Genomic DNA, 57,671 nt, shown 5'->3' with positions numbered 1-57,671 from the left:
TTTTTAGCGACGAAAGTAAATCGTTGAAACTGACCAGGTAAAATCCCTTCTCCTGTCGCTTCCCATACTACAGTTTTAACTTTTCCATCTGTATCTTTTTTCTCTTCCACTTTCCATCCTGGCACTGGTTCATACTGTTGAAACTCGACGCCAGCTGGTATTTTCAGCGTGACTTTTGTCGTTGCCATATTTTTTTCAACTGGTACTTTTATCGTATAAGTCTCCCAAGAGTTAACATCTGAAATTGCTGGTTTCACAGTTACGTGAGCACTAACAGGTAACGAAAAAATCCCCATTGCAATAATTGTTGCGATCATTGTTGTTCCTAATTTTTTTATACGTTTCATTTTCTATTAGCTCCTTTTCATACATAGCTTCTTTTTATCTGCCACCGACAATAAATTTAAAATCTGTATCGAAACTATCAAGAGATTTTGTTAATCCATGAACATGTATATTCCAGTTTCCTGTCATGTTAATATACGTACCTTCTGCTTCATATTCTCCCGGTGAAACTACTGAAACTTTAAATGAACCGTTTCCCATGTTCATATCTAATGATTGAGTCGTCAATATCATTTGTTCCATATCAGTAATAGGCTGTCCCTTTTCATCCTTTAGTGTAATATGGAATTTATTTTGACCTACCTTATTCGGACTTACATTTAGCGTAAGTTCATATCCATTATCTAATTGCTTACTCTCTGTAAATGGTCCAGTAGGAGGCATCGGTGGTGTTTGTACGTTTGTCATAAAAGCTACGATTACGAAAATGATAATTCCAATGACAAACTCTACTTTCACCGTAGCTCCTAATCCTTGCTGTGCTCGCATTCTCCCTTTCACATAATGAATAATTCCCAATATCCCCATGAAAATGAATAAAAGTATCTTTGTTAATAAAGCCAATCCATACTTCGTATCAAATAACGAGTGGATTGTTGGAATAAAAAATGTACTGTTAAAAAGGCCTGTTATTAAAATCACGATGACAGCACCTGTTGCCCACGGTGAAAAACGCTTAATCATATCCCAATACATATGCCACTTGTTATCCTCATTACGTAAAAGAAGAATAATAGATGATAAACCACCCACCCATAATGAAGCTGCGAATAAATGTAGAAAATCCATAACGACAGCAATGTTTTTAAACTTTAAACCGTATGCGTGACTATTAAAGGCCTTCATAACAAGTAGCCCTATAAACAATAGTATTGGAATACTCCATACTTTAAACGACGAAAACTTCTCATGCTTCACCGCAAAATACGTAACAATTATAAGCGTACTAATGAGAACCATTTGAGTAATCCATACATAACCAAAAACAGAAAGCTGTAATGTTTCTTTTAATAGTAAAGGATTGAATGCTTCTAGCCATGAAACATCAGCATTTATTTTCGCTTGCAATGGTAGGTTGAATAACAAGCTAATAAATATCCCAAATAAGGAGATCCATATTATGTTCTTACTCCTTGATCGAACCGAGGTTGCATTCCCTTTATACATAATAAGATTAAAGAAGAGAACTCCTAAAAATAGCGAGAAACTCGCATATAAAATTCCACGTTCCATAATCATATCGATTTGCGGGACATACCCCATCTCTTCCACTTGTACATCGTCTGTTCCCGCTTCTGCTAATCCAATACGGAATGGAATAACCCCTTGAATTGGATGTCCATCAGCTGAAATAGCTTTCCACTGAATAGAGTAGAGACCATTTTTGAGATTTTCTTTTAATCCGGCTTCTAATAGTTTTTTATTTTTTTTATCAATATGAGCATCTTTTAAATCGACTCTTTTACCTGATGTATCTCTCACGTACAATGTATTAAAACGTGAAACTTGTATGTCCTCATCGAATTCAATTTTCACAACAGATGGTGCTCTCTTCAACGTTTCATTTTCCATAGGGTTTGATTTCACAACGTACGCATGAGCAGATGCACTTTTCGGTATCAATATGATAAGCACACATGCAAGTAATAACCATGTCCCTAATCTTCTCATTACTTTCACACTCATTTCACTTCTTTCTTCCTCATCGCTCTATTTTCATTACTTTAACTTCCGAAGTTTGATTCTCGGGCGAAATATTAACCTGATTAAATATAAACTTCTATAAAGTATAACTCTTATTTCTCTTCCACCTCTAAACTTCTAATATAATAGTAACTATCACTATAGATACAACTTACATTTTTAAAGTCGATTGTTATTATATCATAAAATATATTTATGTAAGTTATCAAAGAAGAAAAGTTATCGTGAATCATTTGTGAAGAAAATGTGAAATGCATAAATAAAAAGGTGTTACGTAATAACGTAACACCTTTTTAAAAATATCCTTCTTCTATTTCTCTTCCGGATAATCACAATACTCGATAATCGTTCCTTCTGTATCCGCTGGGTTAAGATATATTAATCTTCTACCGTGCTTATTAATCCGAAGTGTATGCTCTAACGTTCGAATTCCTTGTTCTTTCAATTCCTCTAAAGCCACATCTAAATCATCTACTCGATACGCAACGTGATGAACACCTTTACCTTTTTGTTTAATAAAACGGGCAATTGGAGATGTCGTATTATTTGTCGGTGCAAGTAATTCAATTCTATCCCCATCCACTTCAAGAATGGCTACTTCGCTTTCCACACCAGGAGCTTCACTTACGTAACGATCCATTAAAGTTCCTAGTAACACATTTTCATAAAAACGTATCGTACTATCTATATCTCGAACTGCGATGCCGATATGATCAATTGTTTTTTTCATTTTATTTCCCCTACTACTTTATTTTTTCTATCCTTATCAATAGTAACAAAAAAAGTTATAGAAACAAGTTCTATAACTTTTTTATTTAACCTATTTTCTTATCCGCTCTAGTTGCTGGTTGAACTTGATTTTTTGCTTTTACAACGCTAATGCCATATCCGATAAATCCACCGATAATCGCTGGGAAGATCCAGCCTAATCCTACTTCCTGCATCGGAAGGAATTTAGTGAACACTTGGCTTACTACTTCAATGTTAACTCCAGCTGCACTTAATCCATCGAATAAGCTGATGATAAATGTTACGATTAAGCTCACTTGATAAACTTCAGCTCTTCCTTTGAATAATGAATGGAAGAATGTTAAGAAAATCAATACGATTGCTAGTGGATAAATTGCTGTTAATACTGGAACAGAAACTGCGATTAACTGTGTTAATCCTACGTTTGCAACAATTGCACTAAATACACATAGTGTGATTGCAATTGCTTTGTAAGGAACATTTGGGAATAACTTATGGAAGAATGAAGAACATGCTGATACAAGTCCCACACTAGTTGTTAAACAAGCTACTGTAATCATTAATCCTAATAATACTCCGCCATATGATCCGAAATAGTAGTTAGAAACTTTCGCTAATACTTCTCCGCCGTTCTCTAAATGTCCAAGCTTTGCAACACTTGAAGCACCCATATAAGAAAGAGCTGTATAGATAATTGCTAAAATAGATGCTGCAATTATTGTCGCTTTTGCACAAACGACCATAATTTGTGTTTTCGTTTTCGCACCTTTTTCTTTAATAGCATTGATGATGATAATCCCGAATACGAATGATGCGAGCGTATCCATCGTTAAGTATCCTTCTTGGAATCCTTTAAAGAATGCATGTGATGTATAAGCTTCCACTGGTGCTTGCATATCTCCAATCGGATGTATAAAAGCAACGATTACTAAAATACCGATGAAAGTCAACTTAATTGGCGTTAAAATTTTTCCAACAATATCGACAATTTTCGCGGGATTTAGCGAAAAAAAACAAGTGATGCTAAAGAATATAATTGTGAAAAGAATTAAAGGTGTAGAACCTACTCCCTCTGGCATAAACGGCTTAAGACCAATTTCATAAGATACATTTCCTGTTCTCGGTATTGCAAATAACGGACCGATCGCTAAGTATAAAACTGTTGTAAATACAATCCCGAACACTGGGTGAGCACGACTTGCTAATGACTGTAAATCATCTTTACCTGAAAAACCAAATGCTAGTACACCTAGTAATGGTAATCCAACACCAGTTACTAAAAATCCAGCGTTAGCAATCCATACATTCTCTCCTGCTGATTGACCAAGCATCGCTGGGAAAATTAAATTTCCTGCTCCAAAAAATAGTGCAAATAACATTAATCCAATAACTACTATGAACGAAAACGGTACTTTATTCGCCATATTATAACCCCCATTCAAATTTCCTTATCTCATTTTCCAATTTTAACTAATTGAATTTTCTGAATATTTAATTTAAGTATCAACTATTCTTGAACTCATTATAGTTTGCTATATAATATTTTGCAATACTATTTTCGAACTTTTCTTTTATTTTATAAATATACATTTTTTAACATGAAAAATAGACTAAAAAACCAACACGGTCATCCATGTTGGTTTTTCCATTTACTATCATGAATTAAAATTTCGCTGCTACTTTTTTAACGTTTTCTAGACCTTCTTCAACAATTTGTTGTGAACGATCTGGATATTGATTGTGCCCTTCAATTACAACTGTCTCTGGATTTGTAATTCCCCAGAATCCAAGTACAGTTGTTACGTAATTAACTGCCATTTCCATAGGAGCCATTTGCTCTGAAGAGTAATCTGAACCACGAGCACCTAACACAACTACTTTTTTACCACCAACTAAACCTTCTGGGCCATTTGCTGTATATTTAAACGTTTTTCCAGCTTGAGATAAGTATGAAATATATGTGATTAATGGTGCTGGTACTGTAAAGTTCCATAATGGGAATGCAAATACAACCTTATCAGCTTCTAAAAACTGATTTAAATATTGATCTACTGTAGCAACTGCCTTCTCTTCTTCAGCTGTTAACTCCATGCCTTGGCTACGTTTATATCCACCTGAAATCGCGATATTTCCGTAATAAGGAAGATCTAATGCAAATAAATCTAATTCCATAATTTCTGTATTTGGATTTGCTTCTTTATAAGTACTTACAAATGTTTCATACATTTTTGAACTAACTGCTTGCTCCGCTGGACGATCGTTTGCTTTTACAAATAATACTTTTGACATTTTTTTATTCCCCTCTACATTCTTATTTTCTTCTTTTTTACCAAATAATGAGCTAAATAGTCCCATTTTCTTCACCTAATCTTTCTTTTCATATTCATTATTCATCATCATAAAAATTCTTATTCTAAGAAAAAGTTTCAATAGATACCTTAAGTTAAGCTATCAAAACTTTTTGTTATTTAATTACCTTATGTAAGTGATTGTAATATGGCCACTTACTTTAGTCAAGTAACTTTCAATAAAAAAACAAAATCTCAATTTAAAAATATTAACTAAAATACAATTGAACACCAAATACATCTTTATTACTTGTATAATAAACTTAGAGAGGAAAATTCATATATAGAAAGGATTTATTCATGAGCACTATAGAAAAGATTCAAACTTTTATTATTCTTTTTGCTGTTACATGCGGCATCGTACTCGGACAATTTAATATGATACATACGTATTCAGACAAGTTTATTGTTCCCTTCTTATTTTTTATGCTATATGGATTATTCCTCAGCATCCCATTAAAAGAAATAAAAAACGGATTTCGCAATTTAAAATTTGCTGGAACAAGTCTTACTATTAACTTCTTATGGACCCCTTTACTCGCTTGGGGATTAGGAGCACTATTTCTTTCAGATCATCCAGCACTTTGGGTTGGATTTATAATGTTAATGGTTACTCCATGCACAGATTGGTACTTAATCTTTACTGAAATAGCGAAAGGAAATGTAGCACTTTCTACTGCAATTTTACCTGTAAATTTAATTTTGCAAGTACTACTCCTTCCAATTTATTTATTTTTATTTGCTGGTGTCATGAAAACTGTAGTGGTTTCTGTTTTAGTAGAAAGTATTGTTATCGTAATCGTCTTACCATTTATACTTGCACACGCTACAAAATTCATTATGAATAAAATGAAAAAAGCTGAAACTCTCGAGAATAAACTCATTCCGTTTTTCAGCTCTGCTCAAATTGTATTTTTAAGTTTAGCAATAGTAGCGATGTTTGCATCACAAGGTAAATATTTACTGCAAAATATGAATGTCGTTTTATTATTACTCGTTCCTGTTCTATTGTTCTTCATCATTAATTTTTTACTAGGACAATTTATCGGACGCATCATGCATTTATCTTACAAAGATACAGTAAGTCTAAGCTTAACAACGTTAGCAAGAAACTCACCTGTTGCACTCGCTATCGCTGTAACAGCTTTTCCAGACGAGCCTCTTATCGCACTTGCACTCGTTATTGGACCGTTGATTGAGTTACCGGTACTAGCTTGTGTTTCACAAGTTTTGTTGCTTATTAAGAAAAAACGGCAATACGCATAATAAAAAACGTCCCATTTTGGGACGTTTTTTATTATGGAAAGATTACATACAACACTTATTTCTTATTTCTTATTTCTTATTTCTTATTTCTTATTTATCAATACAAATGAAATTACCGAAACTACAAACGTAATAATACCAATTGTAATAAAGTGAAACTTTAATCATTGGGGGTTTTGTTCATCCCCCAATGATTATTAGCCCTCACCACTCCCGCATTAACAGATCCTTTCTAATTAAAAATGATAGGAAACGTAAATATAACGAAAGCTGCCCAAAGTCCGTATATTGGCAAATACTTCGTAACGGCATCTTGGATAGCTTTTGGTCCTGATTTATTTTGCAAGAAACGCATATAGGCAAACATAATCCAAATGAGATTTGCCCAAATCAGTATGTTTACTCCTAAAACAGCAAGTCTATTAGGTGTAATCCCGTAAGAAGAAAGTCTAAATACTATGGCTGACAATGCGACAGTGTCAATAATAAGCGCCAGAACAATTAAGGAAAAATTTATATAATCTGAAATATTCTTTTTCTCGTCCGAGTCACTTTCAACGATAGAAAATATGGTAACAGCCAATACACCAAGGAGGATTCCGTTGAAGGCCATTAGGAAATTGCGATCCAAGAACGGATTTTTCCCGACCCAAATTACCGTTATAAGATAGATAAGCAACGTGATCAGGACGAGAGGACTAAAAATTTTAGATATGTATGGTGTAATATTTTTAGCAAGCTTAAGATTCATTGATACTAAGTATGCAGCCACAATAGCGAGAGCCGCTGCTCCAAATAAAACAACATTACTAAAATAGAATTCTCCTATATCTAAGTCAACAAAGCTAAATAAACGCATGGTGAATACTGCTAGTATCATTCCGCTCACTGCCATGCTGGCGTAGAGAAGACAATATTCTAAATTAAATTTTATATAGGCTAATCTTGTACTGCCTTTTGAATATTCATTTCCTGTAAACGCAAGCCCTACTAAGACCCATAAAAATATAGGAAGATGTAAATAAGCAAGAATGGTACTGTCTTTATAATTTAATGGCAACGTATTAAGATACATCCCGGAAATAAGGAACAACGCTGCAAGGGAATAAATAATACTTTTTTTGGGAGTATTATTGTAAACAAAATAAGCAGCAATAAAGGGAATTACACCAAAAGCCAAGTTAATTGGAGCAATTGCTTCCTGCTCAACAAAGTGGAAAATGATCCTGGTGCTTATGCCGGCCAGAATAGCTAAAAGGCCCATGAATAAGAAACCTTTTTGAAACAAAGATGTTTTTTCTTTATTTACTTTCTCCTTGAAATGCAACCTTTCATACCAAGCACCTAGAACCTGGGAATCAGGGTTTTGGTCCCATGCTTGTGAGAATGCTTTTTTAAAAGCTTTCGGATCTTTTCTATACATCTTCTCCAACTCATGGGGGTTATCCATATTTTTAACAATCAAATTGTTAATGTTCATAGTTATACCTCCTCTAATTTTAAAAATAAGGTTGTTACCTTTTAACAAAAGCACCTCACTCATTTATTATGATTTTGATTTTAATACAAAATTTATCGTTTTACAATAAAAAATTATTATTTAAAGGATTTTTTTTATCGTTAAATTTTAAATAAAAGAAAAACAAAAGAGCATGACAGTTTTATGTCATGCTCTTTTAACAAATTAATTCTCAAATACAAAATTAATCTTATTATCTTTCCACTCTAATTTCGCATCAAACGTTTTCTCGCCCTTTTTAAAACCTTTAATTAAATCAGTCTTTTCACCTTTTAAGAGCTTTGTCATATTCTTTTGCGAAATTGTTTTACTTAATATCTTCTTTGAAATGGTGAAATCACATTGCGTTGTATTATAGTTAGAACAACCGTAAAACGTTGACTTATCAATTACATCGCCATCACATTTTTTACAGCTACCAACCTTTTTACCCGTTGTAAATTTCGATCCTTTTCGTTCAATCGATTCAACATGTAGTCCAGTGAAATCCCACTTCTCAGACATTTCCACTGCATCTTCAATAATTTTAGCTGATAGCTTTTTCGTTTGTTCCATAAAAGTTGCTGGTGATGCTGTACCTTCACCAATTTCCGCAAGACGTTGTTCCCATTTCGCAGTCATTTCCGGTGAAGCTAGTATTTTGTCACCAATTGCGGTAATTAATACTTTTCCTTTATCAGTCGCATACACTTGGTTTTTCTTTACATCTATATATTTACGGTCTTTCAACATCGTAATAATACCCGCGCGGGTCGCTTCCGTACCTAAACCTTCTGTTTTCTTCAATACCTTCTCTAGCTCTTCATTCTCTAAATACTTACCGGCTGTTTTCATTAACGTAATAAGTTGTCCTTCTGTATAACGCTTCGGTGGCTGTGTTTTTCCTTCTTTCACTTTCACCTTTACAACTTTTCCTTCTTCACCTTCAGCTACAATTGGAAGAATGGTTTCGTCATCTTTATCGTCTTGGAAAATAACTTTACGCCAACCTTCTTGAATTTGCTGTTTTCCTTTTGAAATGAATTCAGCACGTTCATCTACAAGCGTTACAATCGTTGTATAGTCAAAGATTGCAACTTCATAATGAGCTGCAATAAGCCTTCTTACGATCATATCGTATATTTTCTTTTCATCACCTGATAGTCTGCTTGGGTTTGTAACTTGCTCTGTCGGAATAATTGCGTAGTGATCTGTTACTTTCTTTTCATTCACATAACGCTTATTGTTCATAATGGATTCAATTGGTGCCGGTAATAAGCCTTTATATTCATCAAATTGACTTAACTTCTGTAAAATATCAGGGAACGTCGCTGCTTCTCCTTGTGTAACATAGTTAGAATCTGAACGTGGATAAGAAACAATCCCTTTTTGATAGAGTGCTTGCGTTATATCAAGCGTCTTTTTCGGTGAAAACTTAAAGGCTTTATTTGCCGTTGCTTGCAGTGATGATAAGTTGAATAAAAGCGGCGGCTGAAACTCTTTACGCTCCGTTTTCATTTCCTTCACAACAGCCGGTTTCCCTTGGCAAAATGCCGCAATTTTATTCGCCATATCAGGGTCTTTTAAGCGGGATTCATTATCCTTTTCCCATTTTCCGTCATATTTCTTTCCTTCTATATTAAAGGTTGCAAACACTTCCCAGAAAGGCTCTGACTTAAAGTTTTCAATTTCTTTCTCACGCTTTACAATCAATGCTAACGTTGGTGTTTGGACACGACCAGCAGAAAATACATCATTCATTCCTTTTTTCTTTAGCAAAATACTAAAGACACGTGATGCATTCATACCAACAACCCAGTCAGCGCAAGATCTTGTGTATGCTTCGTAATACGTATTAATTGTATCTGATTCGTCAAGTAAATTTTTAAACCCTTGATAAATAGCTTGCTTCGTTAAAGACGAAATCCATAGACGCTTCATCGGCTTTTGCACGTTACAAAGATTAATAATATTTCGTACGATTAGTTCCCCTTCACGCCCAGCATCGCCTGCGTGAATAATTTCTGTTACCTGTGGATTATGTAACAGCTGTTTCACAACGTTAAATTGCTTATACTTTGACTTTGTTACTTCAAATTGAAAACGCTCTGGAATCATCGGTAATGTATTAAGTGACCATTTTTTCCACTCTGCGTGATAATGCTCTGGATTACATAACTGCGTTAAATGACCAATTGCCCATGTACAGTACGCTCCATTTGGAAATAACTCATTTGCTTCTACTTCTAAATATCCATCTTTCCGGCGATATTTAAACTGTGAAACAAGAGCCAACCCTTGATCTGGTTTCTCGGCAATAATTAATTTCATTTTATAACTCCCTATCTGTATTCCAGTGTTACTTTCATTGTCTATATGTTTAGAAGCGATGATAAAACAACAATCTTATTTATCATTCGCGGTTTGTCTCGCAAATGTGAGACCTATAATATTATACGCTTATTCTTTATGGCTTCACAATAGAAACTCATAATATAACAATTTCTTTCACATGCTTACAATTAAAAAAGACGCCCTAAAAAATCAAGCGTTCCTTTGCTTACATCTATGAAATTGTGCAGATAATATGCAGATATAAATTATCATAAGTACACATATGATGAAATGAACGATAGGACAAGGAGGTATCATAATGTTTGCTTATACGTTAACTACCTTAACACTTTGCTGTACCTCAATTCTTATTGCATCCAATATTTCTAAACGTAAGGGTACCCTAATGGAGTATATGGTATTTATTATGTCTTTTAGTATGAGTATCGGTTTAAGTATTGGTTTTTATTTAGGCATTCTCTTTAAGGGGGAATTACTATATTCTACTTTACTTGCTATTTTAATTAGTGGTTTTATCGGTTTTTTAGTGGGTCTACGTTTTCACCTATATACTGCTTTAGAAGGACTGTTCTCTGGATTAATGGCAAGTATGATGGGAGCAATGATTACAGAAATGTTAAACGCTCAACAAGCTCATAGTATATTGTTCATTAGCCTTTTACTTACTATAACGATTACTATGTCCTGTGTGATTCAATTGTTATCGGAGAACTTTTCTACTTTTATCCAACAGCGTTTTTTGTTATTACTTTCAATTAGTGTAGTAATTATAGTTGCCGTATTCGCGACATTCCCACATCATACTCCTGCACCTTCACCTGGGCATAATCAACATATAAATTAGTACTTGCAACAAAAATGAATAAGCAGCTATCCATAGGATAACTGCTTCCTATTATTCTGGCTTATTAGGAATGTTTTGGTTTGGAACATAGTCAGATTTATAATCTGTATAGTTCACTTCCGTTACCATCCCTGCTGAAGCATGATGTAGGTCGTGACAGTGGAACATCCACTCACCGGGATTGTCTGCTACAAAGGCTACTTCATATTCTTCTCCTGGTTTTAAGTTCAATGTATCTTTTACAATTGGAGAACCTTCTATCGGTTTTCCATCTTTACTCAACACCTGGAAGAAGTGACCATGTAAATGCATTGGGTGATCATCCATTTTAGAACGATTTACCAATTTCACTTTTACTAAATCACCCTTTTTTACTTGAATTGGGTCAATATCCGGAAATACCTTTCCGTTAATTGTATATACCATTTCATTTTCATTCATTTGCGTATTTAAGTCCATATTATATGTGGCAGTATACTCTTGATTTAACGTGAAACTACCTAATTTTTTAGCACCATATTTCGTCATATCTAATTTCGCTAATTTTCCCTTTTCATCTGCTTTATCTTTCATCTCTTTGCTGCCATCATACTCAATAACAGCTTTCATTCCTTTTGCACCTTTATTTTTTGAATGGTCCTCAACATACCACTTCCCAGGATTATTAGCAGTAAATTCAATATCATAACGTTCACCCGGTGCGATTGAAATTACTTTATCCTTTATAACTTTTGGATTGTTTATTGGTTGACCATCTGTCGCAATTACTTTTATATCATGACCGTGAACATGTATATCATGTGATAGATAACCAGCATTAACAAGTCGAAGACGAACTTTATCTCCCTTATTCACTTTCAATGGCACTACTAAATCACCGCTTTTTCCATTGATTGTGAATAAATCATACATACTCATATCATGACCTTCCATCTTCATATTTCCATGGTCCATTCCTGTCATATTGCCAGAGTCTTTTTGATCACTGCCCATGTCCATACCGGAATGATCCATGCCGTTCTTATCGTCATTCTTTTTCGTATTTTCATCACCTTTAGATTTATTACCTATTTGCCCTTTTGTCATTTCTTTTAACTGCTTTTTAATTTCTTCTTTATCTGTAACCCATTCATCCAACATTAATGTGTAATCTTTATCATATTTTTCCTTTGTATCTTCTACAATGAGCGCTCCATACAAACCTCTATCTAATTGATTTACAGAATCTTGATGCGAGTGATACCAGTACGTTCCTGGTACGTTCGCTTCAAATTCGTAAGTGAAACTTTTTCCTGGTTCAACTGCATCTTGTGTCACGCCTGGAATTCCATCCATGTTATTTGGGACAGGATATCCATGCCAATGAATGGATACTGGTACAGATAATTCATTTTTTAATGTCACTTTCACCTTTTCACCTTTTTTCACCCGAATTTCTGGACCAGGAGATGAGCCATTAAATGTCCAGACTGGAACAATAACACCGTTACTTAATTTTTGCTTCTCTTCTTTCGCTATTAAAGTAACTTCTGGTCCTTTTTCAACCTTCAATGGTGTTGTAGCTGTTTCAGTCTGTAGTGTTTTTTTATCATTCATATTTTTATGATCATTTGTTGTATTTGTCGTCACAGAACAGGCAGCAATTAAAAATATTACAGAGACTGTAATGGCTGCTAATACAAATCGCTTCATGGAAAATCCCTCCTTTTTCTTTTTCAAAATCATTATAGAAGTTGATTTTCAAGAAAATAAGGAGATGTAATTAGATCTTACGTAAGCTAATTGGAAGATTACTAAAAGCGGAGACATTACAAGAGGCGAATATTTTAGAAATACAAAATGCTTTCCTTGTAGCGACTATATTAGCCGTTCTCGTATTTGTTTTGACGTTATTTCTTAAGAAACAATAACACTGCTATTATTAAATAAGAAAAATGTAGCTAAAATGCTCTTCACAAAAGAACTTAGATTTTTGTATAATAAGAACTAATGTTCTTTACAGACAATGGACTCAAATTACACAAATATATCAAATAGAAGAGGATTGATATACGATGAAAATTGATAGACCAAAAATTTCACCAGAGTTATCTTCAAAGAATTTTCAAGATATTTTTTATGAAGAAGATCCAACATTAGAAGTGTGTGAAATTATAGACTCCACTTTCGAAAATGAATCTGTAGATAGAGTGCGATTGTATGATGCAGTGATAAAGAATTGTAAATTCACTAATACAGACTTTAGCAATATTGATATTACAGATGTTTGTTTTGAAAACTGCGATTTATCAAATGTTAATTTAAGCAATTCTTCTGTTCATAGAGTCGAATTTAAAAACAGTAAATTAATCGGGGTTAATTTTGCAGAATCTAGCTTAGGAAATGTTAAATTTGAGAATTCAATTTTGAATTTAGCAGCATTTGGGAATTCTAAACTAGAAAAAATTATATTTAATGAAACTTCATTAAATAATGCAGATTTTTTTGACTGTAAACTTAAAAAAGTTGAATTCCAATTATGTAGTCTTGATGAAGCTAATTTTGATCAGACATCACTGAAGGGGATAGATATTAGTTCTTCTACCTTTGATACACTTACAGTTTCAGTGAACGATTTAAGAGGATGTAAAGTATCAACATATCAAGCTGTTCAGTTTGCTACTTTATTAGGATTAATAATTAAAGATTAGTATTTCGAAGAAAAGAACCCTATCCCGAATCATGGATTTTTTAATTGTCCACGATTCGAGATAAAGTTCAAATAAATTAGTGATGACTCTTTTATTATTTAACTACAGCTTGGTTTCCTTTTACATGTTCATTATTTACACTCATAAATTCTTCAATTTCTTCAACTTCTCTAATGATATCTTTTGACAAGTTTTCATACCCGTCTTTCGTTACAAGAATGTCATCTTCAATACGAATTCCAATTGATTCTTCTTCAATATAAAGACCAGGTTCAATTGTTATAACCATACCTTCTTCTAACATTCTATCTTTATATGTTCCTACATCATGTGTATCTAAACCAAGGAAATGGCTGACACCATGATAATAGTATTTTGATAACTCTTCATCTTCTTGAATTAAACCAATTGCTTTACACTCTTCTGCCAGTACCTTTTTTGTATGCTCATTTAATGCAGCGAACTTTAATCCCGGCTTAATAATCTCTGTTGTTTCTTTTAATGCTTTTAATACAATATTATAAATTTGTTTTTGACGACTAGAGAATATTCCATTTGCCGGGAATGTATAACTAATATCAGCGTTATAGTAGTCTTTTTGAGCACCTAAATCTAGCAATACTAAATCACCATTTTGAATTTGTGCATCATTATCTTCATAATGAAGAACTGTAGCATTTTTACCACTTGCCAAAATTGTATTGAACGCATGATGCTTAATGCCAGATGATTTCAGTGTAAAATCAAATTGAGCTTCTAATTCATACTCCATCATGTCTGCTTTTGCATGCTTAAGTACGTTGTAAATACCGTCTTTCGTTATAGCAATCGCTTCTTTAATAATTTCAATTTCTTCCTCGGTTTTAAAAACTCGTAATTCACAAATGTTCGGATATACATTACCAATTGTTACATGTGGGTATTGTTCTCTTACATGTTTAGCAAACGCTAATGTTTTTGTCTCCGTACCATTCCACTCACGACGTTCTATATCTAAATATAGATGCTTCGCATTTTCTGTAAAGAGTATATTTGATACTGCTTTTTCAAAGCTATCTAAATATAAAACTTTCTTTATACCTGAAATTCCCTCTGCTTCTTCGCTAGAAACTGTCTTCCCAACCCATTTTTCCATTACTGGATCTGATTTTTCAATGAAAAGTGTCTCTTCTACACTATTCCCAAACTTTTTCAGCATAAAAATAACATTTGGTTCATCGATTCCCGTTAAGTAGTAAAAATTACGATTCGGTACAAATTTATAATGTGCATCAGCTGACATATGCGGTGCTTGTCCCGCAAATAAAATCGTAACGGATTCATCAGGTAATGTTTTCGTTAGTCTTTCTCTATTTTGAGCAAAAAATGTTGATTTCATAATAATCCCCCTAGTGTTCTATGTATGCTTGTAAAGCTAATTGTCCTCTGTTATTCATTTTATTATTGTTATAATTTTTCGTCAATTTTTAACCTTTTAGATGGTGTTGACATAATAAAAATTAAGCGTTACAATAACTATATATTAGTAAGTAACTAATATATTTAAATCTAACTAGAGGTGAATCAAATGAAAAACATTTTATTCCGTATTAACGAATTGTCAAAAAAAGAAAAAGCAACTGGATTAACAGTTGATGAAAAACAAGAACAACAAATGTTACGTCAAAACTATACAGAAACATTTCGTGGAAGCCTAGATTCCATTTTATTAAATACAAAAATTGTTGATTCGAATGGTCTTAACGTTACACCAGTTGCATTACAAGATGCTCAAATACGTTTAAAATTAAGCAAATGAGTTCCGCGCTAAAGAATTTCAATAAAACATAAACAGAGCTGGATTTCCTATATAGAAATTCCAGCTCTGTTTATTGTCTTTTCTAATTTAGTAAACGAGCGATACATCGCAATTCTCCACGACACAATCATCGCAAATGCTAGTAAGAAAAACATGCCGCTTAACTCTGCCAAATCAATTGATTGGCTTAAATATGACTTTAATGCCACGCGTACAGCTAATAAGCCTACTAAAATGAATATGAATGCTTTTGACGGTTTCATAAATATATGTTCGCCTTTTATTTCGAACTTAGTTGTTTTAATAAGAAAAATAGAGAAAATAATCCCTATACTAATTGCCTCGACTATTTCTAACGATGTTAATCGAAAATCTGGTAAAAAGTACATCATCGCGCCTGTACTCATAAAAATTGGTGGTAATATAATTTTCTTTTTCGTTACCGGCTTTTTCGCTGCTTTAAAACGTAGAAACATTACCCCAACAGCCATACAAACCGCTATGACACTTGATAAAAGTGCTATCATACTTTCCACTCCTATCTATTTAAATGACTTTTTTAGCAAAATCATAAACCAATAAGTAACTACATGCCGCATTATAGAATTTCTTCATTATATTCCTCCTGCTGTAAACTTTCCATATTCGCTGCAATCATTTTACGCAAAGTTTATGAACGGAATATGAACAAAAAAGCCATTCTGCAATTAATAATTGCAAAATGGCTTTTTAACTTATTTTAAATCGTCAATTGTGAAAGCACCTGGAAGTAATTGCTCAACAGTCACTTCTTTTTCATCACCTTTTACATTCGTTAGTAATACAGGCATTTTCGGATCACAGAATTCAGCAATTACTTGTCTACACGCACCACATGGTGAAATCGGTCCATCAGTTTCTCCTGTAATAACTAAGTAACTAAAATCGCGCTCCCCTTCTGATACCGCTTTAAATATTGCTGTTCTTTCTGCACAGTTACATAAACCATAAGAAGCATTTTCTATATTACAACCAGTATAGATTTTCCCTTCTTTCGTAACTAACGCTGCGCCAACAGGAAATTTAGAATACGGAATATACGCTTTCGATAACATCTTGTTTGCTTCTTCAATATATTTTTTCTTATCCATATTATTTCCCCCTCAAAGTAAATGAAATGATCATTAGTCAGTAATAACTGTATGAACTAATTTAGGAGCCACTGCTGTTTCAGCGATAGAGATGTTCTCATAAATTTTTGCTTTTACATCTTCTACATTTTCACGATTTGCGTAGATTGTTACGAACGGCTCGCCTTCTTTTACTGCATCGCCAACTTTTTTACGTAACATTAATCCTACTGCTAAATCGATTTCATCTTCCTTCGTTGCACGACCTGCACCAAGTAACATAGCTGCAATACCAATCTCATCTGCAACAATGTTAGAAATAACACCTGAAGTTTTTGCAGGTACATCAATTACATACTTCGCTTGTGGCATTTTTTCTGGATTGTCTACAATTGAGCTATCTCCGCCTTGATTGCTTAAGAACTCTTTAAATTTCGCAGTTGCTTTTCCGTTTTTCATCACTTCAATTAGCATTTCACGAGCTTCTTCTAACGTATTTGCTTTTTTCGCAAGTACGACCATTTGACTTCCTAATACAAGTACTAATTCTGTTAAATCTTCTGGACCTTCACCTTTTAACGTATCAATCGCTTCTTTCACTTCTAGAGCATTACCAATCGCAAATCCAAGAGGTTGTGACATATCTGAAATAACTGCCATTGTTTGACGTCCTACGTTATTTCCGATACGTACCATTGCATGTGCTAATTCTTTTGCATCTTCTTCTGTTTTCATAAATGCACCAGCACCTGTTTTTACATCAAGTACGATTGCGTCAGCACCAGCTGCAATTTTTTTACTCATAATTGAACTTGCGATTAAAGGAATTGAGTTAACAGTTCCTGTTACGTCACGTAATGCATAAATCTTTTTATCTGCAGGCGTTAAGTTTCCTGTTTGTCCAATAACAGCTACTTTGTCACGGTTTACAATATCGATGAACTGCTCTTTCGTAATTTCAACGTGGAATCCTTCTACCGCCTCTAATTTATCAATTGTTCCGCCAGTATGTCCTAAACCACGACCAGACATTTTTGCTACTGGTACGTCTAAAGCAGCAACTAATGGTCCTAATACTAAAGTTGTTGTATCACCAACACCGCCAGTTGAATGTTTGTCTACTTTAATTCCTTCAATTGCCGATAAGTCGATCGTTTCTCCAGACTCAACCATCGCCATCGTTAAATCTGCACGTTCGCGATCTGTCATATCTTTAAAGAAGATTGCCATTGCAAGTGCACTCACTTGATAATCAGGAATACTTCCGTCTGTATATCCATTAATAAAGAATTTGATTTCTTCAGTCGTTAATTCTTTGCCGTCACGTTTTTTTGCGATAATATCTACCATTCTCATTACAATCACCATTCCTTTTTATATTATATGAATCTATTAAAATAATAAGCCAACGATTGTTGCTGATAAGAAACTTACTAACGTTGCACCGAATAGTAATTTCAAACCAAATCTTGCGACTACATTCCCTTGCTTTTCATTTAAGCTCTTAACTGCCCCTGCAATAATTCCAATTGAAGAGAAGTTTGCAAATGAAACTAAGAATACAGATATAATCGCTGTCGTTCTATCTGAGAAATTAAAGTTTCCTTGTGCTAAATCTGTCATAGCGACAAATTCATTTGATACTAATTTTGTTGCCATAATATTTCCGGCATTAACTGCTTCATGCCAAGGTACACCCATAATAAATGCAAATGGTGCAAATGCATAACCAAGAATTTCTTGGAATGAGATACCAATTACACCTTTAAATACTGCATTAATGAATGCGATAAGAGCAACGAAACCGACTAACATAGCTGCTACTGTGATCGCAACTTTAAATCCGTCTATAATGTATTCACCTAATACTTCAAAGAAAGTCTTTTTCTCTTCTTCTTGCACTTCTAACATATCTTCTTCTTCAGTAACTTCATACGGGTTAATGATAGAAGCGATAATAAAACCACCGAATAAGTTAAGAACTAAAGCGGTTACAACATATTGCGGTTTTAATAACACCATATATGATCCAACGATAGACATTGAAACGGTAGACATTGCAGATGCACATAATGTATACATTCGTTTCTCTGGCAATAATCCTAGTTGTTTCTTAACTGAAATAAACACTTCAGATTGTCCTAAAATCGCAGAAGCAACAGCATTATATGATTCTAGTTTCCCCATTCCATTTACTTTACTTAATGCTAGACCGATAGATTTCACAATAATAGGTAATACTTTAATGTGTTGCAATATACCTATTAGTGCTGAGATAAATACGATTGGCATTAATACACTTAAAAAGAACGAAAACTCTTTTTGATTTACTAATCCACCAAATACAAAATTCACACCGTCAGCAGCATATTTTAATAACTCTCCAAAACCATCTGCTATTCCGCTAATTAATATATTCCCTACACTTGTATTTAATAATAAAAACCCCAAAATGAATTGTAAAATAACCATCGTTATGATTGGGCGATATTTGACTTTCTTTCTATTATTACTAGCAAGCCAAGCGATACCTAAAATCAATACGAGGCCAAAAATACCAATTAAGTATTTCATAAGCCTTCCCCTCCCATTCGTATCCGCTTACATCTTTTTCAATTGTTAAAGCAATAGATACACTTTACTTTGTGTATCTATTGCTCTTCACTTCATTAATGATTAGTAGTTATCTGTAGCACCTTTTGCATCATTTAATACGATTGCAACACTAGCACTTGCTCCAACGCGAGAAGCTCCAGCAGCTACCATTTTGTCTGCATCTTCACGTGTACGAACGCCACCAGATGCTTTTACACCAACGTTTGGTCCTACTGTTTTACGCATTAATGCGATGTCTTCAGCAGTTGCTCCGCCAGTTGAGAATCCAGTTGAAGTTTTTACGAAGTCAGCACCAGCTTTTACTGATAATTCACAAGCGCGTACTTTCTCTTCATCTGTTAATAGGCAAGTTTCAATGATTACTTTTACAAGAGCTTTTCCTTTTGCTGCTTGTACTACTTCATAAATGTCTTTTTCAACGAACTCGTTATCGCCGTCTTTTAAAGCGCCTACGTTGATTACCATATCAACTTCAGTTGCACCTTTTGCGATCGCATCTTTTGTTTCAAATGCTTTTGTTTCAGTCGTGCTTGCTCCTAATGGGAAACCGATTACAGTACAAACATCTACATCATGTCCAGCTAATTCTTCAGCAGCTAGCTTCACCCATGTAGGATTAATACAAACAGAAGCGAATTTATATTCCTTTGCTTCTTCGATTACTTTCATAACATCTTCTTTAGTAGTATTAGCTTTTAAAATTGTATGGTCAATTAACTTTGCAATGTTCATTATCTTCACTCCTCATATCTTTTAACAACTTCATTCTAACTCTTAGTTGAACAAATGTAAATACACTTTTGAAATTTTGTTCATTCTTTTTTAAAAGGCATTTTCTTGTAGTAAATAAAGCGCATTCTAACAAAGAACACTTCATATATAATCAAATTTTCTATGTTAACAATGGTAGTATGTATCTCCATATCCATAATTATTTTTAAAAAGGCAATTTGTGTTCAAAAAAGACTCCTATCATTCATACATAACAAAATAAAAGGAGTTCTCAAAATTAACATTTTGAGAACTCCTTTTATTTCTAACCTTTTTGATAATGTAACAGTTCTTTTGCTGTATGCTGATCGATAATTAATACATTTGCATACCCGCCACGTAACGCACCATCAATTGCTTTTATTTTTCTATTACCACCTGCAACTAAAATAGAGCGTTTCTTTAATTTCAGTTCCTCTAACTCAATTCCAATTGTACGCTGATTAATCTCTTCGCTACTAATATTTCCGTCTCCATCAAAGAAACGTGAACAAATGTCACCGACTGATTGTTTTTTGAGTAAACTTGTTTCATCCTTATCGAAATAACCTAATCGGAATAACAGCGCTTCGTCTCGCACTGTTCCTACAGTGAAAACTGCAATATTCGCTTGTTTCCCCATTTCGATAATGTGATGAATATGTCGATCCTGCTCTACTAATTCTTTTGTCACTGCATTATCAAATATAACTGGAAGAGGTAGATTTCTTGGCGTCGTTTGAAAAGCATCTGCAAATAAAGCTATCGTCTCATTCGCATATGTATTTACACTCGAATGACTAATGCCACCTTTTAGCTGGACAACCTCTACCCCTTTTACATGTTGCGGTACGATTTTTCTAGCAATTTCATACATCGTCATTCCCCAGCTTACACCAACAATATCACCGTTTTTAACCGTCTTTTCCATATACTCAGCAGCATATTTACTTATATACTCTGTAATCGTTGCATATTCCGGTACTGGAGAAAACACAACATGTGCCTCTAACAAGTTGTACTTTTCTTTCAGTAAATTCCCAACGTTATCTAAATCCGCAAATGGATCGGCGATGCTAATTTGAACAAACCCTTTTTCTTTCGCGTACTTTAACAATCTAGAAATCGTCGGTCTTGAAATATTTAATTTGTTAGCAATTTCTTGCTGACTATAATCTGATTGATAATATAATCTTGCAACTTCAACGCTTAATTGTTGTTTATCTTTTTCCATAGTAACTCATTACAAATCCCTTCCTGTATTTCCCTTTCGTTACAAGCATTATACAGCTTTATGCAAAAAAATTCGACTACCGAATTTTATCTAACTGAACTTTTATTCCACTTATTATATACAATGAAACCGTTCAATAAGAAACATAAACCATCGTCTAAAAACTATTCAAACACCCCTCATAAACAGAAGATACTGTTTATGAGGGGTGTTTATTCAATTTAAGTCTATAAAAGTTAAATGAAAGCAATGCAAGTTCTCACTTATTTAGAATAGGAGAAAAGATGATGTTTTATTTGTTCAATAAAATAATGATGGTGTATATTATCGTTAGATACTCGACTTGCCATAATAGCCCCCTCCATTGAAGATGCAAGAAAGGAAGCGAGTGATATAATGTCTACATCTTCTTTAAATTCTTGTTTCTCTATTCCTTCTTTTATGAGAGAAGCCATTAACATTACTGTATCATCATAACCTTTTGCTGCTGCTTTTTGTAATTCTGGAAATACTCCAGTACTTTCAATGGCACTATTAAGTAATGGACAGCCTCCAGCAATAGGAGGATTATTAGCTGCATCTTGATATACAAGGAAAATTGCAAGGATTTTATCAATTGCTGTCTTTTTATTTTCCATTGCTTTATGAAAATGACTCCACATAATCTCACCACTTTTGTCGTAGGCAGCAAGGACAATTTCTTCTTTACTTTTGAATCTACGATAAATAGATCCTTTAGGTAGTTCAGTAGCTGTCATTATATCCTGGATGGATGTGCGAGTTATCCCATTAGTATTAAATAAATATAAAGATGTTTCAATAATTTTTTCTTTAACCTTATCAACTTTAGTCATGCTTTGTAATCCTCCTAATGAAAACGATCCTAATATTCTAGGTAATGTTTACCCTCTATTTTCTTAATTTTTTTGTAAGTATAAATAAGTTTGGAACAGAAATATCTTATCAATTCCTATCTTATGGAAACCTCAAACAATACAGTTTGAAAAGAAGTTAATCAAATTGTATTACCTATATAACTTAAGTGAATTTTCTGTCAAAATAACATGACCAATTGTTTAATTCAGTCATATTATACAACTAATTTTATCTAAAATCGTAGAGTTGTAAAAATATATAGTTAATTTTAACGTATAGACATATGATTATTATATATAATTTTTATTAATATGTTTAGCTAAATTGTTTGAACTACCCCCACTTTCACTTCATTCTATAAAAGATTAACCATTAATGATTACTGGAATTAAATTGTAACAAAGCAACTGAAATATAAATATATTTGCTTTTTTCCATTTTGATTTTGTTAATACTTTATAAAAAGGGTTTAAAAAACTAGAAACTTGTAGTATCATTAGATTTCGATTCAGACCGAACCGTCCGGTTTAGAATCTTATATAAATATATTTAGAAGGAGAGCGTTATGCAGAAAGAAAAATCAAAAATTATAGGTAATTTAATTATGGGGGCAATACAGTGAACTTTATAAAAATGAATAAAAAAGAAATCATTATGCTAATAATCTTTACACTGTTTGTACCATTTCAAATTGGCTTGTACATACTATTTGGCATATCACTTTTAGCTAATGTCAATTTAGTTGAATCAGAATTTGTTCTTAGTGCCATCGGTTTTACTGTACCTGCTATTGTAGGAATCATTTGCTTTAGGAAAGAAATTATTGAAAGTTTTACTTATTTTAAAGAGAAGACAATTTTGAAAATAGTAAGTATTCCTATGGTAGTTTTATTTACGTTAATTGTGGAACAGTGTGTTATGTATTTTCTAGCAACTGGTCAACCAGAGAACCAAGAGCAGCTCCTTGAAACTGGTGCAGAGGTACCTCTTGTATTTACATTGCTTGTATTTGGTATTCTGGGTCCAATACTTGAAGAAATTGTGTTTCGCCACATATTAATAAATCGTTTTTCTTACCATATTGGTACTGCTATTGCATCTATCATTTCGATTATGATTTTTACACTTCTTCATACGAACCAACTTTCGGATATTGCTATTTATTTACCTGGATCGTTGATACTTACTGCGGCTTATCTTATTTCTAAAAGATCCATTGCATATGTTATAGCGATACACATGTTAAACAATTGCCTTGGTTTCATTCTGTAAGAAACTAGACTTGTTTCTAGTGCCAAAAATACTTTTTCTATGGCATAAGAAAGCTAATCAAAAATTATAATATATTAGGAGAGTGTCAGTCATGATTGTAACAACAACTTCTGGAATTCAAGGTAAAGAGATTATTGAGTATATTGATATTGTAAATGGTGAAGCTATTATGGGTGCAAATATTGTCCGCGATGTATTCGCTTCCGTTCGTGATGTTGTCGGTGGCCGTGTTGGTGCTTATGAAAGTAAGCTAAAAGACGCTCGTGATATTGCAATGGGCGAAATGAAAGAACTTGCAAAAGAAAAAGGTGCGAACGCTATCGTTGGTATTGACGTAGATTACGAAGTTGTTCGTGATGGAATGTTAATGGTTGCTGTAAGTGGTACAGCTGTACGTATATAAGTAAATTAAAAAACGGTTCCTCCCTTGGAATTTATACTTTGAGGAGGGGCCTGGTTCTGTTGCAGATTTTAAAGAATAAAAAGAGATGTTGATAAAGCATTATACGTCGAAAAAACACAGTTTGAGTGTAAACTGTGTTTTTTTATATAGAGGCCTCATCCCATCACTATCAAGCTAAAATTTTGTGTTAACTTGTACAAAATGTACACTTTTTACTTTGGGGTAATTTTGAATCCTTAACCTTATGGGCATGTGGCGTTACCCCACATCCATCAACTTAAGGATTTAGACTATTTTTGAAGTTAAAAGCACGTTACTATTTTCTTATGTTAATGAGAAAGGGTGACGTGCTTTTTATGAATATGCATCAAAAACAAGAGTTATCTTTATTTGCCGAAGAGCTATATCGATATATGTCTCCCGCTACACTTAATCAATTAGCTATAGAAGCAGGCGGAATGAAACGAAAACGCAAGTGCCACGGGCACCATTTCTTATCTTTGTGTGTATGGTTAAATCAACAAATCGCTACTACCTCTCTTACTCAACTTTGTAGTCAATTAGAAACTTCAACAGGAATTTTATTAAGTCCGGAGGGACTTAATCGACGATTTAATTCGGATTCTGTAGCCTTCTTTCGCACTGTATTTACTACACTTCTACAAGCTAAAATTGGAGGAGTATCTAAGATTTCTCATTCTCTTTCTTCTTATTTTGAGCGGATTCTCGTCCTTGATTCTACAACCTTCCAAGTTCCAGATCGATTCGCAACTACTTATCCTGGTGCCGGAGGGTGTAGTCATACAGCTGGTGTGAAAATCCAACTAGAGTATGACTTGTTGAGTGGAAAATTTTCTGATGTGGAAATTGAACCAGGAAAACGAAGTGATCAGGCATATAGTGCGACTCGAACAGGCATGGCACAAAAGAATGAACTATATATTCGTGACTTAGGATATTTTCGTCTACAAGACTTTAAGTCTATTCAAGATAAGCAAGGATATTATTTATCACGTCTAAAGTTACCCACTAAAATATATAGAAAAGAATTTGAAACAGTAGTATTTAAAACAAAACCCGCTCAATTAAAACCCGTATATATACAAATTCATTTGGAAGACATCATGAAACAATTGCAGCCTGGCCAAGTGTATGAATTACATGATGTATATGTAGGGAGTAAAGACAAACTGCCTACTCGAATTGTAGTTTATAGATGTACCGAGGAGCAAAAACAGAAACGTCTACGTGATCGAGCTATTCGCGAAAAGAAAAAAGGAATTACATATACAGAGCGTACAAAACTTTTACAAGGTATTACGGTATATATGACAAACATTCCTACGGAATGGGTACCAAAAGAGAAAATTTATGATCTATATTCACTGCGTTGGCAAATTGAGCTGTTATTTAAAATATGGAAATCTTGGTTTCAAATTCATCGTTGTAAATCTATTAAACAAGAACGATTAGAATGTCACCTTTATGGACAACTCATTAGTATCCTATTATGTTCTTCTACTATGTTTAAAATGCGAGAACTCCTGTTACGTAAGAAACAGAAAGAGCTAAGTGAATATAAAGCGATGTACATAATTAAGGATTATTTTTTACTTTTTTACCAAGCATTACACAAAAACACCCAAGAATTATCAAAGGTTCTCCTTCGTCTGTTTAACCTCCTACAGCACAACGGACGAAAATCTCATCGATATGAGAAAAAGACAGTCTTTGATATTTTGGGTGTTGTTTATGAGTATACCACTTCTACTCATCAGGTAGCATAGTAAAAAAATTGAAGCCCGTCAGGGTTTATTTGATATGCCTACTTTTATAAAATCTATAAAAGATAATAAAAAACTATATAGAAAGACCGCATTTTGTATAAAAATATACCTTAAGTTGATGGATGTGTGGCGTTACCCCATGCCCATCAAGCTAACCAAGTAACTTACTAGATATGGAACGATCCTTGGTTCAAAACTAATAATTGATAGAAAAGTAGGCATACTAAAGAAGCCTATTAAAATCTAATTTTTTCGCTAGGCAGCTTGTCTATGCTTCACCGTCGTTTTATACACAATCCCTAGAATATCAAAGACGGTCATTTTCTTATACCGATGACATTTACGACCGTTCTTTTTGAGCAGTAGATAAAGACGATGCAAAATTTTCAAAAGTTCTTCTGTGCCACCGGCTATCGCTTGAAACAGTAACGGAAAGTAATCTTTAATCATATAAATCGCTTTGTATTCACTCAGCTCCTGCTTTGTTTTTTCAAGCAGAAACTGTCGCATTTGAAACATCGTAGAAGAACAGAGGAGAATGCCGATGAGTTGTCCATATAAATGGCACTCTAGGCGTCCTCTTTTAATATTTTTACATTCATCAATTTCAAAAAATGACTTCCACGTTTTAAACAAAATTTCAATCTGCCAACGAAGTGAATACAGTGAGTGCACGTAGTTCATTGGTACTCCTTCTAGAGACGTGTTCGTGATATATACATTCATACCCATTAAACGTTTACTTTTATCCTTCATGACAATGCCTTTTTTCTTTTCACGTATCGCTTGGTTTTTCAGGCGTGTTTGCGTTTGATCATCGGTTAAACGATGGATAATGACACGTGCTGGAAGCTTCTGATTTTGTCCAATGTATGCCTCGGAAATTTCTATTGTTTCACCAGGGATTAGGCTCGACATTATTTGTGTCATATCAAGCTGTATGTATTCTGTTTGCTTTTTTAACGTGCCGTTGTTGAAGTATTCTGGCTCAGGATTCTTGATATAAATGCGTGTATTCAGCTTCAACCGCGAGATATAGTAAGCCTCTTTATCATGAATAGTTTATAAGTCTCCTAAATCGAAGTAACCAAGATCACGTAAACACAAATCGCCCGCCTCTACGGTTTCAAGGCAGATGGTACCGTATGTTTTATCATTATTCTTTCCTGGACCAAGCTGCACGTTAAGAAATTGACCACTAAGTAAATCATATTCCAATTGGATTTTCACGCCTGCCGTATTACTACTTCCACCTGAACCTTGATAGTCAGTGGCGAAATGGTCAGGCAGTTGAAACACTGTTGCATCTAAAATACGGATACGATTGAAAGTAGAGATCATGTGTGCAGAAAGTGAGTGATTTGAACAGAGTTTTTGTTTGAGAAGAGAAGTAAAGACTTCTCGAAGAAATGCGACAGCTGCTGGATTAAAGCGTTGATTCAATCCTTCTGAGCTCATCAGTACTCCAGTTGAAGCTTCTAACTGACTGCACAATTGTGTAAGCGATGTGCTAGCGATTTCTTGACTGAGCCATACGCAAAGGGCAATGAGTTCGTTCGCTTGATACTTACTAGTTCGCTGTACAAAGCCAACTTGTTTGGCGATATCTTGTAGGACTACTGGAGATAAAAAGTATTGTAGCTCTTGTGCGAAAAGATTCAGCTCATTTGAAATAATAGGATTCATTAAAAACACCATCCTTTCTCATAAACTTCTTACGATAAGCATAGCGTTTTTCTATTTTGAGGATATGATTTTAACTTCGCTTGAAGGGCAAGTGGTGAGATACCTTATAAGAATAAATTATAAATATAGATAAATAAATTGTAATTTACTCTATTGAAGTGATGCACCTAAAATGAAGATAACAATTATATAAGGGGTAATTTTATGAATAATAAATTGAAATATTTATTAGGGATTAGCATTACCGGATTTGGGGATGGAATTCAACAAATTGCCTTGCTATGGTATATTTTTCATTTAACAGGACAAGCAACTTCTATCGGATTAATGATTGCAATTTATTATATACCAAGTATCATTTTAACACCTTTTGTGTCTGTTTATGTAGATCATCATGATTCTAAAAATATTGTTGTTCTAACAGATAGTATTCGATTTGTACTTGTTTTAATCATGGCAATACTTATTTTCATAAAATTTGAATCAGTATTTATTTTTTACATTATGCAATTCTTATTAGCAGTTTGCTACACTGTTTACAAACCTGCATCTTCTGCATTTATTAAGGAAGCATTCTGTAATCATGATATACCATTTGTTATATCAAAAGCATCTTCATTAAATGAAGCAGCATTACTAGTGGGAACTGGTATATCTGGGTTATTTCTAGTTAAATTTTCTTTAGCCACTAGTTTCTTTATTAATTCTGTAACATTTTTAGTTGCGGCCATTTTCTTTTCTTCTATAAAAAGAATGAACCCTAAAAAAGTAAAAAATACAAGAATATCCTACCTTGCAGAATTAATATCGGGATGGCGTTTTATTAATCAAACAGAAGGAATGAAGTACTTACTGTTTTTATCCATTTTGAATAGCATTAGCATACAAATGACAACAACTTTATTATTACCTCTTGCAGAACAGTTTGAAGGAGGTAGCGGACTTTACTCAATATTTGAGATAGCATTTTCAGTAGGAGGAATTATAGCAGGCTTGATTGCTATCTATTTTTTAAAAAAGTTTAAACATAAAGTTATTTTTATTACGATGATGGGTATGGCAACCTCTTCTTTTTTATTATATTTGAATGACTATAAAACAACGGCCGTTATTTGTATATTTATAATGGGGCTATTTACCATGTCGCATTTGATTATCGTGCAAACGTTAATACAGTTGAATACTACAACAGAATATATTGGCCGGGTAATAGGCTTAAGAACAATTCTAGCATCATTTGTTAAGATATCTTCTGCTCTGTCGACTGGTATTTTAATAACTCATATGGGAGTGAATAATATTTTACTTTTATTTTCTATCTTAATATTGGCTAGCTTTATTACGATTGGAAATATAAAAAAACACATGTATTAAAATGAAGAGAAATACATCTGGAAGATTATTCAGAGATGCTATTACGGGTTGTAAATAACTTGCGAATCGAGGGGTAAAATGGTTAATATACGTTGGAAAACAGAAGAATTAAGGGCGAAATTAAAAACTATATTGAATCGAGAATATAAAGAATTGGATGTTCAGGAGTTAAAAGTAATAGGAAATGGAGTACAAAATATTGTGTTCCGAGGGGATTCGGAAAAAGGGCCTTTAGCATTTCGAGTACCTTGGGAACGTGAAGTGAAAAATATAAATGAAGGGTTGTTTAATAGTCGAATCTCATTGCAAAAGGAAGCGGAGCTTTCTAAGTTTTGTAATTCTAAAGACATTCCAGTGCCAAAGGTTCACGGACTGCACCTTTCTACGGAACTTGATTTTTTAATTTCAGATTACCTGGCTACTGATCATATTCAAATTTCTGCGTACAAAATAGGAGAAGTAGTTAATAATCTCCATAATATTCCAATTGAAAATTTAAATTACCAACATAGGACTAGGAAACCATCTAGTAAGTATATAGCTGAACGTGTCGTAAAAAGAGTAAAAGGATTTAATAAAATTACACATTGCGATATTGAATTTCCTGATATATCGATAATCGAAGAGATTCTTAAACAAGCAGATCATGTAAAGAAATTATTACATATGGACATTCGACCAGCAAATCTAATTGGATATAACGGAGAAGTTAAGGCGTTGGTTGATTGGGATAATGCTCTAATTGGTCACCCGCTGCTAGAACTTATGAGGATAGCTGAAACTAATGAAATTGATTGGTATGAATTTAAAGGTGGATATAAGAATAAAGATATCTTTGAATCTATGCCTCGTATTGTCAGCTTATTTTATCAGCTTGATACAGCGGTAATGCTTGCAAATCTGTTTATAGCGCAACTGAAAATAGAGGAAAAAGGCATATTCTATAAAGAGCGTGTGAAAACACTTCATAATGAAATACATAGATATTTATAAAAATAAATAAAAGATGCTTTGACATAGGTGTGTAGAGATAATAAAGTTGTTTAATTTATAATAAAGTCCTTTAAAAAATAATTAAGTTGTTTACTTCTTTTAGGATTAACGAAGTAGTTTAATGGAAGAAGAATTTATAGTAAGTGTTATAATAATCAATAACTTAAACAAAGGGGGAAGCATTTTTGCACAAACTCAATGCATTAATACCAGAGCTATCAGTTTCAGATATAGAGCAAAGTTTAAATTTCTATTCGGAAATTCTCCTGTTTAAAATTGAATATCAAAGACCAGAGGATAAGTTTGCTTTACTGTCTTTAAATGACTGCCAGATTATGATTGAAGAAGTAAATGGTCATTGGAGTACTGGGGAGTTATCTTATCCCTACGGAAGAGGAATTAATTTTCAAATTATCATAAATGATATTGATCCACTATATAATAGTTTGAAAAAGAACGAGTATCCAATTAAATTTGATATTCAAGAGAATTGGTATAGAGCTGATACTAAATTAAAGGGACAAAAAGAATTTTTAATTATGGACCCTGATGGTTATCTATTAAGATTTGTTCAAAATTTAGGTGAAAAAGATGTTGAGGCAGATTAAGCTATGTAAAATAGGATGAAAATTCAGTAAATGGAGCAAGCTACTTTTTTCAATAAGAGGCATTAGTTGAAGAAGAATTAACCAACTTTATTATTTTTATAAATTACAGGCTACAACAATTAAATTTAATTTTAAATAACTTTAAAACCACCTACAATTTAATTTAGTAGGTGGTTATTACATTTCTTAGACTAAAATTAAACAACTTTATTGTCACTGAACAATAGGAGGCCCACTACATCGCCATCAAGCTAAAAATATGAATTTCCCCAAAACAATAAATACGAGCAAAATGCACAAAATTTTCGTTCTGGGGGTAATATGAGATTTTAACTTGATGGGCATGTGGCGTTACCCTAATACTGTACAACTTTTTTATAAATGGTTGTAAGGTTCTACATTTTTGACCATTCTGTACAACGATAACTTTGGTTTATTGATTTCACCTGTAATCTGGTAGCCTATCCTCTGATACAATTTAATGGCAAGTTGGTTCTCTTTCTTTACTGTCAGAGAGCATTTGGCAAAGCCTTGCAGCGAAGCTTGTTCCTCAGCAAACTCAATTAGTCTGGTACCTATCCCTAGTCCTCGACTTTCGGGCAGTAAGGCAATTGTGCCGATGTGAAACTCGTCATCTTCTCCCTCCTTCAAGGTAAACATGGAATAAAGCATTTTGATATTCAGAATGTTATAAACAACAAAACCCAGCTTTCGGAACGAAAGCAGCTGTTTAAAAGTGGGCCAGGCAAGACGATTTAAAACGGATATGGGATAGCAAGTAATCATCCCTAAAGTTTTCCCATCCATTTGAGCTTCATAGGCGTATTGATGACTAAAACGGTTGTTCTCCTGCCGCCATAGCTTACAAAATGTCCAATCGACTGTGTTCTTCTCCTCAGATCCTGCAAGTGGAAACGCCATGTATTCCAATGCCATTACATTTAGCTGGGCGCCGACCATGGATTGATGAACAGCCTTTACAATAGAGATTTTATTCATTATCCTATTGCTCCTTTTCACTTTCTATATTATTAATATTAATTATCATGGATTTGAATCAGTTCACTTCCCTCTCAATTCATCCTTAGCTTTGAAACCATAATAAAATGTATTTAAAACAAGCTCTGCAGCAGATTTTTTAGCCACATTTCCTTCATGTACCTGTTCCCAGGTATGGAAAAGCAGAGCATAAAGCGTATTCAAAATCCATTCACTGCTAACTGTTTGCTGAAAGTAACCTCTTTGTTGTAGCAATTCAATAACGCGTCTTAAGGGTTCCCTCAGCTTCTCTTCTGCTTCACCTAATTCTTTGTTGTTAAATACAGATGCATCATGACCTAGAAAATAGATTTTGTCACCTAAAGGGATTAACGCTTCAATGAGTTCCGGGATATAGTTTTCGCTTCTTTCCTCATCCAGTGGAATCTGGTTTACAGTATCACTTACCAGTTGTATAGCCCGATGGCCCAAGAACAGCATCAATTTCTCCCTGCTTTCGACGTAGCGATGGAGTGTAGCAATTCCAATTCCCGCATATTCCGCAATTTCATTCATCGAAGCAGTAGGATTTTCAACAAGCAATATAGTAGCTGAATCAAGAATTGCATTAAATCTCGCTTCCTTCAACGCTGACAAGTCTTTCTTCATCGTCAATCTCTCCCTTTTTCTGTATAATGTCGTCATTTTTGATAGATAAATATATCATTTGATATTATAATAAACAATCTCAAATAAAGTGTCCAGCTGCTGAATGTAACTTTTCAAAAAGAATTATATTCCTGAAACTGATAGTACTTTGAATGTTTCATTTTTAGCATTTCATTATTTAGATAACGATGAAGAAATTAAATTCTTTAATGTAATAAATACAAGAGCCAAAGGAAATGGTACGAGTTACTTTCTGCATAAAGTTATCGGTTTATTTTAAAATTCACTTCCGGGTATTGGGTTATCAGCCTTTTAAGGGTTGAGCCGTCATCCTTCTGTTTTACATACTGGTCAAAAAATGCCAGGCTGAATTCGTTAATAATACGATGAACTTCCTTTGGATTTTCACCTGGGCTCTGCAACAGAGGTGAGAACAAATGTAAATCGGTAAAACTTGTATGATCCGTATGAGGAATGACCATTGACATACCACCGCCAGCTAACCCGCGTCCGTATCGCTCCCTCACTTCAAAGGGATCTGCTTCATCAGGCTCTTCTGCATTCATGAGCAGAAATGGTTTTCCAATGCCACTTTCAGGCAAGATTTCACCATACAATGTACCATCCATATTGATAGCTGCTTTGACACGAGAATCTTTTGCAAGTATTTGTGCTGCGGTAGCTCCACCGTAAGAGTGGCCAAACATTCCAATTCGCGAGGTATCCAGTCTTCCTGTAAAGAAACCGGTCTCATCGTTTTCGTTAAGTTTCTCTATCTGATTAAGGACAAAGCTGACATCTTCCTCCCATAATTTTATGTGGCTATCTCCTTCATCAGTTAAATTGATGGGCTGTACGTAAGCAGTTCGACCACCTGGAAAGACGGTAGCTGCAGCATCAAAGGTATGATCGATACTTAGAACAATATATCCTTGACTAGCCAACTCCTCAACTTGAAACGTGTTTTGATTACGAAAACCATTAAAACCATGAGAAAAGAGTAATATGGGATAGTGATTCTCTGAGTCTGAGAGTTGTAAATCCATAAACGAATGAGACTTTACCAATTCCATGTGGCTGAATGCAAATGCAGGAATAGACAATGTTTTTTCCAATCCCTTGGAAAGCTCATTTATGTTACGAATATAAGGTTCTGGATCCCCCTTGCTTTTTTCAGCTGCAGGATACCAAATTTGCACCATCAGTTCGCGCCGATTATTTGGATTTTTCGAATATGGTTCATTTCTCTGATGATCAACCCAATGATATAGCTTCGTACCGATCCTATGTGGACCAGTTGGTTCTTCAAATGAAAATACTGGCATAAGTAAGGGTAGCGCAACTGCTACAAACAAATAGATACATAGTAACGAAGTCTTAACTATGAATATACCCGAACTTCTAAAGCCCTTTTTCTGCCCAGTTAATAAATAGCATAAAATTAAGATAACTGGGGATACATATGCCGGAATCATCTGCCACCTAAAACCTTCTGCCAATAACTGAACTGTAACCATTACAACGGCAATCAAAGTAGCTAATTTAGACCACTTTTTCGTTTCTCTGCCTATTAACAGTATCCAACTCAATAGACTAAAATTCACTACTATCAAAACAACTTCCCAGAAATTCATTGGCCTATCTCCTTTGCATGCATTTTACTTCTAATTAAAGAGGTTGTTTTCAGCCTAAGCAAAAGCAGGTGAAACACCTATATAGTTGCACCGATTATGCTAATCGTTTCATCCACTCTACTCCTTTATTCAAATTAAAAACTTAAAATGCCCAGCTACCTTTACGGAAAATTGGTTCTACAGTTCCATCTGGTAGAATACCGTCGATGTCCATCTCACTGCTGCCAATCATAAAGTCCTCATGTGTTACTGAAATATTTGCCCCTAACGTTTCAAGCTGATCGTTTTCTAGATCTCTTCCACCCTCTAAGCAAGTTGGATAAGCTTTACCAATCGCTAAATGGTTCGATGCATTTTCATCAAACAATGTATTAAAATATAAAATTCCCGATGCTGAAATTGGTGATTCATGTGGTACAAGTGCTACTTCACCTAAATAGCAAGAGCCTTCATCCACATTAATAAGCTCTTGTAATAAATCATGTCCTACCTGTGCTTCAGCTTTAACAATTTTTCCTTCTTCAAATGTCAGTTTAAAGCCATCGATAATATTCCCTTGATAAACTAATGGTTTTGTATTGCTTACATAGCCATTTACACCTTGTTTCATCGGTAACGTATAAACCTCTTCTGTCGGCATATTAGCCATAAAGATAGTATCATCAGGAGTTTTACCACCTCCAGTAACCCATTTATGCTGTGGTGCTAATGCAATTGTTAAATCAGTACCTGGCGCTGTATAGTGAAGCTTCATATATTTTTTTTCGTTCAGTAGGACCGCACGAGATTCTAAATTTTTTACATGTTCACGCCATTTTTCAATAGCACTGCCGTCACCAATACGAACAGCTTTAAAAATAGCCTCCCATAATGCTGGTACTTGATCCTCAGTTGCTAAACCTGGGAACACCTTCGATGCCCACTTTGGTGAAGGAACTGCTACCATCGACCAAGCTATTGAATCCTTCATTACGGCGTTGCGATTGTTTCTCAGAGCAGCTCCTGCTACCTTTTGATAGGTAGCTAGACGATCAGATGAAATACCTGTAAATTTATCAGGATCTGTAGCATCTATCATTAATAGTGCTCCTTTACGTTCGATCAGCTCATCATTCATTTTGACTATCCACTCTGGGAAGCGATTAAATTCTTCATCTGAGGCATAATCAAAGTAAGCACGTTCCATTTCTTCATCCGAAAAATTAACATGAACACGCCCTGCCCCAGCCTTATAAGCCTCTTTCACAATTATACGGGCGAAATCCAATGCATCCACTGATGTATTGACTAATAAGTATTGCCCTGGTTGAATATTGACACCGATTTTCACCGTAAGTTCTGCATATGCTTGTAATTTTTCTTCAAAAGTCATATTATTTACCTCGCTTTTATTAAATTGGTTTTGAATTCCCCTCACTAACTTACTTTCATACCATACTTTCTGAACAGGTTTTCTCAGAATTTCCATTTTCTATTTTTTACATTTTTTTATCAGGACATGATAACAACTAATGGATTTTTTCTACTACTCATATATTTAATTTCTAAACTTTGATTCAATTAATATTGATTTGTTTTTCAAAAAATCTAATAGAAGGGTATCAAACACTACATAAAGTTATAGAGTTCTTTATTGTGAAAGCTCACTCATTTCTTCCCAATCTTTTCAATGCTGCTGCACCTAAAGGCTTACCATCAATGGGACGTTTAACATTCTCAATCACTCCTTTATCTTTACAAAAATTTTTTGATAGATAAACATATCATTTGATATAAGATTAAATCATTTTGAATGAATTATCAAGACGTAAAATTTAATTTTAAAAAAATTCAGTAAAAAACCTATATGAAAATGGATTCTATCAAAGGGAGCGATAACGGAAAAATTTTTACGCACACATGGATACGAAATTACTACTCCAAAATACCCCCTTACATTTATCTGCAAGGGGGTTTTCTTTTTATTCATTTTGCAAATAAACAAACGTGTTTCCACTTTACCTATTTTTTCATGTTTACATTATCCTATCTAGATGAAGCTATCTCCTAGAGGTAACGCCACATGCCCATCAAGTTAAGAGTTAAATTGCCCCCATAGAAAGGAAAACTGAATCGGATTGTATGAATAATTATGAAGAGATAGAATTTTCGTTTTGGAGATATTTCAAAAGTTTAGCTTGATGGGTATGTGAATCTCCTCTCTATAACAAATATTTTTTAGTAAATGTTAAAAATCTTACGAGAATGTATTTTTTTAACATTTTAATTTTTCTCAATTGTATAACTTTATTTTTGAACTATACTTAATTCGTAATCCCAAAATTAGGAAAGGAGCTTTGAGATAGGACATTTATCTTAATTGTTTATTTAGAGGAGTGATTTAAGAAATCAATGAAGGTAATGTGTTTCTAAATTAATCAGGAAGGGAACTTGAAGTGTTACTATGCTTTTTTTTACTCATCTAAAAATATCATCAACATTTTTTTATAAGTGTGAATTTAAAAAATCCACTTTCGGCATTAGTGAAAAAACTAATATTTCGTATGTAAGTAATAATGAATTTTAACGAAGGGACTGATCTATATGAACAGAAGAAAGAATTGTAGATTACAAAAAACTATAAAGGTGTTTGCAACATCTGCTATTTTAGCAACCACGTTATTTACACCTATTATGTCAAACAATTTAGATGTACATGCTGAAACTGCACAAACTGCAACTCAATTTGAACAAAGAGAGTTTGACCTTCCAGGTACAGGAAGTTTTTGGGATGAAGCAAAAAGAGAAAAAAGAAGTGAGCAAAAAAATTATATGCCAACAGGCATATATGTGAAACCTAATGAACAGGTTACAATTACAGTATCAGGAACGCAAAAGATTAGAGCCATTATTGGGACACATCAATATGATAAAGAATGGGGAAAAGAAATTGATCTTTCACCTGGCTCTAATACCATCTCTTCACCAAACGGCGGCGTATTAGGGTTAGATAATTTTCAAAGCACAGGAACAGTTAAGGTGCAAGTAACGCAAGGCGGTAGCCCTATTCCTTTCTTTGTATTAGGGAAACACACAAAAGCAGACTGGATTGCCATGATGAACAACTATCCAAATGCACATGCAGTACAATTGAAATCAGAACGAGCGGTGCTAACTGTAACTCGTGATAGTGCCAATAAATATATTGTAAATCAAGATCCTGTGCCCCTATTAAATAAATATGATGAAATGATTCGAGCGCAAGACAAGTTAGCAGGGCTATCTGAAACAGATCCTAATCCTTTACATCGTTCAACTCGTCGTATTTGGGCCTTTGTAGAAAATCCTAACGCACAAAGTTGGGGTATGTATGCAAGTTGGGATGGAGCCGTGTTTACGACTGCTGGTGAAGCTATCAAAAGTACTTTAAATGTCAATGAGTTTGGGTGGGGACAAATGCATGAAGCGGGACATGCACGACAACAATATCCATGGACGTGGAATGATTTAAGAGGTATGGGTGAAGTAACTAATAATCTATATTCTTTAGCTGCATTCAAGAAAATATACCCAAATATACCAACACGTTTAGATACAGAGGGAGATTATAATAGAGCTTTTGCATATTTAAAACAAACAAATAAGGAATATAAAAATATTGACGACCTGTTTGTAAAACTTGTTATGCTTTGGCAACTTCATTTGGCATATGGGGATGATTTTTATCCAAATCTCCACAAATTATATCGTGAGATACCAGAGGATCAACTTCCCAAAACAGACGAGGATAAAATACAGGCATTTATTTACAATACATCGAAAATAGCAAAACAAAATGTACTGCCATTCTTTGATAAATGGGGATTGAAAGCAACACAAGAAACGAGACAAAAAGTAGAAGCTTTAAACAACCCAACATTAATTGCACCTATATGGGAAGCGACGGATGCTAAACCTGTTAAACCACTTGCTGTATTGTCAAAAAAAATAATGAAGGCAAGTGCAAATAGTGAGGAATCAACGGGCTCAGCTAGTAAGGCGATAGATGGAAAAACAGATACATTTTGGCATAGTACTTGGACACCAAATCAATATCCTTACAATTTGACACTAGAACTTGGTGATACACGTACCATTTCACAATTGGCATATCTTCCAAGGCAAGATTGGTCAGAAAATGGCCGTATTTTAACTTACAATATTTATACGAGTGTAGATGGCATTACGTATGACAAAATATCATCAGGAACATGGGAAAATAATAGTGATAAGAAAACGGCAACATTTACCCCAGTTACTGCAAAGTATGTAAAAGTGGAAGTAACGAAAGGACAGAATGGATTTGCTTCAGCAGCTGAAGTAGATATTTTAGGGTATTAATTATTTTCACTTGTAAATGAGTATATGATCACAGGGTGGATTTTGAAATATTTTGAGGATCTGCCCTGTGATATTTTTTGCGTATTTCATGTTCTGTTTTCACTTTATAATTTCTGATAGGAAATTAAGTGAATAAGTTTCACTTAATACTAATAAAGTAAAAGTCTATAATGATTCTTTAAAAATTTATTTCTCAAAAAAACAGGATAAAAAAATAAACAGCAGAACTAGTCCACTGTTTACTTCGCCACACCTTCATGTAATTTTTCTGTATAATCCTTTACATCTTTCCAGCTATCTTTCGCTGTATGTAAATCTTCTTTTATAAACGTAAACTCTTCTGGAGAAATTCCTTTTACGTTTTGTAGTAAATTATTATATTTTGCACCTACTGTATACCATTGATTTGATATGTTTTGTAGTGCTGTAATTGCTGCATCAATTGTTTCTGTCATGTTTGTTGTTTTATTTTTTACATCAGTCAAAATTAAGACTTCTGCTTGCGCTCCTGAAATTCTATCTTTTAAATTAGCGATTTCTCTTTCTGCATTTGCGATATCTTTTTTCGCAACCGCAATCATTGGCCCGCCAGCAAGACATGTTATTAATGCTATGCAAAGTACGCCACCAGCAATGACCATATCATTACTCTTTTTAATTGAATCGTTATATGTATTTATTTGTTGCTCTAAAGCTGGAATACCAGCATTCGTACTTGCCAATATCGCTGTTAACTGATTTGTATCCTCTTTGAAACTATTTGTATCTTTCGCCATTCTATCGCGAAAAGCTTTCAAATTCCCTAATAATACATCTACCTCATTTTGATTCTTTACAATATCCGCATACAACTTTTCTAAATCCGCTTTTAATTTTCCGCTATCCTTTTGATCAATCGCTATTAACATGTCATTATAATACGATTGAAAAGTATTATTGTAATTTATAATATTTTGATCCGTTTTCATAATTTGAGGCTTCATATTATTTAACCAATATGCTGCATTAACTTTTGCATCTCTTTGATGCTGAATCATATTCCCTTTAAATTCACTATTAATCGAACTTATTTTACTTAAATCCGTCTCTTGTTGATTTTGAATTAATTTTGCATATGAATCCATTGCAAATATACTTGATGTCGTTTGTGCCATTACATCTTGGAATCCAGCTGGTCCAAGAGAATAGTTTTTCACATTTTCTTGTAGCACCTTTACATTTTGTTCTGCTGCAAAAGGATGTAAAGGGAATGCGTTACTCGTTGCCACCCCAGCAATCATTACCGCTAAAAGACATTTTTTATAAAAACTTTTCTGCATAGTCTTCACCTATTCTCCTTATAAGGATATCAAAAGCTCCTGCTCACAACTGAACAGGAGCTTCAAATCATTCATCAACACTTAACGCTCTAACGATTCGTATTCAATTATGCTTTTTTCGTATCTACTACTTTAATATCTTCAGCATAAATCTTTTCTGCATAGTCTTTAATGTTTTTCCAGCTATCTTTCGCAATGTTTAAATCTTCTTTAATGAAAACTAGGTCGTTTGGACTAATAGAATCTACATTTTGAAGTAAAGAATTGTATTTTGATCCCATTGTGTACCATTGGTTTGAAATATTTTGTAACGCTGTAATTGCAGTATCAATTGTATTTGTTAAATACTCTGTTTGTGTTTTAATGTTCGTTAATCCTGCTACTTCTAATTGCGCAGTTGTAACTTGTCCTGTTATCTTTTGAATTTCTGCTTGTGCATTATCAAGCTCTTTCTTCGCTAATACGATTCCAGCTGTACCACCGCCTACAGCTGCTGCACCACCTGCAATTAATGCTACTCCTAGCGGTGTTCCTGCGCCCGTAGCAATAACTACTGCACCACCGATAATTGCAATTGGTCCTAGAGCTGTCGCAACAGATGAACCGATAATAATTGCATTATATTTACTAATTGCTTCATTGTACGTTGTAATTTGATTTTGCAGAAGCGGAATCCCTGCATCTTGACTAGCTAATATAGATGTAATTTGATTTGCATCACCCTTGAAGTTTTGCGTATCCGAAGTCATTTTATTTCGGAATTTCTTCAAGTCTTCTACTAACTGATCCACTTGTGCTTTATTTTCATTAATACTACTTGATAATCTAGTTAAGCCTTTCGTAAGAGTCGCTTTATCCTTTGCATCAACTGCAGCAACTAAAGTATCATAATAGTTTTGGAATTTCGTATTGTAGTTAATGATATTTTGATTTGTTGAAATAAGCTGTGGTTTTAATACATCTAACCATTGCTTCGCATTTCCTCTAGCTGTATCTTGGTGCTGAATTACTTTCCCTTTTAAAGCCGCATCAACAGACGATACATTTCCAAAGTTAACATTACCTTGTTTAATAATTGTTAAAGCGTACAGATCCATTACTAAAGCATTTGAACCTGTTCTTTCCATTGCATCTTTTAGGCCTTCTGGTCCTAATGAGTATTCTTCATAGTCATTATAAGCTTTTGCTATCGCATGAACTGGAGCTTGTTTCACTGTACTTTCAGCTGCATACGTATGAGCCGGCATAATATTTCCTGCTGCAAATACTGCCATAAGTGCTGATAGAGCCATTACTTTATAAGGTTTTTTTGTCATTTTTCTTCTCTCCCTATATCGCTAATTATTTTTCTGTTTAATGTACTTCAACGTTTGTAACGTAATCTTCAAATTGATTTGTTTGCTTATTCATTTCATCACTTACTTTTTTAATTTGATTGAAATGTTTTTGAAGTAAACTACTGTCTGTATACGTACCTTCTTCAACATTTGTTTGAATTTGAATCATATTATTATTTAAAACTTTCCAATCCGTTAATAACGTTTCTAAAGTTGTAATTTGACGATCAATTAATTCTGTAAAGCTATTTACTTGATCTTCAACGAATGTAATTTGGGTCGCCTCTGCTTCAGTTTGTGATAACTTTTGAATAAGTGGCAATAACTCTTTTTGCTTTTGTTGAATGCGAAGAGCTGCTTCTCTCGTTTGACTATCTGCAGCATTTACAATTTCATTACTTAAACTACCGATAGAAACAAAATCGATTGTTTTCGTTTGTGCAGTTTGATTTGTGATTGTAAATACTTGTTTACCGATATTAATAGAACCTTTAATGATTTCTTGAGGTCTATTCAAAATAGTAGTTAGTTCAGCTTGAATTTCCCCTTGAATTCTTTTAATATCTTCTCTTAATTTCACAATATCTCCACTTGATCCTTGCAGTGTTTTTATTGCTTCATCGGCTTTAATTGATAAGTTGTTACTATCTTTGTCTAATACTGTTTTAAATCGATTTAACTCTAATAAATCTTGCTCCATACTCTCTTGGATGCTTTGTACTTGCAATTGTAATTTTCCATATGCACTCATAAAATCTGCTTTTGCTTGCTGATCTTCATTTACGTTTCCTGCTAGTTCATAGAGCTTACTATAATAGCTATTAAATCTAGTGCTGTATCTCATCATTTCTTGATTTAAGTCAATTAGCTTCGGATTATATTCATCAATCCACTCTCGCACATTCGCCTTTGCGAACTTTTGATGATTCGTTAAGCTACTCATCGCATTTACCTTAATGTCTGGCTGTTGCAAAATAATTAATCCGTATGCTTGAATAAGCGGTGATTGTGATCCTAACATTCTAATTGAATTGGATAATGTATTTGGAGCAATTACATTTTGCGCATATACTGTTTTCACTTCCGTTTGCCCCTCCTTAGCGTAAGCGCTTACAGGAATGAAGCAACTCGTAGATACTGCTGTAACCAATAACCCTGTAATTAAAGTCTTTTTCACTTTAACTCCTCCTATGTATTAGCAACTATTACTATCGCATTTTATTATTCTATTTTCTTGCCCATAATTTGAGATGATTAAAATAGAGAACGTTCTCACCGTGATCCATGTATGAACCACCTCTCTCGTATTGCTACAGTACTTACTTATCGCCACAAAACATTTTATTATTTTTCATATGTGTTTAGTATGAATAATATTGTATAAATTTTCTATTTCATCGAAATTCCCACATTCACATAGTGAATATATTACGTAAAAATATTATTCATTTTTAACTAAACAACATGCATAAATATGAAATTTCGTTTTGTTTTCATATATGTTTTGTACTGTAAGGTCATTTAAACACAGCTGTTTATATAACGTAAAGAAGTATTTTCATTCCCTTTATTTTCAAGCTTTCATGTCCTTATTTCAAAATATAATCCGATTCACTTTATTGATTGAAATATCTACATATCACAACAGAAAACACTACTTGCAAATAACAGATAAAATTATATAAATATAACTTTTAAACTCATATGCAATTATGCATAGCATATACACAAAAAGGATAGCTTCATTTTCACGAAGCTATCCTTCAAAAATCTTCTTATTTTTTCAAATGATATGGAACTGTCGTAATAACAACATTTCTTTTATAAAGTAAATACGCACGTATGAGTAAACTGGATTGATTATGAAGAATGTTATGCCAACCTTTTTTCGGAATGAACTGTGGTATAACGACCGTAACGCGGTAATTCGATTCACTTGCCTTATATTGCACTGTATCAATGAACTTCGTTAGCGGCTGAATAATACTTCTATAATGAGAATGTAATGTAACAAGCCTTACTTCAGGTTGCCACACCTTCCATTTCTCTTCAAATTTCTTTTCCTCTTCTCTGTCAAAAGCAACATATACAGCGATAACTTGATCTGCAGAAAGAGATTTCGCATAGTTCAATGAATTTTCTACTACATGCGTCATACCTGCTACAGGAACGACAATTACATTCCCCTCAATTGGAATAAGAGGTTCACAAGTTTTTAAACTTAATTGATCACCCACTGCATCATAATGCTTCTTAATTCGATGAAACAAGAAGATAATAGCAGGTAAGAAAATAAGAATCGACCAAACTTGTGCAAATTTAGTTAAAAAGAACATGCTCATTACGATAAAACTAATAACTGCACCAATTAAATTAACCGTTAATTTTAAAGCCCATCCTTCAGGTTTTTCGCGAAGCCACTTTAATACCATCCCTGTTTGAGAAAGTGTAAATGGAATAAATACACCTACTGCATATAACGGAATTAAATGTTCTGTTTGTCCTTGGAAAGCTACAATTAAAATAATCGAAGCAACTCCAAGTATTATAATACCGTTTGAGTAACCTAGACGGTCTCCTCTAATCGTAAACATTCTCGGTATGAATTTATCTTTTGCGAGGTTAACCGCTAATAAAGGAAATGCAGAATAGCCTGTATTAGCTGCGAGAATTAATATTAAAGCTGTTGTACCTTGTATGAAATAGTACATGAAATTACGTCCAAATGTTTGTTCAGCAATTTGAGAAACAACTGTTACTTCTTTACTCGGCGTCACTCCGTAATAATAAGCTAAAAATACAATTCCTGAAAATAACACAGCAAGTAATGCACCCATTGCAAGCAATGTTTTTGCAGCATTGTTTGGCGCAGGATCTTTAAAGTTCGGAATTGCATTTGAAATTGCTTCAACACCTGTTAAAGCAGAACTACCTGATGCAAATGCTCTTAACAGTAAAAACAAACTAATACCCGCAACCGGCGTTCCGATCGGCGTGTGTAAAGTTGGTGAAACGTGACCAGTCAAAATATTATATATGCCTACACCAATTAATATAAATAGGGCTAAAACAAATAAATAAACAGGATATGCTAAAACAGAAGCTGATTCCGTTACTCCTCTTAAATTTAAGATCGTAATAAATATAACAAATATAATCGCAATGATTACATTATGTGCATGTAAACTAGGAAAAGCAGATGTTAGCGCATCTGTACCTGCAGATACACTTACCGCAACAGTTAAAATATAGTCGACTAATAAAGATCCTCCAGCAATTAAGCCTGGATTCATCCCTAAATTTTCTTTTGATACAACATACGCTCCCCCGCCATGCGGATAAGCAAAAATAATTTGACGATAAGATAAAATAAGGGCTGTCAATAATACTAATACCCCAACAGCGATCGGAATGGAATACCAATAAGCGATCGCTCCCACACCTGCTAAAGCAATTAAAATTTGTTCTGGACCGTAAGCAACTGATGACAATGCGTCAGAAGATAAAATAGCTAAAGCTTTCGTTTTATTAAGCTTTTGTTCTCCAAGCTCTGTTGATTTTAACGGTCTTCCAATTAAAAATCTTTTAATAGATGAAACCAATGCTGTCCACTCTCCAATAATTTTGTACGAACTTTTCTGCTTGTTACAGCCAGTAAACTATTTCTTCAGAAAACAAAAAATGTCTACAAGCCATAGCGAAATAGACTTGTAGACATTATTTTTTTTGTCGCACAAGCTCCACCTTCCTTCTCAATATAACGCTTACGAGGTTAGCTGTCGGATTCGGGCCTATGAGTAGCCCTACCTTTTTCAAGGATTCACCCCATCGGATTATGTACTAATCCGTAAAAACGGGTCCCCCGTACCATGCGGTTTCAGCGATTTAGAAAATTGAAACTGTGGATTATAATACTCCTTTATTTTCAAAAAGTAAACAAAAATTTTTAATAAGAAAAAAATTAAAATGATTGCGCATAATCCGCTGAGAAATATACATAATGAATATTAAAAACCCGCAAAGGAGACCCATATGTCTAAAGAAAAGAAGCCTATTTTTTCCGATTCATATTTAGATGCAGTAGCAAATGAAATTAATCAGTTATATGGTAAACGTGAACAGGAAATAAATTTGACAGATAGAACGAAAAGAAATAAATAATTTGTCATACAAAAAAATAAAAAAGATAGCAATACACTTATATATTGCTATCTTTTTTATTTTTTCATACATCTAATTCTATTACAGATTTGTTAAAGGTCATCTCTTCATACACCTTTAAATTTTGATATATAGATTCTAATAATGGTGCCGCTATAGAAAATTTCTCTGCTACATCCAGTAAATATCCTTGCAAGTGCTTCCCTTCAATAAACGAACCCTTTTCCATATCACGTTGCATTGATGACTTCATATCATACGAAATTTTATCAATCGTTTTCATATGTTCCTGGGCAATATTAGCCTTTACTGGAGCTCCTAATACTCTCATGATTTGTACAGATTCCTCAAACACATTACGGATAAAATCACGGCCGCCTTCACTTTCACGGACTGGTCCAATTGGTGCACGCATTAACGTTGTCACACCTGACATTACAGTAATAAATAAATATTTATGCCACATATCTTGCGTAATATTTTCACTTAAAACAAAACTAGATTTCGTACCTGAAAATGCTTTAGAAATATGCTTTACTCTCTCTGAATTTTGAGACTTAATTTCTCCAAACACAAGTCTGTTGGCAGCGCTAGTTTGTACAATTTCTCCTTGATTGTTTAACGTCGTCTCGATAAAGCATAAACCGCCAATTACTTTTTCTTCGCCGAATTCTTTTTGTAATAGCGATAAATGAGCGATACCATTTAACAATGGAATGATTACAGTATTTTCGCCAACAAACGGCTTCAAATCTTGAATTGCCTCGTTTAAGTGATACGCTTTTGTTGAAAATAAAATGACATCAAATGGAGAAGTTCGCTCTTCTTTCGTTATTAATTTCGGTCGGAAGGAAAAATCCCCGTTAACACTTCGGATTACAAGTCCTCTTTCCTCTAATTGTTTTTTCCGTTTACTACGAACAAGAAACGTGACATCTTCTCCCTTCTCGACTAATCTGCCACCAAAAAATCCTCCGACTCCACCAGCGCCTAATACTAAAATCCGCATACAGCATCCCCCTTTTCAAAATACAATTTTATAACTTTTAGTATACATAACATTATACATGTTCCCTGATAAATAAGCTGAATTTTCACTCTCAATTGAGTATAAAAGAGTGGTTATTTTCAAATAAATTTGGGCATGTTGTTTCTATAGCATATATGGAAAGGACACAATGTAGATGGAGGCAATACAATCAATTGAGGAAAAAGGTGTAGCAACAGCTATATTCCAATTTATATTCCCGTTTTCGTTTAAAGCTGGATATGAACAAAATATGTTCCCTTTCTTACAAAAAAACGATTTTCGTCCTTTTCGGCTCGATCATCTCGATGATGAAAATACATATTATGGGGAGTTTAAAGTTTCACATCAAAATATGGAAGCATACTATCTTTCATTTACAAATAAAATTCTCTTTCCTCATTCAGAGCATCAAAAGGGCTTGCAACGTTATTCAAAGGACCTTAACTTAACTGGACATTTAACAACAAACCTTATTTCAATCCCATTCAAGATACACTCTATTGATGTAACACTTTGTCCTTATGAACTTGGCTTCTTAACAATTCGAACAGAAGTAAACACTGCTCCAAACATGACTTTATCTGAAGCAATCGAATTCGCTGCTCGCTTCCGTGTACTTGAAACTAAAACTGATACAAATGAGTCTATTTGTATTGAATGTAACGGAAAAAAGTATTCCCAAGTTGAAAAATTCATTTTTGGTTATTTATTTCATGGTGTAACTGATTTCTTTGAAAAGAAGAGATTAAGAAGTTCATACTTTCAAACCTTCCCTTTCTTTGAAGACCAAAGAATGTACGTTCAAACTTTATTGTCACTAAAAGAAGGTATGGAACTTAATGAAGTAGATGTTTATCGTACTTCTAGTCTTTCCGGATTAACAAGTGATGGTAAGCCCTATGTGAGTGCAAATAACCTTCCTTACATTCATGACTATTTAAAAAAACACGCTTACCAGAGATGGGCTCCAAATCGTTATTTCATAATGGAAGAACATATTTTTACATGTGTAACAAATGAAGGAGAACGCAAAATCTCTAAACTTGCTAGTCAAATGTTCGGAGAATTTTATTACGCTTTATTATTAAACCTATTTCATAAAATTGTTTTATTAAAAATGGCAAACGCCTATGCTGAGCTAAACATTGAACAAGATACTAATGAAATAGAGAAATTAATTTATTCGATCAATTCGTTCACTGCTAATTATTTTTCTTTAGAATTAGTATCCCAATCACAAAGTGAAGATATTTTCTTTCGCTTAAGAAAACTTTTTAATATTGAGGTTCTATACTCGAATGCGAAACAAAATCTTGATAGTTTGTTTAAATATCAAGAAAATGTCGCCTCTAAAAAAGATAGCCTTTTATTATTAATTTTAACGCTCTACTCTGTAGTGGGCCAAATGTTAGGGTTTACTATGATCGACCTTTTAAGAAACACCGATTCAAACAAAATATCGTCACCTCTTGAATTTTTCGCTCTATTAATTGCGATTAGCGGCATTGTCATTTCACTTATTTTAGGAGCCCAAAGTTTATACCAATGGGGTCTACAGCATAAACAAAGAAAAGCTTGGGTAAAACAAACGGTACTGTCTGCTGTAAAAGAAAAAGAGGATAAAAACTAAAGAAGGTTATTTTCAAATTCTTGGTGTGCTACAGTAAGTGAAATTTTTATCAGCGATTTTTAAGATATATCAGCGATTTTTTAAATATATCGACTTACCGACAAAAAACGACAAATGACAGGACTGGATAATAAAAAAAGGGTACTCCAAAATAAAACTTGGAGTACCTTTTTATTATACGAATTCAGCTTACTTCTCTGCTTCGATTTTCTCTAATGCAGCAGCTACTTGTTCTTCAGTTAATTCATGTTGTATTACATAGCGGTTACGTGGACTTACACGACATTCATGAGAACATGCACGTAAATATTTCGCTTCGTTTTCTTCAGAACATAAAATTTTCTTATTACATTCTGGATTTGAACAGTTTACATAGCGCTCACATGGTTCACCTGTAAAGTGATCTTTACCAACGATAACATGTTCTTTTTGGTTTACTGGAACAGCGATACGTTCATCAAACACGTAACATTGCCCATCCCAAAGCTCACCTTGTACTTCTGGATCTTTTCCGTACGTTACAATTCCGCCGTGAAGCTGACTTACATCTTCATAACCTTCACGAACTAACCAACCAGAGAATTTCTCACAACGAATTCCACCTGTACAGTATGTTAAAATCTTTTTACCTTCAAGTGTTTCTTTGTTTTCTCTAATCCAATCTGGTAATTCACGGAATGATTCGATATCAGGTTTAATCGCGCCTTTGAAGTGTCCTAAATCAAACTCATAATCATTTCGTGCATCAATGATAACTGTATCTTCTTGTTTCATTGCCTCATAAAAATCTTTTGGCTCTAAATACTTCCCAGTTATTTCGTGTGGGTTAATGTCATCTTCTAGACGAAGTGTAACTAATTCTGGACGAGGACGTACGTGCATTTTCTTGAATGCATGCCCTTCTTCTTCATCTATTTTAAATACGATACCATCAAAACGTGGATCATTATTCATTGCTTCCATGTATTTCTCTGTTTGCTCTACAGTTCCAGAACAAGTTCCGTTAATACCTTCTTTTGCTACAAGAATTCTTCCTTTTAATTCAAGTGAATTACAAAATGCTAAATGCTCTGCAGCAAATTCTTCTGGGTTTTCAATTGTTGTGTACATGTAATATAGTAATACTCTGTATGGTTTTGTAGTTGCCAATGTATTTCTACCACCTATCTAATTTTTAAAATCATGTATAAGTTAACGTTCATATCAAAACATATATAATAAGAAAATGAATCCCATTTTCTTTTCTTTATACTATTTTCTATCAGTTAACAAAAATAAAAAACAAGATTACACATCATAACACTATGGTTATGTTGTAATCCCAATATATTATATATCATACAATTGCAATTCCATCAATTAATATGCTGTATTATCAGCTTTATGTTCACATAAATTTCAAAAACAGCCCTTTAATTCACTATGTTTCCCCATGTCATCACACCATAAACTCCCAATTCATTTTACATTATCACACCATCCATTGCATAAAGGCATATAATTTGCATTAAGGAAACTTTCGTGTTCAAATGAAATTATCACATAATATATTTAAATGTATTGAAATAATGAGTAAGAATAAATACAATAATTTCATCAAGTTAACATTTTAAAGGGGAAAACTACTATGAATAAAGATATAACAAAAGATAAACATCTCCCTTCTGAAAGTACAACTGTACAATCAGCTCACTTAGCTTTAAGTGGAGAAACAAAAGGCTGGAAAAGACTGTTACCATTTTTAGGACCCGCTTTTATCGCGTCCGTTGCTTATATTGATCCTGGCAACTTTGCTACAAATATCGCAGCTGGTTCACAATATGGATATTTACTATTATGGGTTATACTCGCTTCTAACTTAATGGCTGTATTAATCCAAACTTTATCGGCTAAATTAGGAATTGCTACAGGAAACAATTTACCCGAAATAGCTCGTGAAAACTTTCCAAAGCCTGTGTCTATCGGCTTATGGATACAAGGTGAACTAGTTATTATGGCTACAGATTTAGCGGAATTTATTGGAGCTGCTTTGGGGCTTTACTTACTATTTGGAATCCCGATGCTACCTGCCGCTTTAATTACAGCAGCTGGATCATTTATTATCCTTGAATTTCAACGTAGAGGATTTCGTCCACTAGAAGCTATTATTACAGGAATGATTTTCATTGTAGTAATTGCTTTTGGGATTCAAGTTTTTTATGCAAAACCAGAATTAAGTCCCCTTCTTTCAGGACTATTTATTCCAAAATTCCAAGGTGTAGACAGTATTTTACTTGCAGCAGGGATTTTAGGTGCGACAGTTATGCCGCATGCAATATACTTGCATTCTGCATTAACACAACGCCGTGTGATCGGAACAACTGACGAACAAAAGAAAAAGATTTTTCGTTTCGAATTTATCGATATTATTATTGCAATGGTTATCGCTGGAGCAATTAATGCGAGTATGTTAATTGTTGCAGCTGCACTATTTTTTAAAAATGGTATGCACGTTGAAGATTTAGATGTTGCTTACACTCAATTTACCAACTTAGTAGGTCCTATATCAGCTGCTTTGTTTGGAATTGGTCTGTTATCAGCCGGTTTATCAAGCTCTTCTGTCGGTACAATGTCAGGCGATATTATTATGCAAGGATTCATTCGCATGCATATTCCGTTATATTTACGCCGATTTATTACAATGATTCCACCACTAGTTATTATCGCTTTAGGTGTAAATCCAACTTACGCTCTAGTTATGAGTCAAGTTGTCTTATCATTCGGTATTGCATTTGCACTTGTACCACTTATTATGTTTACAAGTAATAAAAAGATTATGGGTGCACTCGTTAACCACCGTATAACAACATTTATCGCATGGATAATTGCTGCTCTCGTTATCGTTTTAAATATCTTCTTACTGTATCAAACATTTGTAGGGTAATGAAAAAAGGGTATTCCAATTTTTATTTGGAATACCCTTTTTCAATTCATTATTTGTATTAATCCTATAAACTCTTTTTAAGATAAATTATATAATCTATTTCCAGACAATAATTCCCTTACGCCTTGAATAATCTTTATTTTCAGATTAAATTATATAATAACAAATACATTCTATTTTCATGTGAAAAGGAGCGAAAATATGTTTCCTTTATTAAAAACTGAAAGACTCATTTTAAGAGAACTTACCGAAGAAGATGCACCGCGTATACTACAATGCTTTTCTAATACTAATGTACTGCGCTATTATGGCCAAAAACCGTTACAAGATGTTGATCAAGTGAAACAAATCATTCATAACTTTAAGTTGAGTTACAATGCAAGAAGCGGTATAAAATGGGGGATCGAATTAAAAGACAAGAAAGAACTTATCGGTACCATTGGTTTTCACGATTGGTCTTCTGAGCATAAACGAGCCAATATAAGTTATGCCTTTTTGCCTGAACACTGGGGAAAAGGATATGCGACTGAAGCTGTTTCTGAGGTTATATCATACGGTTTCCATACGATTCATTTAAAGCGGATTGGAGCAATTGTATTTCTTGAAAATGAAGCTTCCAATAAAGTACTATTAAAATTAGGCTTTGAAAAAGAAGGCGTTCTAAAAAATTATATGTATCAAGATGATATCCCATATGATACGAATTTTTACGCTTTATTAAAATCGGTTTAATAGAATTCATGTGTAAAAAACTTGTTTTAGTACACTAGATATAGGTAGTGAATTTTTAATGAAGGATGCTAAGTACTATACATTATAAAACATTAAAAAAGGGCTATGAGTAAACTTTTACTCATGCCCCTTTTTATGTTCTTTTTCTGTTTTCGCAATGCTTTTGGAATATGTACGCAAACGGCTCACTTTCCATTTAATCCCCCGTCATCGCATATGCTCTAGAACGAAATTCCCCACAAACATACCGAAACTCAAAAATACCACACTTCCCCTTATCCTTATCTGGATTACGAAGGTTTTGAAACACAGGGGAGTTTCGATAAATTTCAGCTAGCGATGTTGTTCTAATGTTCCCGGTTTTAATTACCAATACCTTATTTGGATATGTTTCTCAGTATAAAATTAAGAAATTAGGAATTTTTCATTACTCTAAAAACACGCTCTTTAACTGAAGATTATTAAATTAAGTTTTTTAAAATTATATTTTTAAAGGTTTTCAACATCATTGCCTCTTTTCTAAAACCATAAAGAAAGTACTATCTGGTAGCGCAACCGCATTCCCAGACTCATCTGTAAACTCGATTTTCTCGCTAAGATGGTTTGTATATCCATCCTGCAAATAGTTCATAGCTTGAACGATGTTTACTTTATCTCCAAAGATACTCTTTACAAAATCCTTATAATCGTTTGGCGTAAAGATTCCAAACTGCTCCTGCACTTCATGAACGAAGGAGTCCTCGCCCCAAGTATACGTATATAAGAACTCCATTGCATCGTTAACAGGCATTTTGACTGTATTTTCTGCAATTACTTCATACTGGATTGTACGCCCCTTAAATTCATGGGCATACTGCTCTAAGAACTTCATTCCATCTGCATCTTTAAAACGAATCAACCGCATTAACTTTTTATCTTCGGTCATGATGCCATCACGAATGATAATACGACCTCCTCGCTTTAACACCTTATAGGCACTCTGCAGCCCCTTTTTAATAACTTCATGATTGAATTTCTTACCTTCATACTCGATATAAGAGAACAGCTCATGAAGGATAGAAGAATATACAATCGTATCAACCGATTCTTGTTCAAACGAGCTGCTTAAGTTGATTGCATCTCCTTTAATGACGTCCCAAGAACGCCCTTCGTTCTGCTTCTTCTTTTTCAACGTATCAATCACGTTTTCAGAAATATCGATACCGTAGATTCGTTTATTCTCGGTCTCTTCTTCAATCATGTCTAGCATGACACCACCACCAGCTCCGACATCTACAATCGTATCTCCCTTTATATAATCAAGAATAATTCGTTTATCATCAGCCGAGCTATTCATATGCTCCAAATACACTTCTTCGTTATGGAATCTATCATATGCATCCTTTCGTAACCCGAAGAAATCAAACAGCAGCACATTTGCCCGAGCATGCATCATATCTATCTTTTCTGCCTCTACACAGAAGGTAATTAACGCCTCACCTACAGCAGAAAACTGAAACGACACATACGCAGTCTTCATATCTTCATCGACTTTAACCTTAAAAGAAACATGCGTTGTATTCGGTTTCTCGTTCTCACGGTACTCCCGTAGATACTTCTCAATAACCCGCTTACGATACACGTTGTCCTTTTTTTCGCCTTTAAAATCATAATGCAGCTGTTGCATCAATTTCTCGAAATGTATATGCTGAACTTTTCTAGTGCCTATCTCATTCTTTAACATAACAAAAACTGTCCAAATATCCTCAAAGCTAAGAGCATGCATAGACGGTTCTACATACCATAAATCCTTATCAAATAAGAATGTTTGAACGTCACTCTTCTCGCTCCCCATAATTATATCTTTTTCAAATGCTGACTCCTTATGTTTTGGCGTGAGTCTATGTATGTGAGAAGTAAATGGTTCCATATAACCATCAAACAAACCATCAATTGTAATCTTCACATCGTTCTTCACTTCACTCCACAAAGCTTTTGATACGCCCTCAATAATGCATTGGTTAAGATAGTATAGAATCTCCTTTAACCTAACGTCTCCGTATTCTTCTTTATATGTGTTAATTAAATCAATATGGGAGTCCAAACGAGCCTCTCCGCGGATATACTGCCCGATTAATCCATGTGTTCTAATTAAATCTCGAATAAACAAATATTCAATAGCGTTTAAGTTTGTCTCTACACGTTCAATAAACTGAATGTCACTAAAGATATCAGCAGAACCCTCATTATGTACCAATAGATTAATCCCTTTTTTCTTCCATTGCTCCCGCTGTTTTAAAGATCCTACCTTTGCAAGTTCACTATACGTTAGTACCTTTTCAATAATATGATACGCTTCTTCAGCTAAAGGCAATCCATCTAGCACTTGCAGCGTACGGTGTACATAGTACAACACTGCATCTGTTTTTAATGCACCAAGTGCTTGTACATTCTCATAGTTTTGATGTATCTCTTCTGCCTCAATTAGATGTTTTAACCACGTAGGGATTGCAACAGAAATCCCTTCAATGTATGTATTTAGAACTTCAATGCTTTTCAACTTATTTCCCTCCATATATAATCAATATCTGTAGTAAAGTCTGGGACACCTTCTCCAAAAAGAGCATCACCTTATGTCCCTCCCCCTAAATACTACTACTTGCTTTTTACCATCTACATCTCTTTCGAATAAAAATGCATCAAACCCAGTCTTTTTATCATGTAAAAGAGAGATATCAATTTCGTTACTAACATGCCAAGGTTGTAACATATTCTTTTGTTCATCTCTTATTTTAACTTCATTTGTTTTAACAGAATCAACTGAAAATGGAAAAGGCAAGCGGGTGCACTCCACTTGCCATTTTTTCATAGCTTAGTATGTATTTGAATTTCTTTTGCTTTCTCTTTTTCACCCTTCACGCGTACAATTAAATCATATGATCCGGATTTTGGAGCTTCAAAAGAAAGCAAACCTTCTTTTTGAGAAGTGATTTCTTCTTCATAAATAACCTTATCATCTTTTGTAACTTGTAATAAAATTGTACCTTCTTCAACAGCTGCTTCATAAGGGATTTCCACATTTCCTTTTTCAGCTTTAAGCGTTTGTACATCGTAATACCCTTGCAGAGAACCAATTTTCAAAGTCGTTTCGCCATTTTTTTGAACCTTTGTAACTTGTGTTGCTGTATTGCACGCACTTAACAATACAACAAGAGTGAGAATCATAAATAAACGTAATGATTTCATAGAAATTCCCCTTTTTTTATGTATATGAGAATTAAAATCCATTCTTTAACTATTTCAAAAACACCAACACCTAAAAAGAATCACTGCTTTTCTTCAATTTCTTTTTTAAATAATTTTTGAAACTCTAATTCTGTTTCATTAATAAAACCAAGATGTAACACACTAGAAATATCTTCATGATTCAAGAAGAAATTGTACTCTGAAGAAATATTACCATGAGGGAAATAACAACATACATAATCCCATGTTGTTTTTGTTTCAGAATCCATTTGTCTTCTTCCATAAACCATTAATGGATGTTCCCAATCTTTAAACATTACAACAGAACCTATTGGAAGTAATTCTAACTCTAAATTTTGTCCCATCTTATTTCCCACCTCTTAAAATAGCTTTTTTTACAATAAAATACATAATAGAGAATAGTAAACAAGCTCCAATTGTACCGAAAGTTGCAATTGAAATTTTCCCTGCTAATGATTCATTTGGATCTAATGCATTAGGTAAAACTGTCCCAAAAATTGCAATGCAAGCTAATATAACCATAAAATATTTTAAAATTTTCACTTTCTTATTCATACTAATTTTCCCCTTTATTCTTTAATAGCAAATTCTCCACCAAATCCCCATAAACCTACACCAGGACCAAATGGTACATGGAATTTCACTCCACTTTTTCCAGCTTCTAAAGATCCCCCGACTGTCCCAAGTGACGCCGATCCTCCAATTTGTAATTTTTTATCAGAAAATGGAAGTGGGATTTTTATAGCACTCTCATATTTTACCAGAGTAGCTTCAGCTCCTATATGTAAATTCCCATTTTCTACATGAGCACCTAACTCTGCAGTAGCAAGTGCTACTTTAGCTTCAGCTCCCACATTAGATCCTTTAATATTCTCTAGTTCTATTCCAGCTTGAGCTACCGTAAAACCAGCCATTGGTCCAAAAGTTTGTTCCCTCTTGTTTTTATCTTTCACATCAAATTTATCATAAGTACGAGAACTTACAAATGGCTCAGCTTCAACTGTAAGCCCCTTAATAAATAGACCACCAGTTCCCTTTTCATCTACAAGTGATTTTTCATATTTTTCACCATTAATTACATAACCAATTCCTTTTACAACTACTCCAGCTCCCGCTTCAACTGCTGACTTTGAATTCATCAAAAGTGAATCATTTTTAGAGTTTTTAGACGAGTATTCCATATCAGCTTTTTCAAATTTCTCTGCTATACGAAGTAATTCATCTTCTATTTGCTTTATAATATTAAGAAAAGATTCATGTGCTTTATTCATTCTAGGTAGATCATTATAAAAACTTAAACTGGAAGCACCAACCCATCTCATTTGAAGCTTTAATAATTCCCCTTGAATTTTAAAATGACGATCTGATTCTATATTACTAGCATATTTAAAATTCTTTGCAATTCTTCTCAATTCTTCCGGTCTAACTTGTATATTCCCCATGGATATCCCCCTATCCCAATAACGCATTCAAAAAATTTCATCACACAAATTTTTAATCCTAATCATTAAAAACCCTACTTTTTCTTACTTTAATTGTTTCTAAAATGTAGAAAAGAATCCCTAAACCAAATATCTTTTCAGCATTAGAAATATTATTACCTAATTTAATAATAGGTACATTTAATCCGAATCTTTCGCTCCATTCCAAAGGCATATATCCTCTTTTACAGTTTATTAATATCCGGTTATCCATTGTCCGAAAAGAAGTTTCGAAAAAATCAAATTCAACTTCTACTTCACAAATTTTCATCTCTTTTTCATTCATTAAAGAACCACGTACCATTCCAAATCCTTGTATCATATTTTCTTTAAACATCCCTACACAATTATAATTTGAGTCATAAATAGCCCAATCATAGTTTTCAACTTCACTATGAAAATATGCAAGAATTTCCCCATCCTTTGCTTCCAATCCAACAACTTGCTTGTTTTTTAAAAAAGGTAATTTTGAAGAAATTATATCAGTTGGAACTATAGTTGTTCCTACTATATAGGCGCCATCGGGAGTATATAAACCGTAATGTTTATTATTTTGAGGTAATTCTAGTAAAACATAAGTATCAATATCCCAAAACTTCAAATCATTTTTAGCTATATTCTCTTTTAATAAATTCCCTTTTCTTAATTGCCAAAATCCAATTCCCCCAAAAACAAACGAAGCTATAACCATAAATATTATTTCTCCCCAATTAACATCACTCCAACTATTATACAGACAATATAATCCAAAGAGAAAAATCCCTGTCCCAATTAAACACTTAAACCGTCCCCTTTTTTTATAATACTCAAATAATTCCACACAAACACCTCTATCAAATCATCTTAATACCCCAAATTACCTTTTAAGTATACCAAGGACAAAATATATAATCTAATATTTTTTTTATATAATTAAAAACAAACATAGTTACAGAAAAAGAATGTTTGTATGCTGATCTGTACTACATTTCCTTATTCCTTGTATGCTATATTTCTATTCTTCTTTTTACTTAAACAAACTGCTCAATCTTATTTGTTGCAACTTCTTATGAATGTGTACCTACAATTTTGCATTTATCTTCTTTATATGCAGGGAACACCACCAAAGGATTTCCCTGCCCCCTGTAAAAAAACCTTACTTTTAAAAAGTAAGGTTTTTTGTATTTATTCATTAGCAATATAAGCATTCTTATAAGTATAAATACCACCAAATTGATGCTTTTCAATTCCTTTTACATAATCCTTTTGTACATATGCTGAGCCAATATGATAAAGCGGCGCCACCGCAGCATCTTCTAATAATACCTGCTCGGCTTCTCGCAACGCTTCCCATCGTTTTTCCGTATCTAGTACAAAATCCGTTTTCGCTTTCTTTATTAATTCATCGTAACGAACATTAGAATAATTCATTTTATTATTCGGATTCCCTGTCGTAAATAACTCTAAATAACTAATTGGGTCTTTATAGTCAGGTCCCCAATTTGCCATAGTTATATCGTAATCACCTATTTGTTCTAACTGTAATTTTTGCTTAAATGGCTGTGGTTTAATTTGTATCGTTAACCCTTGCAAATTCTTCTCTAAATCACCTTTTATATATTCTGCCATACGTATTGCATTATCTTGTTCAAACGTTAAGAACTCTAGGTTTACTTGTTCTACCCCAAGCTCTTTTTTCGCTTCTTCCCAAAGTTTTTTCGCATTTTGCAAATCATATGAGGAAATATCTCCATTTTCTTTTCTAAAATCTTTACCAGTCACTTCATTTACATGACCAACTGGTACAAGTCCACTTGCAGGTTTTGCTCCGTTATTAATAAAGTGAGCAACGAAATCATCTTTATTTAACGCTAATGAAATAGATTG

The 57,671-nt window shown here is 33.8% G+C and carries 49 protein-coding genes, 2 pseudogenes and 1 riboswitch (2 of these 52 running past the window's edge); of the genes and pseudogenes, 15 read left to right on the top strand and 36 right to left on the bottom strand.

Going from position 1 to position 57,671, the window contains the following annotated elements:
• From MHH27_RS09760 to MHH27_RS09740, 5 genes are all read right to left on the bottom strand, one after another.
• Positions 1-347: the 5' portion of a YcnI family copper-binding membrane protein gene (locus MHH27_RS09760; protein WP_071714428.1), read on the bottom strand. The gene continues 274 nt to the left of window position 1, outside the view; only the first 347 of its 621 coding nucleotides appear in the window; its start codon is at positions 345-347; its stop codon lies beyond the left edge, outside the window.
• A 34-nt stretch (positions 348-381) separates the two neighbouring features.
• The gene (locus MHH27_RS09755) at positions 382-2,031 is read right to left on the bottom strand and encodes a copper resistance CopC/CopD family protein (RefSeq protein ID WP_142317836.1); all 1,650 of its coding nucleotides are present in this window, start codon (positions 2,029-2,031) and stop codon (positions 382-384) included.
• A 328-nt stretch (positions 2,032-2,359) separates the two neighbouring features.
• Positions 2,360-2,779 (bottom strand): VOC family protein, encoded by a 420-nt coding sequence (locus MHH27_RS09750; RefSeq protein ID WP_340942365.1) that lies wholly within the window; start codon positions 2,777-2,779, stop codon positions 2,360-2,362.
• An 85-nt stretch (positions 2,780-2,864) separates the two neighbouring features.
• Positions 2,865-4,223 (bottom strand): branched-chain amino acid transport system II carrier protein, encoded by a 1,359-nt coding sequence (brnQ, locus tag MHH27_RS09745; RefSeq protein WP_001284785.1) that lies wholly within the window; start codon positions 4,221-4,223, stop codon positions 2,865-2,867.
• Positions 4,224-4,461: 238 nt separating this feature from the next.
• Positions 4,462-5,154, bottom strand: a complete 693-nt coding sequence (locus MHH27_RS09740) for an FMN-dependent NADH-azoreductase (protein ID WP_000522501.1) — start codon at positions 5,152-5,154, stop codon at positions 4,462-4,464.
• A gap of 293 nt (positions 5,155-5,447) precedes the next feature.
• Here MHH27_RS09740 and MHH27_RS09735 point away from each other — a divergent pair, with 293 nt between their 5' ends.
• Complete coding sequence (locus MHH27_RS09735; protein WP_000103816.1) at positions 5,448-6,413, top strand: arsenic resistance protein; 966 nt, start codon at positions 5,448-5,450, stop codon at positions 6,411-6,413.
• A 232-nt stretch (positions 6,414-6,645) separates the two neighbouring features.
• Here MHH27_RS09735 and MHH27_RS09730 read toward each other — a convergent pair whose 3' ends face one another.
• Together MHH27_RS09730 and topB are read right to left on the bottom strand one after the other, a co-directional pair.
• Complete coding sequence (locus MHH27_RS09730; RefSeq protein ID WP_001024718.1) at positions 6,646-7,893, bottom strand: DUF4153 domain-containing protein; 1,248 nt, start codon at positions 7,891-7,893, stop codon at positions 6,646-6,648.
• 204 nt (positions 7,894-8,097) lie between these two features.
• On the bottom strand, positions 8,098-10,242 hold the full coding sequence (gene topB, locus MHH27_RS09725; RefSeq protein ID WP_000766766.1) for a DNA topoisomerase III: 2,145 nt from the start codon (positions 10,240-10,242) through the stop codon (positions 8,098-8,100).
• A gap of 322 nt (positions 10,243-10,564) precedes the next feature.
• Here topB and MHH27_RS09720 point away from each other — a divergent pair, with 322 nt between their 5' ends.
• On the top strand, positions 10,565-11,110 hold the full coding sequence (locus MHH27_RS09720) for a hypothetical protein (protein ID WP_000458530.1): 546 nt from the start codon (positions 10,565-10,567) through the stop codon (positions 11,108-11,110).
• Between the two features lie 51 nt (positions 11,111-11,161).
• Here the strand turns inward: MHH27_RS09720 and MHH27_RS09715 are convergent, their stop codons facing one another.
• Positions 11,162-12,802, bottom strand: a complete 1,641-nt coding sequence (locus MHH27_RS09715) for a multicopper oxidase family protein (RefSeq protein ID WP_090976169.1) — start codon at positions 12,800-12,802, stop codon at positions 11,162-11,164.
• Positions 12,803-13,164: 362 nt separating this feature from the next.
• Here MHH27_RS09715 and MHH27_RS09710 point away from each other — a divergent pair, with 362 nt between their 5' ends.
• Positions 13,165-13,800 (top strand): pentapeptide repeat-containing protein, encoded by a 636-nt coding sequence (locus MHH27_RS09710; RefSeq protein WP_000687268.1) that lies wholly within the window; start codon positions 13,165-13,167, stop codon positions 13,798-13,800.
• Between the two features lie 94 nt (positions 13,801-13,894).
• On the opposite strand, the gene MHH27_RS09705 is transcribed toward MHH27_RS09710, so the two are convergent.
• Entirely contained in the window at positions 13,895-15,178 is a 1,284-nt protein-coding gene (locus MHH27_RS09705; protein WP_000842978.1) for an aminopeptidase P family protein, read from the bottom strand.
• 189 nt (positions 15,179-15,367) lie between these two features.
• Between MHH27_RS09705 and MHH27_RS09700 the strand changes: the two genes are divergently transcribed.
• Positions 15,368-15,598: a DUF896 domain-containing protein gene (locus MHH27_RS09700; RefSeq protein ID WP_061660350.1), complete on the top strand. Its 231-nt coding sequence runs from the start codon at positions 15,368-15,370 to the stop codon at positions 15,596-15,598.
• 47 nt (positions 15,599-15,645) lie between these two features.
• Here MHH27_RS09700 and MHH27_RS09695 read toward each other — a convergent pair whose 3' ends face one another.
• The 7 genes from MHH27_RS09695 to MHH27_RS09665 all read right to left on the bottom strand — a co-directional run bounded on the left by MHH27_RS09695 (position 15,646) and on the right by MHH27_RS09665 (position 22,161).
• Positions 15,646-16,125, bottom strand: a complete 480-nt coding sequence (locus tag MHH27_RS09695; RefSeq protein WP_000561069.1) for a CcdC family protein — start codon at positions 16,123-16,125, stop codon at positions 15,646-15,648.
• Between the two features lie 207 nt (positions 16,126-16,332).
• Positions 16,333-16,728 (bottom strand): cytidine deaminase, encoded by a 396-nt coding sequence (locus tag MHH27_RS09690; protein WP_000358533.1) that lies wholly within the window; start codon positions 16,726-16,728, stop codon positions 16,333-16,335.
• A gap of 33 nt (positions 16,729-16,761) precedes the next feature.
• Entirely contained in the window at positions 16,762-18,063 is a 1,302-nt protein-coding gene (locus MHH27_RS09685; protein ID WP_002093946.1) for a pyrimidine-nucleoside phosphorylase, read from the bottom strand.
• A 36-nt stretch (positions 18,064-18,099) separates the two neighbouring features.
• Entirely contained in the window at positions 18,100-19,281 is a 1,182-nt protein-coding gene (locus MHH27_RS09680; protein WP_000876171.1) for a NupC/NupG family nucleoside CNT transporter, read from the bottom strand.
• 102 nt (positions 19,282-19,383) lie between these two features.
• Complete coding sequence (gene deoC / locus MHH27_RS09675; protein ID WP_001017444.1) at positions 19,384-20,055, bottom strand: deoxyribose-phosphate aldolase; 672 nt, start codon at positions 20,053-20,055, stop codon at positions 19,384-19,386.
• Between the two features lie 304 nt (positions 20,056-20,359).
• Positions 20,360-21,307 (bottom strand): sugar-binding transcriptional regulator, encoded by a 948-nt coding sequence (locus tag MHH27_RS09670; RefSeq protein ID WP_000409787.1) that lies wholly within the window; start codon positions 21,305-21,307, stop codon positions 20,360-20,362.
• A 263-nt stretch (positions 21,308-21,570) separates the two neighbouring features.
• Positions 21,571-22,161 carry a TetR/AcrR family transcriptional regulator gene (locus MHH27_RS09665; RefSeq protein ID WP_000169649.1) on the bottom strand — a complete coding sequence of 197 codons (591 nt, stop codon included), beginning with the start codon at positions 22,159-22,161 and terminating at the stop codon, positions 21,571-21,573.
• Positions 22,162-22,801: 640 nt separating this feature from the next.
• On the opposite strand from MHH27_RS09665, the gene MHH27_RS09660 reads away from it, so the two are divergent.
• The 3 genes from MHH27_RS09660 (at position 22,802) to MHH27_RS09650 (ending at position 25,645) form a co-directional block, all read left to right on the top strand.
• Positions 22,802-23,455 (top strand): CPBP family intramembrane glutamic endopeptidase, encoded by a 654-nt coding sequence (locus MHH27_RS09660; protein WP_001009301.1) that lies wholly within the window; start codon positions 22,802-22,804, stop codon positions 23,453-23,455.
• 91 nt (positions 23,456-23,546) lie between these two features.
• Positions 23,547-23,858, top strand: coding sequence for a heavy metal-binding domain-containing protein (locus tag MHH27_RS09655; RefSeq protein WP_000637518.1), 312 nt, complete (start codon positions 23,547-23,549; stop codon positions 23,856-23,858).
• A gap of 356 nt (positions 23,859-24,214) precedes the next feature.
• A complete protein-coding gene (locus tag MHH27_RS09650; RefSeq protein ID WP_097833444.1) occupies positions 24,215-25,645 on the top strand; it encodes an IS4 family transposase in 1,431 nt (476 codons plus the stop codon).
• Between the two features lie 255 nt (positions 25,646-25,900).
• Here the strand turns inward: MHH27_RS09650 and MHH27_RS09645 are convergent.
• A pseudogene (locus MHH27_RS09645) lies at positions 25,901-27,331 on the bottom strand (IS4 family transposase).
• Positions 27,332-27,535: 204 nt separating this feature from the next.
• Here MHH27_RS09645 and MHH27_RS09640 point away from each other — a divergent pair.
• The 3 genes from MHH27_RS09640 (at position 27,536) to MHH27_RS09630 (ending at position 30,306) form a co-directional block, all read left to right on the top strand.
• Positions 27,536-28,705, top strand: a complete 1,170-nt coding sequence (locus tag MHH27_RS09640; RefSeq protein ID WP_063259543.1) for an MFS transporter — start codon at positions 27,536-27,538, stop codon at positions 28,703-28,705.
• 78 nt (positions 28,706-28,783) lie between these two features.
• On the top strand, positions 28,784-29,698 hold the full coding sequence (locus MHH27_RS09635; protein WP_340942355.1) for a phosphotransferase family protein: 915 nt from the start codon (positions 28,784-28,786) through the stop codon (positions 29,696-29,698).
• Between the two features lie 185 nt (positions 29,699-29,883).
• Entirely contained in the window at positions 29,884-30,306 is a 423-nt protein-coding gene (locus tag MHH27_RS09630) for a bleomycin resistance protein (RefSeq protein WP_063259545.1), read from the top strand.
• Between the two features lie 375 nt (positions 30,307-30,681).
• Here MHH27_RS09630 and MHH27_RS09625 read toward each other — a convergent pair whose 3' ends face one another.
• The 4 genes from MHH27_RS09625 to MHH27_RS09610 form a co-directional block, all read right to left on the bottom strand.
• Positions 30,682-31,305, bottom strand: coding sequence for a GNAT family N-acetyltransferase (locus MHH27_RS09625; protein ID WP_065382478.1), 624 nt, complete (start codon positions 31,303-31,305; stop codon positions 30,682-30,684).
• Positions 31,306-31,368: 63 nt separating this feature from the next.
• Positions 31,369-31,953, bottom strand: a complete 585-nt coding sequence (locus MHH27_RS09620; protein ID WP_000710981.1) for a TetR/AcrR family transcriptional regulator — start codon at positions 31,951-31,953, stop codon at positions 31,369-31,371.
• A gap of 263 nt (positions 31,954-32,216) precedes the next feature.
• Positions 32,217-33,587: an alpha/beta hydrolase family protein gene (locus MHH27_RS09615; protein ID WP_098014321.1), complete on the bottom strand. Its 1,371-nt coding sequence runs from the start codon at positions 33,585-33,587 to the stop codon at positions 32,217-32,219.
• Between the two features lie 142 nt (positions 33,588-33,729).
• The gene (locus tag MHH27_RS09610; RefSeq protein WP_046945403.1) at positions 33,730-34,959 is read right to left on the bottom strand and encodes an aminopeptidase; all 1,230 of its coding nucleotides are present in this window, start codon (positions 34,957-34,959) and stop codon (positions 33,730-33,732) included.
• A 1,211-nt stretch (positions 34,960-36,170) separates the two neighbouring features.
• On the opposite strand from MHH27_RS09610, the gene MHH27_RS09605 reads away from it, so the two are divergent.
• The gene (locus MHH27_RS09605; RefSeq protein WP_001081793.1) at positions 36,171-37,946 is read left to right on the top strand and encodes a M60 family metallopeptidase; all 1,776 of its coding nucleotides are present in this window, start codon (positions 36,171-36,173) and stop codon (positions 37,944-37,946) included.
• A gap of 239 nt (positions 37,947-38,185) precedes the next feature.
• Here the strand turns inward: MHH27_RS09605 and nheC are convergent, their stop codons facing one another.
• The 4 genes from nheC to MHH27_RS09585 form a co-directional block, all read right to left on the bottom strand.
• Positions 38,186-39,265 (bottom strand): non-hemolytic enterotoxin NHE subunit C, encoded by a 1,080-nt coding sequence (gene nheC / locus MHH27_RS09600; protein WP_033657501.1) that lies wholly within the window; start codon positions 39,263-39,265, stop codon positions 38,186-38,188.
• Positions 39,266-39,372: 107 nt separating this feature from the next.
• A complete protein-coding gene (nheB, locus tag MHH27_RS09595) occupies positions 39,373-40,581 on the bottom strand; it encodes a non-hemolytic enterotoxin NHE subunit B (protein WP_000162965.1) in 1,209 nt (402 codons plus the stop codon).
• A gap of 37 nt (positions 40,582-40,618) precedes the next feature.
• Positions 40,619-41,779, bottom strand: coding sequence for a non-hemolytic enterotoxin NHE subunit A (gene nheA / locus MHH27_RS09590; protein WP_000751825.1), 1,161 nt, complete (start codon positions 41,777-41,779; stop codon positions 40,619-40,621).
• A 598-nt stretch (positions 41,780-42,377) separates the two neighbouring features.
• Positions 42,378-44,204, bottom strand: coding sequence for an APC family permease (locus tag MHH27_RS09585; RefSeq protein ID WP_000254899.1), 1,827 nt, complete (start codon positions 44,202-44,204; stop codon positions 42,378-42,380).
• Positions 44,205-44,348: 144 nt separating this feature from the next.
• Positions 44,349-44,495: riboswitch (cyclic di-AMP (ydaO/yuaA leader) on the bottom strand.
• Positions 44,496-44,634: 139 nt separating this feature from the next.
• On the opposite strand from MHH27_RS09585, the gene MHH27_RS09580 reads away from it, so the two are divergent.
• Entirely contained in the window at positions 44,635-44,763 is a 129-nt protein-coding gene (locus tag MHH27_RS09580; protein ID WP_000031873.1) for a hypothetical protein, read from the top strand.
• A 64-nt stretch (positions 44,764-44,827) separates the two neighbouring features.
• Here MHH27_RS09580 and panE read toward each other — a convergent pair whose 3' ends face one another.
• Entirely contained in the window at positions 44,828-45,772 is a 945-nt protein-coding gene (gene panE, locus MHH27_RS09575) for a 2-dehydropantoate 2-reductase (RefSeq protein WP_098250998.1), read from the bottom strand.
• A 175-nt stretch (positions 45,773-45,947) separates the two neighbouring features.
• On the opposite strand from panE, the gene MHH27_RS09570 reads away from it, so the two are divergent.
• Positions 45,948-47,423, top strand: coding sequence for a hypothetical protein (locus tag MHH27_RS09570; RefSeq protein ID WP_340942350.1), 1,476 nt, complete (start codon positions 45,948-45,950; stop codon positions 47,421-47,423).
• A gap of 189 nt (positions 47,424-47,612) precedes the next feature.
• Here MHH27_RS09570 and trhO read toward each other — a convergent pair whose 3' ends face one another.
• Positions 47,613-48,572 carry an oxygen-dependent tRNA uridine(34) hydroxylase TrhO gene (trhO, locus tag MHH27_RS09565; protein WP_098250997.1) on the bottom strand — a complete coding sequence of 320 codons (960 nt, stop codon included), beginning with the start codon at positions 48,570-48,572 and terminating at the stop codon, positions 47,613-47,615.
• A gap of 478 nt (positions 48,573-49,050) precedes the next feature.
• Here trhO and MHH27_RS09560 point away from each other — a divergent pair, with 478 nt between their 5' ends.
• Positions 49,051-50,346, top strand: coding sequence for an Nramp family divalent metal transporter (locus MHH27_RS09560; protein WP_340942347.1), 1,296 nt, complete (start codon positions 49,051-49,053; stop codon positions 50,344-50,346).
• A 201-nt stretch (positions 50,347-50,547) separates the two neighbouring features.
• Complete coding sequence (locus MHH27_RS09555; RefSeq protein ID WP_000484225.1) at positions 50,548-51,078, top strand: GNAT family N-acetyltransferase; 531 nt, start codon at positions 50,548-50,550, stop codon at positions 51,076-51,078.
• Between the two features lie 92 nt (positions 51,079-51,170).
• On the opposite strand, the pseudogene MHH27_RS09550 reads toward MHH27_RS09555, so the two are convergent.
• The 9 genes and pseudogenes from MHH27_RS09550 to MHH27_RS09510 form a co-directional block, all read right to left on the bottom strand.
• Positions 51,171-51,466 (bottom strand): annotated as a pseudogene (locus MHH27_RS09550) (hypothetical protein); the annotation flags it as partial.
• A 117-nt stretch (positions 51,467-51,583) separates the two neighbouring features.
• Positions 51,584-53,617, bottom strand: coding sequence for a class I SAM-dependent methyltransferase (locus MHH27_RS09545; RefSeq protein WP_445687667.1), 2,034 nt, complete (start codon positions 53,615-53,617; stop codon positions 51,584-51,586).
• A 66-nt stretch (positions 53,618-53,683) separates the two neighbouring features.
• On the bottom strand, positions 53,684-53,926 hold the full coding sequence (locus tag MHH27_RS09540; RefSeq protein WP_141505434.1) for a hypothetical protein: 243 nt from the start codon (positions 53,924-53,926) through the stop codon (positions 53,684-53,686).
• Positions 53,923-54,303 carry a BA_1872 family lipoprotein gene (locus MHH27_RS09535; RefSeq protein ID WP_000838921.1) on the bottom strand — a complete coding sequence of 127 codons (381 nt, stop codon included), beginning with the start codon at positions 54,301-54,303 and terminating at the stop codon, positions 53,923-53,925. The genes MHH27_RS09540 and MHH27_RS09535 overlap by 4 nt, the downstream gene beginning before the upstream one ends.
• Before the next feature lie 80 nt (positions 54,304-54,383).
• Entirely contained in the window at positions 54,384-54,668 is a 285-nt protein-coding gene (locus tag MHH27_RS09530; protein ID WP_000531359.1) for a DUF4176 domain-containing protein, read from the bottom strand.
• Between the two features lies 1 nt (position 54,669).
• Positions 54,670-54,879, bottom strand: a complete 210-nt coding sequence (locus tag MHH27_RS09525) for a hypothetical protein (protein WP_001036914.1) — start codon at positions 54,877-54,879, stop codon at positions 54,670-54,672.
• A gap of 14 nt (positions 54,880-54,893) precedes the next feature.
• Positions 54,894-55,766, bottom strand: coding sequence for a WXG100 family type VII secretion target (locus MHH27_RS09520; protein WP_023521673.1), 873 nt, complete (start codon positions 55,764-55,766; stop codon positions 54,894-54,896).
• Positions 55,767-55,824: 58 nt separating this feature from the next.
• On the bottom strand, positions 55,825-56,625 hold the full coding sequence (locus tag MHH27_RS09515; protein ID WP_139213205.1) for an ABC transporter ATP-binding protein: 801 nt from the start codon (positions 56,623-56,625) through the stop codon (positions 55,825-55,827).
• A 344-nt stretch (positions 56,626-56,969) separates the two neighbouring features.
• Positions 56,970-57,671, bottom strand: partial view of a peptide ABC transporter substrate-binding protein gene (locus MHH27_RS09510; protein ID WP_340942339.1) — the end only. The gene runs 927 nt beyond the window's last position; 702 of the gene's 1,629 nt are visible here — the last part of the coding sequence; its start codon lies off the right edge, out of view; the stop codon is at positions 56,970-56,972.

The organism is Bacillus sp. FSL L8-0152 (assembly GCF_038006365.1).
In the GTDB taxonomy this organism is placed as follows: Bacteria; Bacillota; Bacilli; order Bacillales; family Bacillaceae_G; genus Bacillus_A; species Bacillus_A cereus.
Note: the sequence above shows the minus strand (reverse complement) of the source record. Positions and strands in the feature narration are given on the sequence as shown.

What these genes read in the sequence shown, in the direction of transcription:
- MHH27_RS09655 (WP_000637518.1), top strand. Translation starts at nt 23,547, where the DNA reads ATGATTGTAACAACAACTTCTGGAATTCAAGGTAAAGAGATTATTGAG.
- MHH27_RS09570 (WP_340942350.1), top strand. Translation starts at nt 45,948, where the DNA reads ATGGAGGCAATACAATCAATTGAGGAAAAAGGTGTAGCAACAGCTATA.
- MHH27_RS09730 (WP_001024718.1), bottom strand. Translation starts at nt 7,893, where the DNA reads ATGAACATTAACAATTTGATTGTTAAAAATATGGATAACCCCCATGAG.
- MHH27_RS09540 (WP_141505434.1), bottom strand. Translation starts at nt 53,926, where the DNA reads ATGAAAAAATGGCAAGTGGAGTGCACCCGCTTGCCTTTTCCATTTTCA.
- MHH27_RS09620 (WP_000710981.1), bottom strand. Translation starts at nt 31,953, where the DNA reads ATGAAGAAAGACTTGTCAGCGTTGAAGGAAGCGAGATTTAATGCAATT.
- MHH27_RS09690 (WP_000358533.1), bottom strand. Translation starts at nt 16,728, where the DNA reads ATGGATAAGAAAAAATATATTGAAGAAGCAAACAAGATGTTATCGAAA.
- brnQ (WP_001284785.1), bottom strand. Translation starts at nt 4,223, where the DNA reads ATGGCGAATAAAGTACCGTTTTCGTTCATAGTAGTTATTGGATTAATG.
- MHH27_RS09615 (WP_098014321.1), bottom strand. Translation starts at nt 33,587, where the DNA reads ATGAATTTCTGGGAAGTTGTTTTGATAGTAGTGAATTTTAGTCTATTG.
- MHH27_RS09640 (WP_063259543.1), top strand. Translation starts at nt 27,536, where the DNA reads ATGAATAATAAATTGAAATATTTATTAGGGATTAGCATTACCGGATTT.
- MHH27_RS09580 (WP_000031873.1), top strand. Translation starts at nt 44,635, where the DNA reads ATGTCTAAAGAAAAGAAGCCTATTTTTTCCGATTCATATTTAGATGCA.
- nheB (WP_000162965.1), bottom strand. Translation starts at nt 40,581, where the DNA reads ATGACAAAAAAACCTTATAAAGTAATGGCTCTATCAGCACTTATGGCA.
- MHH27_RS09530 (WP_000531359.1), bottom strand. Translation starts at nt 54,668, where the DNA reads ATGGGACAAAATTTAGAGTTAGAATTACTTCCAATAGGTTCTGTTGTA.
- MHH27_RS09535 (WP_000838921.1), bottom strand. Translation starts at nt 54,303, where the DNA reads ATGAAATCATTACGTTTATTTATGATTCTCACTCTTGTTGTATTGTTA.
- MHH27_RS09695 (WP_000561069.1), bottom strand. Translation starts at nt 16,125, where the DNA reads ATGATAGCACTTTTATCAAGTGTCATAGCGGTTTGTATGGCTGTTGGG.
- MHH27_RS09680 (WP_000876171.1), bottom strand. Translation starts at nt 19,281, where the DNA reads ATGAAATACTTAATTGGTATTTTTGGCCTCGTATTGATTTTAGGTATC.
- MHH27_RS09750 (WP_340942365.1), bottom strand. Translation starts at nt 2,779, where the DNA reads ATGAAAAAAACAATTGATCATATCGGCATCGCAGTTCGAGATATAGAT.
- MHH27_RS09755 (WP_142317836.1), bottom strand. Translation starts at nt 2,031, where the DNA reads ATGAGTGTGAAAGTAATGAGAAGATTAGGGACATGGTTATTACTTGCA.
- MHH27_RS09525 (WP_001036914.1), bottom strand. Translation starts at nt 54,879, where the DNA reads ATGAATAAGAAAGTGAAAATTTTAAAATATTTTATGGTTATATTAGCT.
- MHH27_RS09685 (WP_002093946.1), bottom strand. Translation starts at nt 18,063, where the DNA reads ATGAGAATGGTAGATATTATCGCAAAAAAACGTGACGGCAAAGAATTA.
- MHH27_RS09610 (WP_046945403.1), bottom strand. Translation starts at nt 34,959, where the DNA reads ATGACTTTTGAAGAAAAATTACAAGCATATGCAGAACTTACGGTGAAA.
- MHH27_RS09555 (WP_000484225.1), top strand. Translation starts at nt 50,548, where the DNA reads ATGTTTCCTTTATTAAAAACTGAAAGACTCATTTTAAGAGAACTTACC.
- MHH27_RS09715 (WP_090976169.1), bottom strand. Translation starts at nt 12,802, where the DNA reads ATGAAGCGATTTGTATTAGCAGCCATTACAGTCTCTGTAATATTTTTA.
- MHH27_RS09665 (WP_000169649.1), bottom strand. Translation starts at nt 22,161, where the DNA reads ATGACTAAAGTTGATAAGGTTAAAGAAAAAATTATTGAAACATCTTTA.
- MHH27_RS09625 (WP_065382478.1), bottom strand. Translation starts at nt 31,305, where the DNA reads ATGAATAAAATCTCTATTGTAAAGGCTGTTCATCAATCCATGGTCGGC.
- MHH27_RS09700 (WP_061660350.1), top strand. Translation starts at nt 15,368, where the DNA reads ATGAAAAACATTTTATTCCGTATTAACGAATTGTCAAAAAAAGAAAAA.
- MHH27_RS09520 (WP_023521673.1), bottom strand. Translation starts at nt 55,766, where the DNA reads ATGGGGAATATACAAGTTAGACCGGAAGAATTGAGAAGAATTGCAAAG.
- MHH27_RS09710 (WP_000687268.1), top strand. Translation starts at nt 13,165, where the DNA reads ATGAAAATTGATAGACCAAAAATTTCACCAGAGTTATCTTCAAAGAAT.
- MHH27_RS09605 (WP_001081793.1), top strand. Translation starts at nt 36,171, where the DNA reads ATGAACAGAAGAAAGAATTGTAGATTACAAAAAACTATAAAGGTGTTT.
- MHH27_RS09720 (WP_000458530.1), top strand. Translation starts at nt 10,565, where the DNA reads ATGTTTGCTTATACGTTAACTACCTTAACACTTTGCTGTACCTCAATT.
- deoC (WP_001017444.1), bottom strand. Translation starts at nt 20,055, where the DNA reads ATGAACATTGCAAAGTTAATTGACCATACAATTTTAAAAGCTAATACT.
- MHH27_RS09650 (WP_097833444.1), top strand. Translation starts at nt 24,215, where the DNA reads ATGAATATGCATCAAAAACAAGAGTTATCTTTATTTGCCGAAGAGCTA.
- nheC (WP_033657501.1), bottom strand. Translation starts at nt 39,265, where the DNA reads ATGCAGAAAAGTTTTTATAAAAAATGTCTTTTAGCGGTAATGATTGCT.
- MHH27_RS09705 (WP_000842978.1), bottom strand. Translation starts at nt 15,178, where the DNA reads ATGAAATCAACATTTTTTGCTCAAAATAGAGAAAGACTAACGAAAACA.
- panE (WP_098250998.1), bottom strand. Translation starts at nt 45,772, where the DNA reads ATGCGGATTTTAGTATTAGGCGCTGGTGGAGTCGGAGGATTTTTTGGT.
- MHH27_RS09740 (WP_000522501.1), bottom strand. Translation starts at nt 5,154, where the DNA reads ATGGGACTATTTAGCTCATTATTTGGTAAAAAAGAAGAAAATAAGAAT.
- MHH27_RS09560 (WP_340942347.1), top strand. Translation starts at nt 49,051, where the DNA reads ATGAATAAAGATATAACAAAAGATAAACATCTCCCTTCTGAAAGTACA.
- topB (WP_000766766.1), bottom strand. Translation starts at nt 10,242, where the DNA reads ATGAAATTAATTATTGCCGAGAAACCAGATCAAGGGTTGGCTCTTGTT.
- MHH27_RS09670 (WP_000409787.1), bottom strand. Translation starts at nt 21,307, where the DNA reads ATGGAAAAAGATAAACAACAATTAAGCGTTGAAGTTGCAAGATTATAT.
- MHH27_RS09735 (WP_000103816.1), top strand. Translation starts at nt 5,448, where the DNA reads ATGAGCACTATAGAAAAGATTCAAACTTTTATTATTCTTTTTGCTGTT.
- MHH27_RS09635 (WP_340942355.1), top strand. Translation starts at nt 28,784, where the DNA reads ATGGTTAATATACGTTGGAAAACAGAAGAATTAAGGGCGAAATTAAAA.